Annotated in this window: 56 protein-coding genes (2 of these 56 cut by a window edge); 15 read left to right on the top strand and 41 right to left on the bottom strand. The window is 48.3% G+C overall.

Going from position 1 to position 57671, the window contains the following annotated elements; genetic code table 11:
- The 17 genes from AC1DF0_RS13200 to AC1DF0_RS13120 form a co-directional block, all read right to left on the bottom strand.
- A protein-coding gene (locus tag AC1DF0_RS13200; RefSeq protein WP_477574307.1) for an AAA family ATPase crosses the window boundary here: on the bottom strand, positions 1-702 show its 5' portion. 285 nt of this gene lie to the left of the window's left edge; the window shows 702 of its 987 coding nt (coding positions 1-702); the start codon lies at positions 700-702; the stop codon falls past the left edge of the window.
- 212 nt (positions 703-914) lie between these two features.
- A complete protein-coding gene (locus AC1DF0_RS13195) occupies positions 915-1589 on the bottom strand; it encodes a YdcF family protein (protein WP_477574306.1) in 675 nt (224 codons plus the stop codon).
- Positions 1586-2143 carry a ribonuclease FAU-1 family protein gene (locus AC1DF0_RS13190; protein WP_337101429.1) on the bottom strand — a complete coding sequence of 186 codons (558 nt, stop codon included), beginning with the start codon at positions 2141-2143 and terminating at the stop codon, positions 1586-1588. Before AC1DF0_RS13190 ends, AC1DF0_RS13195 begins: the two co-directional genes overlap by 4 nt.
- Positions 2144-2375: 232 nt before the next feature.
- A complete protein-coding gene (locus AC1DF0_RS13185; protein ID WP_477574305.1) occupies positions 2376-2999 on the bottom strand; it encodes a peptidylprolyl isomerase in 624 nt (207 codons plus the stop codon).
- Positions 3000-3010: 11 nt separating this feature from the next.
- On the bottom strand, positions 3011-5515 hold the full coding sequence (locus AC1DF0_RS13180) for a transglycosylase domain-containing protein (protein ID WP_442052601.1): 2505 nt from the start codon (positions 5513-5515) through the stop codon (positions 3011-3013).
- Between the two features lie 154 nt (positions 5516-5669).
- Positions 5670-5915: an RNA chaperone Hfq gene (hfq, locus tag AC1DF0_RS13175; protein ID WP_307201349.1), complete on the bottom strand. Its 246-nt coding sequence runs from the start codon at positions 5913-5915 to the stop codon at positions 5670-5672.
- A 17-nt stretch (positions 5916-5932) separates the two neighbouring features.
- Positions 5933-6949 carry a tRNA (adenosine(37)-N6)-dimethylallyltransferase MiaA gene (miaA, locus tag AC1DF0_RS13170; RefSeq protein WP_442052600.1) on the bottom strand — a complete coding sequence of 339 codons (1017 nt, stop codon included), beginning with the start codon at positions 6947-6949 and terminating at the stop codon, positions 5933-5935.
- Positions 6939-7721: a class I SAM-dependent methyltransferase gene (locus tag AC1DF0_RS13165; protein WP_477574304.1), complete on the bottom strand. Its 783-nt coding sequence runs from the start codon at positions 7719-7721 to the stop codon at positions 6939-6941. Before AC1DF0_RS13165 ends, miaA begins: the two co-directional genes overlap by 11 nt.
- Positions 7718-9739, bottom strand: coding sequence for a DNA mismatch repair endonuclease MutL (mutL, locus tag AC1DF0_RS13160; protein ID WP_477574303.1), 2022 nt, complete (start codon positions 9737-9739; stop codon positions 7718-7720). Before mutL ends, AC1DF0_RS13165 begins: the two co-directional genes overlap by 4 nt.
- Before the next feature lie 30 nt (positions 9740-9769).
- Positions 9770-12433, bottom strand: a complete 2664-nt coding sequence (gene mutS, locus AC1DF0_RS13155; RefSeq protein WP_477574302.1) for a DNA mismatch repair protein MutS — start codon at positions 12431-12433, stop codon at positions 9770-9772.
- Positions 12434-12754: 321 nt separating this feature from the next.
- Entirely contained in the window at positions 12755-14152 is a 1398-nt protein-coding gene (locus tag AC1DF0_RS13150) for a putative amidoligase domain-containing protein (protein ID WP_477574301.1), read from the bottom strand.
- A 421-nt stretch (positions 14153-14573) separates the two neighbouring features.
- Entirely contained in the window at positions 14574-15140 is a 567-nt protein-coding gene (locus AC1DF0_RS13145; RefSeq protein ID WP_337101436.1) for an outer spore coat protein CotE, read from the bottom strand.
- A gap of 312 nt (positions 15141-15452) precedes the next feature.
- On the bottom strand, positions 15453-16418 hold the full coding sequence (locus AC1DF0_RS13140; protein ID WP_442052595.1) for an aromatic acid exporter family protein: 966 nt from the start codon (positions 16416-16418) through the stop codon (positions 15453-15455).
- Positions 16419-16457: 39 nt separating this feature from the next.
- Complete coding sequence (locus tag AC1DF0_RS13135) at positions 16458-17255, bottom strand: ABC transporter permease (RefSeq protein ID WP_442052607.1); 798 nt, start codon at positions 17253-17255, stop codon at positions 16458-16460.
- An 82-nt stretch (positions 17256-17337) separates the two neighbouring features.
- Positions 17338-18135 (bottom strand): ABC transporter ATP-binding protein, encoded by a 798-nt coding sequence (locus tag AC1DF0_RS13130; protein WP_477574300.1) that lies wholly within the window; start codon positions 18133-18135, stop codon positions 17338-17340.
- Between the two features lie 37 nt (positions 18136-18172).
- Positions 18173-19174 (bottom strand): ABC transporter substrate-binding protein, encoded by a 1002-nt coding sequence (locus AC1DF0_RS13125; protein WP_477574299.1) that lies wholly within the window; start codon positions 19172-19174, stop codon positions 18173-18175.
- Positions 19175-19331: 157 nt separating this feature from the next.
- Complete coding sequence (locus AC1DF0_RS13120; protein WP_477574298.1) at positions 19332-20846, bottom strand: carboxypeptidase M32; 1515 nt, start codon at positions 20844-20846, stop codon at positions 19332-19334.
- 138 nt (positions 20847-20984) lie between these two features.
- Here AC1DF0_RS13120 and AC1DF0_RS13115 point away from each other — a divergent pair, with 138 nt between their 5' ends.
- Together AC1DF0_RS13115 and AC1DF0_RS13110 are read left to right on the top strand one after the other, a co-directional pair.
- Entirely contained in the window at positions 20985-21311 is a 327-nt protein-coding gene (locus AC1DF0_RS13115) for an iron-sulfur cluster biosynthesis family protein (RefSeq protein WP_477574297.1), read from the top strand.
- 25 nt (positions 21312-21336) lie between these two features.
- Entirely contained in the window at positions 21337-21909 is a 573-nt protein-coding gene (locus AC1DF0_RS13110) for a beta-class carbonic anhydrase (RefSeq protein ID WP_442052590.1), read from the top strand.
- Between the two features lie 29 nt (positions 21910-21938).
- Here AC1DF0_RS13110 and AC1DF0_RS13105 read toward each other — a convergent pair whose 3' ends face one another.
- Positions 21939-22475: a DUF309 domain-containing protein gene (locus AC1DF0_RS13105; RefSeq protein ID WP_477574296.1), complete on the bottom strand. Its 537-nt coding sequence runs from the start codon at positions 22473-22475 to the stop codon at positions 21939-21941.
- Between the two features lie 153 nt (positions 22476-22628).
- Here AC1DF0_RS13105 and AC1DF0_RS13100 point away from each other — a divergent pair, with 153 nt between their 5' ends.
- The 3 genes from AC1DF0_RS13100 to AC1DF0_RS13090 all read left to right on the top strand — a co-directional run bounded on the left by AC1DF0_RS13100 (position 22629) and on the right by AC1DF0_RS13090 (position 25419).
- Entirely contained in the window at positions 22629-23045 is a 417-nt protein-coding gene (locus AC1DF0_RS13100) for a hypothetical protein (RefSeq protein ID WP_477574295.1), read from the top strand.
- Between the two features lie 3 nt (positions 23046-23048).
- The gene (locus tag AC1DF0_RS13095; RefSeq protein ID WP_337101446.1) at positions 23049-23327 is read left to right on the top strand and encodes a YxcD family protein; all 279 of its coding nucleotides are present in this window, start codon (positions 23049-23051) and stop codon (positions 23325-23327) included.
- A 163-nt stretch (positions 23328-23490) separates the two neighbouring features.
- Complete coding sequence (locus tag AC1DF0_RS13090) at positions 23491-25419, top strand: glycosyl hydrolase family 18 protein (protein WP_477574294.1); 1929 nt, start codon at positions 23491-23493, stop codon at positions 25417-25419.
- A gap of 555 nt (positions 25420-25974) precedes the next feature.
- Here AC1DF0_RS13090 and AC1DF0_RS13085 read toward each other — a convergent pair.
- The 12 genes from AC1DF0_RS13085 to AC1DF0_RS13030 all read right to left on the bottom strand — a co-directional run bounded on the left by AC1DF0_RS13085 (position 25975) and on the right by AC1DF0_RS13030 (position 39319).
- Positions 25975-26400 (bottom strand): DUF1801 domain-containing protein, encoded by a 426-nt coding sequence (locus AC1DF0_RS13085; RefSeq protein ID WP_477574293.1) that lies wholly within the window; start codon positions 26398-26400, stop codon positions 25975-25977.
- 91 nt (positions 26401-26491) lie between these two features.
- On the bottom strand, positions 26492-26629 hold the full coding sequence (locus tag AC1DF0_RS13080) for a hypothetical protein (protein WP_442053404.1): 138 nt from the start codon (positions 26627-26629) through the stop codon (positions 26492-26494).
- A gap of 11 nt (positions 26630-26640) precedes the next feature.
- Positions 26641-27861 carry a Ger(x)C family spore germination protein gene (locus AC1DF0_RS13075; protein ID WP_477574292.1) on the bottom strand — a complete coding sequence of 407 codons (1221 nt, stop codon included), beginning with the start codon at positions 27859-27861 and terminating at the stop codon, positions 26641-26643.
- Positions 27854-28963 (bottom strand): GerAB/ArcD/ProY family transporter, encoded by a 1110-nt coding sequence (locus AC1DF0_RS13070; RefSeq protein ID WP_477574291.1) that lies wholly within the window; start codon positions 28961-28963, stop codon positions 27854-27856. The genes AC1DF0_RS13075 and AC1DF0_RS13070 overlap by 8 nt, the downstream gene beginning before the upstream one ends.
- Positions 28964-28975: 12 nt before the next feature.
- Positions 28976-30496: a spore germination protein gene (locus AC1DF0_RS13065; protein WP_477574392.1), complete on the bottom strand. Its 1521-nt coding sequence runs from the start codon at positions 30494-30496 to the stop codon at positions 28976-28978.
- A gap of 167 nt (positions 30497-30663) precedes the next feature.
- Positions 30664-31536 carry a carbohydrate ABC transporter permease gene (locus AC1DF0_RS13060; RefSeq protein WP_477574290.1) on the bottom strand — a complete coding sequence of 291 codons (873 nt, stop codon included), beginning with the start codon at positions 31534-31536 and terminating at the stop codon, positions 30664-30666.
- A gap of 20 nt (positions 31537-31556) precedes the next feature.
- The gene (locus AC1DF0_RS13055; protein ID WP_337101483.1) at positions 31557-32441 is read right to left on the bottom strand and encodes a carbohydrate ABC transporter permease; all 885 of its coding nucleotides are present in this window, start codon (positions 32439-32441) and stop codon (positions 31557-31559) included.
- Between the two features lie 55 nt (positions 32442-32496).
- Positions 32497-33819 carry an extracellular solute-binding protein gene (locus AC1DF0_RS13050; RefSeq protein WP_475821687.1) on the bottom strand — a complete coding sequence of 441 codons (1323 nt, stop codon included), beginning with the start codon at positions 33817-33819 and terminating at the stop codon, positions 32497-32499.
- 119 nt (positions 33820-33938) lie between these two features.
- Complete coding sequence (locus tag AC1DF0_RS13045; protein ID WP_477574289.1) at positions 33939-35117, bottom strand: response regulator; 1179 nt, start codon at positions 35115-35117, stop codon at positions 33939-33941.
- Positions 35104-36777, bottom strand: coding sequence for a sensor histidine kinase (locus tag AC1DF0_RS13040; protein ID WP_477574288.1), 1674 nt, complete (start codon positions 36775-36777; stop codon positions 35104-35106). Before AC1DF0_RS13040 ends, AC1DF0_RS13045 begins: the two co-directional genes overlap by 14 nt.
- A gap of 189 nt (positions 36778-36966) precedes the next feature.
- Positions 36967-38433 (bottom strand): RICIN domain-containing protein, encoded by a 1467-nt coding sequence (locus tag AC1DF0_RS13035; RefSeq protein ID WP_477574287.1) that lies wholly within the window; start codon positions 38431-38433, stop codon positions 36967-36969.
- Positions 38434-38611: 178 nt separating this feature from the next.
- Complete coding sequence (locus tag AC1DF0_RS13030; RefSeq protein WP_477574286.1) at positions 38612-39319, bottom strand: MerR family DNA-binding transcriptional regulator; 708 nt, start codon at positions 39317-39319, stop codon at positions 38612-38614.
- A gap of 227 nt (positions 39320-39546) precedes the next feature.
- On the opposite strand from AC1DF0_RS13030, the gene uvrA reads away from it, so the two are divergent.
- Complete coding sequence (gene uvrA / locus AC1DF0_RS13025) at positions 39547-42045, top strand: excinuclease ABC subunit UvrA (protein ID WP_477574285.1); 2499 nt, start codon at positions 39547-39549, stop codon at positions 42043-42045.
- A 112-nt stretch (positions 42046-42157) separates the two neighbouring features.
- Here the strand turns inward: uvrA and AC1DF0_RS13020 are convergent, their stop codons facing one another.
- Both AC1DF0_RS13020 and AC1DF0_RS13015 read right to left on the bottom strand, forming a co-directional pair.
- Positions 42158-42523, bottom strand: a complete 366-nt coding sequence (locus AC1DF0_RS13020) for a GNAT family N-acetyltransferase (RefSeq protein ID WP_477574284.1) — start codon at positions 42521-42523, stop codon at positions 42158-42160.
- A gap of 296 nt (positions 42524-42819) precedes the next feature.
- On the bottom strand, positions 42820-43302 hold the full coding sequence (locus tag AC1DF0_RS13015; RefSeq protein ID WP_477574283.1) for a GNAT family N-acetyltransferase: 483 nt from the start codon (positions 43300-43302) through the stop codon (positions 42820-42822).
- Positions 43303-43877: 575 nt separating this feature from the next.
- Here AC1DF0_RS13015 and AC1DF0_RS13010 point away from each other — a divergent pair.
- On the top strand, positions 43878-44081 hold the full coding sequence (locus AC1DF0_RS13010) for a hypothetical protein (protein WP_442052636.1): 204 nt from the start codon (positions 43878-43880) through the stop codon (positions 44079-44081).
- Positions 44082-44131: 50 nt separating this feature from the next.
- On the opposite strand, the gene AC1DF0_RS13005 is transcribed toward AC1DF0_RS13010, so the two are convergent.
- Positions 44132-45142 carry an AraC family transcriptional regulator gene (locus AC1DF0_RS13005; protein WP_442052637.1) on the bottom strand — a complete coding sequence of 337 codons (1011 nt, stop codon included), beginning with the start codon at positions 45140-45142 and terminating at the stop codon, positions 44132-44134.
- A gap of 116 nt (positions 45143-45258) precedes the next feature.
- Between AC1DF0_RS13005 and AC1DF0_RS13000 the strand changes: the two genes are divergently transcribed.
- Entirely contained in the window at positions 45259-45951 is a 693-nt protein-coding gene (locus tag AC1DF0_RS13000; RefSeq protein WP_477574282.1) for a DUF4386 domain-containing protein, read from the top strand.
- A gap of 83 nt (positions 45952-46034) precedes the next feature.
- Here AC1DF0_RS13000 and AC1DF0_RS12995 read toward each other — a convergent pair whose 3' ends face one another.
- Positions 46035-46478, bottom strand: a complete 444-nt coding sequence (locus tag AC1DF0_RS12995; RefSeq protein WP_475821670.1) for a cell wall hydrolase — start codon at positions 46476-46478, stop codon at positions 46035-46037.
- 147 nt (positions 46479-46625) lie between these two features.
- A complete protein-coding gene (locus AC1DF0_RS12990; RefSeq protein ID WP_477574281.1) occupies positions 46626-47096 on the bottom strand; it encodes a YdcF family protein in 471 nt (156 codons plus the stop codon).
- A 589-nt stretch (positions 47097-47685) separates the two neighbouring features.
- Between AC1DF0_RS12990 and AC1DF0_RS12985 the strand changes: the two genes are divergently transcribed.
- Positions 47686-48102 (top strand): VOC family protein, encoded by a 417-nt coding sequence (locus tag AC1DF0_RS12985; protein WP_477574280.1) that lies wholly within the window; start codon positions 47686-47688, stop codon positions 48100-48102.
- Between the two features lie 60 nt (positions 48103-48162).
- On the opposite strand, the gene AC1DF0_RS12980 is transcribed toward AC1DF0_RS12985, so the two are convergent.
- Positions 48163-48750 (bottom strand): hypothetical protein, encoded by a 588-nt coding sequence (locus tag AC1DF0_RS12980; protein WP_477574279.1) that lies wholly within the window; start codon positions 48748-48750, stop codon positions 48163-48165.
- A gap of 234 nt (positions 48751-48984) precedes the next feature.
- Between AC1DF0_RS12980 and AC1DF0_RS12975 the strand changes: the two genes are divergently transcribed.
- Both AC1DF0_RS12975 and map read left to right on the top strand, forming a co-directional pair.
- Positions 48985-49569, top strand: a complete 585-nt coding sequence (locus tag AC1DF0_RS12975) for a TetR/AcrR family transcriptional regulator (RefSeq protein WP_442052643.1) — start codon at positions 48985-48987, stop codon at positions 49567-49569.
- 7 nt (positions 49570-49576) lie between these two features.
- Positions 49577-50323 (top strand): type I methionyl aminopeptidase, encoded by a 747-nt coding sequence (gene map / locus AC1DF0_RS12970; protein ID WP_442052644.1) that lies wholly within the window; start codon positions 49577-49579, stop codon positions 50321-50323.
- A 46-nt stretch (positions 50324-50369) separates the two neighbouring features.
- Here the strand turns inward: map and AC1DF0_RS12965 are convergent, their stop codons facing one another.
- Complete coding sequence (locus tag AC1DF0_RS12965; protein WP_477574278.1) at positions 50370-51464, bottom strand: DUF3626 domain-containing protein; 1095 nt, start codon at positions 51462-51464, stop codon at positions 50370-50372.
- Between the two features lie 51 nt (positions 51465-51515).
- Positions 51516-52196, bottom strand: a complete 681-nt coding sequence (locus AC1DF0_RS12960; RefSeq protein ID WP_477574277.1) for a TetR/AcrR family transcriptional regulator — start codon at positions 52194-52196, stop codon at positions 51516-51518.
- Positions 52197-52332: 136 nt separating this feature from the next.
- Between AC1DF0_RS12960 and AC1DF0_RS12955 the strand changes: the two genes are divergently transcribed.
- From AC1DF0_RS12955 to AC1DF0_RS12945, 3 genes are all read left to right on the top strand, one after another.
- Positions 52333-53685, top strand: coding sequence for an MATE family efflux transporter (locus AC1DF0_RS12955; protein ID WP_477574276.1), 1353 nt, complete (start codon positions 52333-52335; stop codon positions 53683-53685).
- 165 nt (positions 53686-53850) lie between these two features.
- Positions 53851-54186, top strand: a complete 336-nt coding sequence (locus tag AC1DF0_RS12950) for a DUF1801 domain-containing protein (protein WP_442052647.1) — start codon at positions 53851-53853, stop codon at positions 54184-54186.
- 84 nt (positions 54187-54270) lie between these two features.
- Positions 54271-54771, top strand: coding sequence for an SRPBCC family protein (locus AC1DF0_RS12945; protein ID WP_477574275.1), 501 nt, complete (start codon positions 54271-54273; stop codon positions 54769-54771).
- Positions 54772-54946: 175 nt separating this feature from the next.
- Here the strand turns inward: AC1DF0_RS12945 and AC1DF0_RS12940 are convergent, their stop codons facing one another.
- Both AC1DF0_RS12940 and AC1DF0_RS12935 read right to left on the bottom strand, forming a co-directional pair.
- Positions 54947-55492: a hypothetical protein gene (locus AC1DF0_RS12940; protein ID WP_477574274.1), complete on the bottom strand. Its 546-nt coding sequence runs from the start codon at positions 55490-55492 to the stop codon at positions 54947-54949.
- Positions 55493-55634: 142 nt separating this feature from the next.
- Positions 55635-56186, bottom strand: coding sequence for a TetR/AcrR family transcriptional regulator (locus tag AC1DF0_RS12935; RefSeq protein ID WP_477574273.1), 552 nt, complete (start codon positions 56184-56186; stop codon positions 55635-55637).
- Positions 56187-56326: 140 nt separating this feature from the next.
- Between AC1DF0_RS12935 and AC1DF0_RS12930 the strand changes: the two genes are divergently transcribed.
- Positions 56327-57247 carry a ketopantoate reductase family protein gene (locus AC1DF0_RS12930; protein ID WP_477574272.1) on the top strand — a complete coding sequence of 307 codons (921 nt, stop codon included), beginning with the start codon at positions 56327-56329 and terminating at the stop codon, positions 57245-57247.
- A gap of 144 nt (positions 57248-57391) precedes the next feature.
- Here the strand turns inward: AC1DF0_RS12930 and AC1DF0_RS12925 are convergent, their stop codons facing one another.
- Positions 57392-57671: the end of a dihydrofolate reductase family protein gene (locus AC1DF0_RS12925; protein ID WP_442053546.1), read on the bottom strand. It continues 296 nt past the right edge of the window; the window shows 280 of its 576 coding nt (coding positions 297-576); the start codon falls outside the window, past its right edge — the gene reads right to left on this strand; its stop codon occupies positions 57392-57394.

Here is a 57671-nt window from a genome sequence, read left to right as displayed (position 1 = left end):
GGGAAATTCGATCTGGATCGGGAAGCGTGACGGCAAGCCGGGATTCGTTAACAAGAAGTTCTCGATCTCAGCCGGATAGCCGGCGAGTATAAGGACGAATTGATTCCGATGGTCTTCCATCGCCTTGACCAAGGTATCAATCGCTTCCTTGCCAAAATCCTTCTCCCCGCCTCGCGCAAGACTATATGCCTCATCGATAAACAGAACGCCGCCAATCGCCTTACGTACGAGATCACGTGTCTTCTGTGCCGTATGGCCGATATATTCGCCTACCAGGTCGGCACGCTCAACCTCGATCAAATGGCCTTTCGTCAGCACTCCCATCTTCTGCAGGAGCTTTGCCACGATGCGGGCGATTGTCGTCTTGCCGGTACCGGGATTGCCTTTAAAAATCATATGGTACACATGAGAGCCACCGAATAAGCCCGCCTCAGAGCGCATTCTGCTCACATATAGGAGCGCGTATATCTCATATACTAACGATTTGACGTTATCCATACCGACCATTGGTTCAAGCTCTTTCTGAATATCGGCAAAGTGATCCACGCTAGGCAGCGGCTTGACCGCCAGCTGCGGCTCCGGCTCGTAGACTTGCGCTGCTGCCGCTCCTTGAACAGACTCCTGCCCTCGAAGTACAACGTTAATTTGGCGAGACGGTCTAGTAGATCCGCTGCTCGTGCCCGTTACAACATGTCCGTTCATCTGTCGCATCACCAATCCTTTCAGGTGCAAGGTGAAACGGCTATCGCCGTCCTTTGGCGGCGAGGCGCGTTTCATTCCGGAGAAATATAGGCATAGGGATAAGAGTGAAACTTATACTTTGCTATATTTTAAACGGTAAACGGCCATCGCCTTATGGCAGCGTCTGCCCGCACTACAAGCTTATTCTAGCTTGGCTGCGCTTATTAGCAGATTTACAGCATCGGATCAGGTGAAATAAATCCGAACAGCAACAGTATCGAATCGAGCTTCCATTTCGTAAAAGCGAGCACTTCGCGCGATTCGTTATAGACCGGGTTCAGCACTTCAGACTTCGTACCCGCAACCTGCGCTTCGGCGAACTTCAAGTGTTTAGCGATTGAAGCCGCTCTGGCCGCATGATAATCATGCGTAATAATGATGACGCTGGAATAGTTATGGTCATTTGCAATAGCTTGGCTATTGCGCAAGTTTTCATACGTACTGTGCGACTTGTCCTCTAGCAACAGCTTGTCGCTTGTTATACCTTTTGCCAAAAGATAGTCCMGCATACCTTCAGCCTCTGACTTCACTGCACCGTTCGCGTCATGGCCGCCCGATAATATTAGAAAATCTACCTTACCCTCTGCATACAAACTGTAAGCGTACTCGAGCCTTTCACGAAGCGCAGGACTCGGAGCATCTCCCCACATCGCAGCGCCTAGCACAATACCGGCATCTGCTTCTGCTAAGTTATCGTTAACGTGGTTATTTATTAACCACAACAAATAACCGCACCATAGAACCAAAGCGACTAACAGCCACGCGGACAAACGAAACAAGAGCAGCCACGGCCGAAACTTGTTCGTTCGTTTGCGTGGTCTGCTCTTCTTCTGTGCAGCTGCCCTCATGATTCACTTAACTCTCCGGCACGCTCCATCAAGCTCTTCCGATGCTTGAGGCTCAGCGTGAAATACCGGAACCTGCCGTTGCGGATGCTCGACAGCAAGCGTCCTGCCGTCTTGCGCGCAAGCGCAACATCCTTGTTGTTCACATCGCCGGATTTATGTGCGTCCTCCAGCTCATCCTCATCCATGAGGAAAACCTCTCCGCTTGGCAGGACAACGACGTCCAAATAGAGGTCATCGAACCACGGTACTTGTTGATCGGTCAATCCTTGCGTCTTGCATACGTCGATATACCATTGCACGACTCGGCCCTTATCATCGAACATCGTCGTTACGACGAAATGTTCGCCCTTGGGAAAGTGCTGCATCCACAAATACCCGCGATCCGCTAAGCAATAACGACGGCCGTTATACTCTTTCCACAGCGGCTCGCGCAGCTCGTGTATGCGGTAAAACGTTACAAGGCCCTTGAACTCATCGCCATCCAGCGCTAGGCATGAATAGCTCTTGCGCAAAATGCGCCTCCAGTTGGCCCGGTCAGAAAATTTTCTCTTCATGCGGAACGTACCTTTCCGTTCATTTGGGAAAAGCCCGCAAATCAATGCGAATGCTCCTCTTTTCTCATGATCCATCTTGCGCGCACCATACGACCATCAACAATGAATTTACACTATAAAAAAAGATTACCATATCTTAACGCTCTTCTCCAGCAGACTATGAAAATAAACCAAGCTTTCAATTTAAAAAACGAAAATCGCCGTCCACAAAGGACGACGATTCCGCAAACTGCTATGATTCTTGAATGGTGATCGATTCGATGAGTATMGTTTCCACCGGTTTGTTATCCTTGACAGGCGCCTTCGCAATGGCTTGTACAATATCCATCCCGCTCTCAACCTTGCCAAAGATCGAATAGTTCGGTGCTTTGTTCAAGTTAGCGGCGTCATCGCCMGTGCAAATAAAAAATTGACTGCCTCCGGTGTTAGGAGCGCTTGCATTCATCATTGCAAGCACACCAGGCTCGTAATTTAAATCCGTGTCCAGCTCATCGGGAATGGTGTAACCCGGCGTTCCCGTTCCGTCACCTTTCGGATCGCCTGCCAAGATCATGTAGGATTCAATAATGCGATGAAAGCTAAGTCCGTCGTAGAACTGTTCTTTGGCTAAAAAAATAAAATTATTAACCGTTACTGGAGCTTCGTTGGCGAAAAGCTTAACAGTGAACTCGCCTTTGCTTGTTACGAATGTAGCTGAGTACTCTTTATTGAGATCAATGGACATCTCAGGCATCTTGTCCCAGCTCATCGTCTTCTGTGCATGGTCGCCATCCTTGCCGTTCGATTTCCCGCCGCAGCCTGACAATGTCAGAGCTGCGGCGAGCAAAACAATCAAACCGGCAAAACTGGCTTTCATTCCTAACCTCATTACAACCCACCCGTTTCTGCCGTATTCCCGTCCTCCCCTGTATTTCCAAGCGTATTGCTATTACCTTGGCCGCCATTCTGACCGCCGTCACCTGAATCTGGGGTAGGGGTAGGCTCACCGGTTCCTTCATCCGGATTGCCTGGCTGTTGTGTTGGTTCTCCCGGTAAGTTCGTTCCGCCGTCACCGTTGCCGTTGCCATCACCGTTGCCGCCGTTATTTCCATTTCCTGGATCGATATCATCGCTTGGCGTTGGCTCCATCGGAATATCAGGAATTTCGATTTCCGTTTCAGGAATGGCTACCGATACTTTAGCCGATGGCGTACCTTCCTGATCCGATTCGGCATCGTACGACGTCACGTAATACTCGTACGTCATGCCCGGGAAAACGCTCATATCGTCGACACTCGTATTTACTGAATCAACGAAATGGATAAACTCCGCTTCTGAAGCTTCCTTGCGGTACACCTTGTACGTCATGCCCTCTTCCTCTGGCTGATCCCAAGTAAGATAAACCTTCGCTTCTTCCGGCAAGTAAACCGCGTTGAAGTTCTGAATGCCCACCGGCGGCTTCTCGTCCTTCACGCCTCCCGGTTGATTGAAGCTGGAGCTGGACATGCCTTTCATTGCCGGTTCCATCACCTTAGCGAAGAAAGCAGCCGCCTGCGGGCTTCCCTTCTCCAAGACATGCGTCGCATTTGTTTTATCGTATCCCATCCATACCGCCGCTGTCCACTCCGGTGTATAGCCGACGAACCAAGCGTCGCGTATACCGTTGCCCTTATAGCCTTCGCTTGCCGGAATACCGTGTTGCGTCGTTCCGGTCTTGCCTGCAAGCGCCCGTCCGAAGTTCGCTTTCACCCCGGAGCCGCCTTTTTCAACAACGGCTTGCAGCATTTCGGTCATATACCATGCTTCCTGTTCCGAAATCAATTGCTTGACTGCAGGAGCTTTATACGTGTAAGAAGCTTGTTTGCCGCCTTCGATCTTCCGAATCGTATGGGGATCGACTGACTTGCCGCCATTTGCAAATACGCTATATGCGGTTGCCATCTGAAGCGGTGTAGCTTCGATCGTTCCAAGCGCAATGGCAAGATTGTTATTGTCTTCCGTCACTTCCAGCCCGAACTTCTCCGCATAAGAAATGCCGCGCTTTATGCCGATCTCGTTCAGTGTCCATACAGCCGCCAGGTTGCGGGAGTCCTTCATCGCCTGCTTCATCGTAACAGGAACAGGTCCCCACTTGTCTCTCGGACAATAATTGCTGCCGAAACATTTCTTGTCATTCTTAAGCTCTGTCCACGGGAAATACTTGCCAGTAGCTATGGCTGGTCCATATACCGAGATCGGCTTGATCGTCGAACCGCTTTGCCGTTTCGCTACGACGCGGTTAGTTCCCTTAATCACATAGTCGCGTCCGCCGGCCATCGCCTGAATCGTGCCGTCGCGATGATCCATAATGATCATCGCCGCTTGGGAGATCTGTTCATCGGGACTTTGCTCAAAGTTGTCGTCGTTGTTGAAAGCCTTATCAACCGACTTCTGCGCTTGCTGATTAAGAGACGTATAGATTTGATATCCGCCAATCCGAAGTTCTTCCTCCGACAGCTTCGTTTTCTCCATCGCTTCTTCAACAACGTAATCGACATAAGCCTGATAAACGTCCTGCTGGTCTTGTTCGACCTTCTTAGGAGGCACGTAATCTACGGCCTTAGCTTCCTCCATCTGATCCAGCGTAATATACTTCTGATCGTACATCAGCTTAAGAACGACGGCTCTGCGCTCCTTCGAATTAATTGGGTGCTTGATCGGATTGTAACTGTTAGGCGCCTTAGGCATTGCTGCAAGCGTTGCAGCCTCCCAAAGCTCCAAGTCTTTAACATCCTTATCAAAGTAATATTCCGAAGCACGCTTGACTCCGTATATCCTTCCGCCGAAGAAGATTCGGTTCAAATACATCGTCAAAATTTCCTGTTTGGACATTTGCTGCTCGAGCGCAACCGCGATCGATGCTTCCGTCGCTTTACGGAAGAACGTTTTGTCCGCGCTCAGGAACACGTTTTTGGCTAGCTGCTGCGTAATCGTACTTCCGCCTTCTACAGCGCTGCGAGCGATGACGTCCTTCACAACGGCCCGTCCGATCGCGAAGAAGTCGATGCCCGAATGCTCGAAGAAGCGCTGATCCTCCGTCGCTACAATTGCATCAAACAATAACTCAGGAATTTCAGAGAATTCCGCTACGTCGCGAGTCTGCACCGGATCGTACAGCCTTGCAATTTCTTTGTCGTTCTGATCATAAATGATGGAAGCTTCACCGAAATCAAGTTTGCTTCCATTTTCATCCAACAATCGTTCGCCGTTCAAAATAATGAACAAATACCCAATAATCCCGCAAACGATTGCGATTACGACTGTAAAAAATAATCCAAAAAACAATTTGCGACCTGATATTTTTTTCTTTTTCCCTTTTTTTGTTGCCATTTTTTTTCGTGGTTGTTCAGCCATTGCTGATTCCCCTCCTGCCATCCGTATGCTGTCTCTGTTTTTTATACTTCCCACGAAATGAAAAGAGCAACCCAGCTTCGAGCGGGTTGCTCTTGCATGCCGCTATCTAATTAAACGTGACACCTAATAAGAAAGTTTCACATACTGCCGAGTCTTAAGCGTCAGAGCCGCTTTGATCCTGCTGCATGAGCGATACGTTGCGCTGCGGGGTGAACGTCGATATCGCATGCTTATAAACCATTTGTTGACGGCCTTCGCTGTCAATAATGATTGTAAAGTTATCGAATGCTTTAATAACGCCCCGAATTTGGAATCCATTCATCAAAAAAACCGTGACCGGTATACTGTCTTTGCGAAGTTGGTTTAGGAAAGTATCTTGAATATTGATTGATTTGTTCATTGGACGTTACCCCCGTCTTAAAGAGATTGATTAGAAGTATATTCAAGATTGACTTGAAGCTTTCCTGCTATTATATCATGAATCGAGGTCAAATTGTTGTGAAAATTTTCCCCCATATCGATCCAATGAATGTCTTTCATATGTCTAAACCACGATAGCTGACGCTTAGCAAACCTTCTGGTGTCCCTCTTAAGGCGCTCTACAGCCGCTTCTAACGTACATTCACCCTGTAAATACTCAGCGATTTCCTTGTACCCCAGACCTTGCATCGATACCGTACCGGCAGGCAAATGATGCTCATTTAATAGAGACCCTACCTCCGCAACCAGCCCTTGCTCAATCATGAGATCAACGCGCTGCTCGATTCTGCTGTACAGCTCTGCCCGGTCAAGCGTAAGCCCAACGATACATAGCTCATATGGGGACTCTTTTACTTGCCCGGCTTGTTGCTCGCTGAAAGTTTGTCCGGTCAGATGGAACACCTCAAGGGCGCGAATGACTCTCCGCTGATCGTTCGGATGGAGCCGATCAGCCGTCTGCGGATCGACCGATCGAAGCCGTTCATGAAGCGCCTCGGCACCTTGCTCCAGTGCGAACAGCTCCATCTCGCGGCGGAATGGCTCATCTGATCCCATCTCGGCGAACTGATATTGATAACAGACCGACTCCACGTATAAGCCTGTGCCGCCAACGATGAAGGGCAGCTTACCTCTGCTTGCAATGTCCTCTATGCACTTAATGGCTTCCGTCTGAAAGTCGGCAACCGAATACGCATAATCGGGCTCGCAAATGTCAATCAAATGGTGAGGGATGCCTTCCCTTTCTTCGAGCGGAAGCTTCGCTGTACCGATATCCATCCCACGGTATACTTGCATCGAATCGCCAGATATAATCTCGGCATTCCATGCCTTGGCTATATCGAGACTCGTGCGGGTTTTGCCAACTGCGGTCGGGCCGATTAATACGAGCAGAGGCTGCTTCCGCTTGCCTGCACCTACGTTATTACTCTCCTTCTCACTGGTGTTATTGATCAATCTGTATCACTCCATATGCGATTTTCGAAGTATTGACATGGCGGCGCTCGAAGCCGAGCCTGCCAAATTCCGCACTCGCTTGATGCTCCTTCATGAGCACAGTCTTGCGCGCAACACGCTTCGCTTCGGCAACCGACTGCTCTGACAGCTCATTCATATTGGCAATCATCCGCAGCGGCTCCATCGAACTGGACTCGTGGATCGGCTGTCTGAACATCGGATCGAAATAAACAATGTCGACGCTTCGGTCCGGCAAAGACTTCAAATAATCCAAATGATTTTCGCGGATCATCGTAATTCGGCGCATCGCCGCATCAACATCTTCTAATGTGGTACGGTAAGCGGCTAAGCCTTCCCGTACGATCGCGCAGAGGACAGCTTCGCTTTCTATTGCGACTACGCTTCCACTCTCTCCTGCGGCGTATGAGAAGACGAGGGAATCGGCGGCGAAACCCGCTGTGCAATCGACAACGAAATCGCCCTCTTGGCAGCGAGAAAGCTCAATAAGCGGATCAGTCTCGCCTTTGCGAAGCCGCTTCACCCGAACGAACGCCATGCTAGGGTGGAAGTACAGCGGTAAGTCGCTTTGCCCCTCATAATAGCGCACTTCATTCTCCGTTACAACGATGAGCCTACCATCGCTGCTCATCCGGGCCAGCTTGCGAACCGTTAGATTGCGGCGAAGCATATACTTCGCCGATAACTCTAACGCAAGCCGCTGTGCCTGCGCTGCAGCTCGATCAGATGGCTTAGGCGCTGTCGTGACAATCATGACATCACCCGTTTGAACATTTTTTCCAGCTGATAGGTAGACAGATGTACGATAATGGGTCGCCCGTGCGGACAAGTATAAGGCTGCTCACATGCGCCAAGACGACTGAGTAGGGCATCGCCTTCTTCGCGGTTCATCCGGTCATTGGCTTTGATCGATGCCTTACAGGAACACATAATTGCCGCCTTCTCGCGAAGCTTTGCAATATCGATCGACTTTCTCTCCGCCATAAGCAGCTCAGCCATTTCCTCGATGATCGCTTTCTCCTCGCCGCTAGGCATCCACTCCGGATAGGAGCGAACAAGGAAGGTTTGCGATCCGAAAGGCTCCACCTCTACCCCTGCTTCCGCGAATAGATGAAGCTGCTCGCGCAGCTGCGAAGCCTCGCCCGGCGTGAACTCCAGCGTCAGCGGAACGAGCAATTGCTGGCTTGCCGCTTCGGGATTGCCGAACTTGCGGTAATAATACTCATAATTAATTCGCTCATGCGCCGCATGCTGGTCAATCAGATACAGCCCGTCCTCCGCTTGCGCAACAATGTACGTACCGTGATGCTGTCCAATCCAGTGCAGCTCAGGAAAAGCAGGCTTCTGACTTTCAATCTGCTCCTGTTCAATAGCCGGTTCGGAAGCCTCGACAACTGGCGGCGGCTCAGGCCATGGCGCTGTTTGTTCCCGAATGATAGTATTCGTTTGCTTATCAATATTTTGGGGCGAATAAAGCCGGTTCGTTGCATCAGGCGGTACATATTCTTTATCCGCGCTTGCCGAATAAKGGGCAGAATACGCGCTCGGGCTTGGGTTCGATCGCGATACAGCCGTCGATTGCGTCCTAGTCCACGCGGGAATTTCAGTTCGATTTGGGCTGGCATATGCTGATTTGGTCTCACGCTGGCTAGATGCCGCGATCTCGGCAATGGACGGCAGCGATGTCGATACTTGCTCCTCGGACCGATGGAACGAGATCGTATCCTGCACGAACAGCGGCTTGGAGCGCTCCTGCTTACCGGCGTCAGGACCGGGAATGTAACGCTGCTTGCCAAGCACCTTGCGAACAGCCTCCTCTAGCAGGGTGCGCAGCTCGGCCTCCTTACTGAATCGAACCTCCATCTTGGATGGATGAACGTTCACATCAAGCAAGCTTGGATGCATTCCCAGTTCAATAACGGCAAGCGGATAACGGTTGATTGGCAACAGCGTATGATAAGCCTGCAGCAATGCTTGATTTATGGCATGACTTCGTATATAGCGGCCGTTCACAATGGCTGTAATACCGTTGCGATTCGCTCTCGTCAGCTCCGGCTTGGAGATATAGCCTCGAAGCTCGTAATCGGAGCTTTCCGCCTCTACCGCGAGCATCGCCTTGGCCGTATTCGTACCGTATATAGCCGCTATGACTTGCAGTCTGTCGCCTGTGCCAACGGTCTGCAGCAGCGTGCTGCCATTATGCTTGAACGTAAAGGCGATACCCGGATGAGCTAATGCGATCCGATTCACATAGTCGGAAATATGACCTAACTCGGTTTGGATCGCTTTCATATATTTGAGCCTTGCAGGCGTGTTGTAAAATAAATCCCGAACGATCATATCGGTGCCTTGCGGCGCATTGGCCGGTTCGTTGACGGTAATATTGCCGCCCTCTATGACGATTTGTCTAGCAAGCCCCGTGTCGGTATCGGCTGACGTGCAAGATAAACGCGATACCGCCGCGATACTTGGCAGCGCCTCGCCACGAAAACCGAGACTGGCGATTTTGAACAAATCGCTGCTCGTTGATATTTTGCTGGTCGCGTGGCGTTGAAAAGCCGTCAAGATGTCGGATGCCTCTATACCATAACCGTTATCAACGACACGCATTAGGGTGAGGCCGCCCTCTTCGATCGTGATATCGATCGTCGTACTGCCCGCATCAATGGCGTTCTCGACAAGCTCTTTGATGACGGCAGCAGGCCGTTCAACAACCTCACCGGCAGCGATTTGGTTGGCAAGCTGCTCATCCAGTATTTTGATTTTTCCCATAACGCAGGTTGACCTCCCTTCGCTTCGCGATTAGTCGTTCAGCTTGCTCTTCATATCATTCAGCCATTGCATGGCTTGCATAGGCGTTAAGTTGAATAAATCCAGCTTGCGCAGCTGCTCGGCAAGCTGCTCCGCCTTCGGGCTCGCTTTGCGCTTAGCCGCTGGCGGAGGCTCGTCGAAGATTGACAGCTGTACGACGTCTGTCGTAACTGAAGAAACGACAGCCGGTTCGTAAGCGGCAGCAGATTCGGCTATTGCTTCGATTGATGGTACCGGCTTGCCAGCAGCAGGTATTGGTGTCGGAGGTACCGAATGCTCCGTATCCTCTAGCAGCTCATAGGCGCGGCCGATAATGGACTGCGGCAACCCGGCAAGCTGCGCGCAATAAATACCGTAACTCGTGCTCGCCGCTCCGGATATAAGCTTGCGCAGGAAGGTGACGTTGTCGCCGCTCTCCTCAACCGCCATACGCGCGTTCGCAAGCGCCGGCAACGAATCCTCCAAATGCGCAAGCTCATGGAAATGCGTCGAGACTAACGCTTTACAGCCGATATGATGATGCACATATTCGATAACCGCTTGTGCGATAGCCATGCCTTCACCTGTAGAAGTGCCGCGGCCAAGCTCGTCAATGATGACAAGGCTGCTTGCCGACGCTTTCTCGGTCATAATCTGAATGTCCTTCATCTCGACCATGAACGTGCTTTGACCGCCGATTAAGTCGTCAGCCGCGCCTATTCGGGTGAAGATCCGGTCGATAAGCGGAATAACCGCAGACTTGGCAGGGACGAAGCAGCCAATCTGGGCCATGATGCAGATGAGCGCAACTTGGCGCATATACGTACTTTTGCCGGCCATATTCGGTCCGGTAATGAGAAGCATCCATTGCTGCTCCTTGCGCAGCGATGTGCCGTTCGATATAAAAGGCGTACCGTCTATCATCGCTTCTACAACGGGATGGCGGCCGTCTTCGATCTGTAGGTCATAAGCCTCGTTAATTTGCGGCCTTGCGTATCGTCGCTCCGCGCTCACATGAGCCAGCGATTGATAAGCGTCAATCTCTGCGATAATCGCAGCAGCACGTTGAAGCCGGTGCAGATGCAAAGAAAGATGGTCGCGAAGCTCGATGAACTTCTCGTATTCCAAATCGACCATTTTGTCCTCGGCTTCGAGAATCAGACGTTCCTTCTCCTTAAGCTCCGGCGTCACGAAACGCTCGGCATTGGCAAGCGTTTGCTTCCGCTCATAACGTCCTTCCGGAAGCATGGCGAGATTCGCTTTGGACACCTCAAGGAAGTAACCGAAAACTTTGTTGTAGCCGATCTTCAGCGTCTTGATGCCAGTAGCTTCACGTTCCTGACGCTCCAGCTCAGCCAGCCAGCGCTTCCCGTTCGTGCTCGCTTCGCGCAATTGATCCAAGTAGTCGTCGTAGCCGGCACGAATAAGGCCGCCTTCACGAATCGTTACAGGCGGATCTTCAACCACAACCGTATCGATCATATCTGCCAAATCACCGCAATCGTCTACGCCTGCGACGAGCTCGCGAAGCACCTTAGAACCGGATTGATCGCATAATGCGGCTAATCCCGGTATGCGGCGCAACGAGCTCTTAAGCGCATTGAGATCGCGGCCGTTCGCGCTGCCGAACGCCACTCTGMCGACTAGTCGCTCAAGGTCGTAGATCGGCTGCAATTCAGTGCGAATATCTTCCCTTAAGATCAGATTGCGATAGAGCTCCTCCACCGCATCCAGCCTGGCATCGATAGCCGACTTGCTTAGAAGCGGCTTATCGATCCATCTGCGAAGCATCCTTGCACCCATTGACGTCTGCGTGCGGTCCAGCAGCCAAAGCAGAGACCCCTTCTTGGAGCGGTCTCGCACCGTCTCCGTAAGCTCTAAATTACGGCGAGTATAATGGTCCAAAATCATATATTGGTTCGGCTCATAGGAGCTGATCTTCTGAACATGGCCTAACGAGCGCTTCTGCGTCTCTTCAAGGTATCCTGTTAGGACGCTGATAGCTAGTAATCGCGCTTGCGAGAGACTCTCCAGCTCACCGGACTTGAATTGCTGCTGCAGCTTGTCCTGCTCCATCGGTTCGCGAGCAGTTAGCAGCAATTGGCGATTCCATACTGCCGCGCCTTGCAGCTTGTCCATCAAGACGGTATCGCCGACAATCTCGGCTGGTTGATATACGTTAATTTCGTCGATAAGCGCTTCAAGCTGATCGGGTACAGATGTTACGTATAGTTCGCCCGTTGACAAGTCGCATGCGGATAAGCCAAGCATTCCGCCCGACTGCACGACGGCAACGATAAAGTTATTCGACTTGCCCTCTAGCGACTTCGTCTCCATAACGGTTCCCGGCGTAATAATGCGAACAATCTCGCGCCGCACAACGCCTTTCGCAACCGCGGGATCCTCGACTTGCTCGCAAACCGCTACCTTATACCCTTTCTCGACCAGCCTGCTTATGTAGTTTTCCGCGGAATGATGGGGAACGCCGCACATCGGTATTTTTTGATCCGTGCCGCCTTCGCGGCCGGTTAACGTTATTTCCAGCTCGCGCGATGCGTTGATCGCATCGTCGAAAAACATTTCGTAAAAGTCGCCTAAGCGAAAAAATAAAAACGCATCCTTCGCTTGCTCCTTAACAGCAAGATATTGTTGAATCATCGGGGTATAGGTTGACATTTCGAGCCTCCTCATGGGCAATGCGGGACAATGGCAATGTGAACCATTCTCCGAGTAACGTGAACAATAGACTTTTATTATACCAAGCGGAACAGATGTACGCCATATGCGCATAGAGAAACGGTGCGGGGAGAATAAGATGGAAATAACCGCTTAGAGGAATCGACTATCGTTCATATGGGGGTTTTAGGATGGGAAATGCGTCTTATTTCTGAAGCGAGGAACAATATATGAAGAAAGCCACCGCCTTCGCAACAAATTGTKAAAGAGGTGACTCGAGTATTGTTAAAAATAAATTTATGACAATAATAATTTACAACATTAATTTAGTGGGATGCGCCACTTCAAACGTATGTCCGCTTTCTCGTTCCAGCTCGCGCCGCGTCGGGCCGCATCCAGCAGCGGCTCGATGTACGGCGCGAGATCGCGCCAGCTCGCCGCGGCGGTTAAGCTCGCGGTAATTCCGTCCAGGCAGCCGGCAAGCTCTGCGCGGTCGCCGGCGTAATACGCTTCGACATACCGCTCCTCCAGAGCAGGTATGTATGGCAAGGTCCACGCCTCGCGCGCGCACAGCAGCGCAAGCGCGAAGGCGCCTTTGGCCGCTGCCGGCGAGACGAGCCAGCTCGGCAGCGTGCGGTACTCGAACCCGCCATGCGGCTGCAGGCGATAGTCCCCGAGCGTTCCGTAACGGGGACGGCGGCCTCGCCCGGCGGGGTCTTCGATGAGAGCGAGCGGGAATGCCGCGAAGCTGTCGAGCAGGCGGAGCAAGCGCGTTGTAAGCGGCGCTCCGCTGAGGTGGATGTGCCCGCCGAGCGCGAGCCCCGGCACGGGCATGGCTCCAGCGGCCCAGCGCAGCGATGGGTCGCCGATTCGCTGCGCGGCGCGGAGCAGCAAGCGCCGCACGCCCGCGGTGAGCGCGGCCGGGTCAGCGGCCGGCTCAGGGCGCAGCTCGGCGACGGGATACACGAGCCGCCGCCCGACGAGCATCGCGTCCGCGCCGGCCGCGCCGCCCGTATCCGCGCCGAAGAAGCGCGACGCCGCAGCCACCCGCCCTGCCGGCGTCACCAGCACAAACTCCGGATCGGCGCCGATCAGCAGCGGCCTCCGATCCGTCACCGCCGCCCTCTCCGCCGCATACCACGCGGCGAAGCGCTGCGCTGCCTCTGCCTCAAGCTGCGCATTCCGCAGCTGCGGCCATACCGCGCGGACGGCAGTGCGCCCGTCCCCGCCAAGCGCCACCTCGGCCTCGCCAATATCGAGGCCGAGGGCGTACAACCCCTGTACGGCGGCGCGTACAACCCGCCGAATGAGCGGATCGTCAGTCGCGACCTGACTGTCGATTACCTTACCCCCGCTGCCCTGCCGCTCCACGGATACTGCCTCAAGATGATATACCCGCACCAAGTAAATGCGAACACTCTCAAGCGGTTTAACGCCAATTAGACCTGCGCGCTTCCATATGCGCTCCCTATCCGCCTCTCCCATACGTGCAGCTTGAGCGGCTTTGGCATTAAGAACCCAAATAGGCTTGAAGCGGCTTTCGTCGAAGGGCCGCGAGTCATTCCAGACAATGACGGCGTCGCCTTCTTTCACAGCTATCCACCCCTGAGCCGACAGCGGCTTCCCTGCACGCTCGCCAGCTGAGCGATTCAGCTGACCGGTCGTATCTACCCGTTCCATTCGGTCGTAGTTGCCGCGCCATATCCAAGTCGAGCCCATCGTCTCGCCGCCTTTGCCGCAAATAATTGATCATAACTCCAGAGCCATAGCTACCACCCTTACAATTTAACTGGAATTGCTCCCGTTATTTGAGCGTGATTGCCCGCAATCTGTTCAATAACTGGATTTTCTCCCGTTAATTTTTATCGAAATGATCTATATGAGTGAAATGGACGAAATTAACAGGAGAATTTCCAGCTAATGTTCTTAAATGCTTGATACGATTCATATTAACAGGAGAAATTCCCGTTATTAGCCGCTTTGTGACGTTGGTTGGATGTTGGATTGACGTTGGTTGAGTGCTCACGATTCCGCCCAAATCCACGCTTACCTATAATTTTTCAAAAAAAAGAGGGCTTTCGCCCTCGACATACTGCTCGCGCAGCATATGATACTGTAGCAGTAGCGCTTACCCGCTTACTTAGAGCTCATCGTCCAGTAAATCTGGATCCAAATCCTCGTAGTCCTCATCGCCGCCGAGGCTGAATTCCAAATCTTTGCCGTCCAGGTCGTCGCAACCGCCTGGAATAACGGCGACGCAAACTTTAGTCTCGGCAATCATTTCTACCGAAAACTCCCGTTCAACCCGGATAACGACGCCTGAGCCGTTGGATGAAATGTTCGCTTCGATGCAGTTAGGTTCTTGCAGCACGTCTGCGGACACTTCTTCTGTCGCCGCCCTATGTTTAGGATCTACATAAGAGAGAGCGACATGCTCCACGTAATGTACGGATTCTTTAGCTACGTCTGTTTGCGAGTTTTTGCTGTACGAATACCAAATGTTGATATCGTAAGTACCGATTACCTCAATACCGTCGCCCGAACGAACCGCTTCATACTGATGGTTGATAATCCATGCTCCCAGAATACTGGTCGGATGATGAGGCGGCGTTACGGTATGGGTTACAGTGGAAAACTTACGACCTTTGCCGCAGACAGCTTTCGTAATGATTTCTCTGCACTGAAGCTGTTTATCTGCAATAGTCATTGATTTAACCTCCTCCATACAATCATTCATTTAAAGTGTATGCAGGACATTCGTCTAGGGTGACTGTTTCTTTTTCGGAAATATAAGATATATATAAGCGATATTCTTATATAACAGCTTATATTTCTTCGCGATCCTCGCAACGAATTTTCTCCCTCTATATGCTATGACGCCTGTTCGGACAAAATGACTTTTCTTTTTTTGAAATATAGGAAGGTATGAGTTTCACACATCCTTACGCCTCTATTTCACCGCGAAACGGAAGCTTATGCCTCCAAGGACGGCACAGAACCGAGCTGCGCAAAGACGCAGCTAACGGTTCGTGCTTAGCGAAAGCCGTTTACGCTTGAGTCGCTTGGCGATGGCCAAATATCTTTGCAGCTCGTGCAGCAGAGTCAGCAGTGCAGCTCTCACTTCGAATTCCTCGCGCGTTCTCGGAAGCTCCATACCTCGAAACCGCAGCGACAACTCCTGCAAACGAGTCTCGACCGAGCCTTCGTAAACCTCCGACTTCACGTCGGAGGCAAGCCGTTCGAGCAGCTCGGCAATAAGGACACCCTGCGGCCACTTCTCGTAGACAAAGGCCAGTTCGACTAGCATCTTCTGCACGGAATCTAGCTGCTGTCGTCTCATCTCGAAGTAAGTCGACCAATAGTGCTCCTGCCCCCATATCCGATTCTCGCGATTGCGAATGGAGCGCTGCGCGCCGTCCTCAATTGCCTGGAATGCAGCCAGCAATTCCTCACCGCCCCATACATGGGACGGATTGCGTAGCGTCAAGGCCATCTCTGTGAAAATAACGCTGAAATTGTCCTCGATTGCCAGCCGATTGCTCGTCAACTGCTTCTCGTCCTTCGGCATATAGACGAAGTTGAGCACGGTCGCCCAGCCGAGGCCAGCGAATAACAGCATAATTTCGTTGCCGATAATGGCTGACGTCACTTCTTCTCTGTTAAACAGATGGAAGACGATGACCGAGCTCGTTACGATTCCATCCTTCAGTTGGAAGCGTGAAAGAATCGGAAAAGTAATCAAGATGAAGACCGCAACCGCCCAGATTTGGAAACCGAACAGCGTGAAGATTAGCGATGCCAAAAAAAGTCCCAGAACCGAAGCAATAAATCGGACGATTGCGCTTTTCAGCCCTTTCATCCTCGTAACTTCGACGCCGAGAATAGCCAGAATGCCCGCTCCAAGCGGGGGCTCAAGGCCGAAATAGACGGCTGTGTAAATTGCTGCGATAGCGGCTAGCGCTGTTTTGACGACACGTATGCCCATAGTAAACTTCCTCGCGATTAGTAAGATGTTGACTCCATCCTACCTTTCGCGCCAGCCGGCCGTCAACCTTCTCTCCAGCGCGGCAACAAGCTGATACATAACCGTGGCAACCGCAGCGATCACGACAAGACTGGATAATACGAGCGTGAAGTTGAACACCTGGAAGCCATATATGATCAAATAACCGAGTCCGAGCTTCGCGACGAGAAATTCGCCAACGATAACGCCAACCCATGCGAGACCGACATTCACCTTGAGCGTCGAGATAATAACGGGAAACGACGCAGGCAGAATGACGAGCCTGAACAGCTGGCCGCGCGAAGCGCCGAACAGCCTGACGACCTTAATGAAGCCGGCGTCGATCTCGCGGAACCGGTTATAAATATTAAGCGTCGTAATAATAACGGTCACCGACAGCGTAACCGCTACAATCGACATGAAACCTGGCCCTAAACCGACGATAAAGATCGGTCCTAATGCCACCTTCGGCATACTGTTAAGCACAACAAGGTACGGATCGAATACGCGGGAGAGAAAAGGAAACCACCATAGAGCCGCAGCCATCGCCGTGCCGAGCAGCGTGCCAAGCGCGAACCCGACAACCGTCTCGCCTACTGTCATGCCGACGTGCGGCCATATCGAGCCATCGGACATCGTACGCCATAGTTGTGCAGCCATCTTAGACGGATAACTGAACAAAAGAGGATCGATCCATTTGTTTTTTCCCGCTGCTTCCCATAACCCTACAAATAAGACAAGCAGCACGACCTGTGTTACGGCTACCGCTGCTGACAGCTTACGCATCCTTATGCGGTAGCTCGCATGCAGAGCGCCCATCCAGCTCAGCCGATCTTCCTTCACGCCCGCGATTTGAACGTCGGCGGACTCATTCGCTCCGCTTGCTTGCCGCGTTTCGCGCTCATCCATTCCGAGTTCCTCCTTCGTCTTCCACTGCATCCAATTCCGCCCATAGCTGCTCGAACGTCGCTTGAAAGCTCGGCAATCTCCTTGCCGCCATCGGACTAACCCGGCGAAGCTCCTCGTCAATAACGACCTCGCATTTGATATGGCCGGGATTACGGCCAAGCACGATGACGCGATCGCTCATCGCGGCAGCCTCAGCAAGATCATGGGTGACAAGCACCGCCGTCTTCCCTCTGCGCGTAAGCGTTTCGTGCACAAGATCCTCTAGCTGCAGCTTAATATGCAGATCCAACGCTGAGAACGGCTCATCGAGCAGCAGCACCTCCGGCTCGGTGGCAAGCGTTCTTGCGAGCGCCACCCTCTGGCGCATGCCGCCGGACAATTCATGCGGATAACGCCGCCCAGAGTCCGGCAGCCCTAGTTCGGCTAACAGCTCATCGACGAGCGTCATCGCCTGCGGCGTCTTGCGGCCGCTGATCTCAAGACCGACAGCCGCATTATCGCGAATCGTACGCCAAGGGAACAGGAAGTCCTGCTGCAGCATATAGCCTACCTTCGGGGAAGGACCGGCGACAGCTTCGCCGTCAAGCAGCACTTGCCCCTTCGTCGGCGGGAATAATCCGGCAAGCAGACTCAGCACGGTCGTCTTGCCGCAGCCGCTCGGGCCGACGAGGCTAACGAACTCGCCTCGCTCGACACGAAGATCCAGCTGCTCCAGCGCAAGCGAAGCACCTTTCGCGTTCACATAAACATGAGATAGCTGCCGCAGCGCAAGTACGGGAACTATCGCCATATAACATCCCTCCTTTCTGCTATCCACATCACTTTGGTTATTTGATCGACTTCTCTGCAAAGCTCGTATCGACGAGCACATCATGTTCTGTACGCTTCTCAAGCTCGCCTGCCGTCGTAATGACGTCCAGCAAGTTATTCCATTCCGATTCGTCGACGATCGGATCGGTTGCGAATGAGCCTTGCTGCTTGTAGCGATCGATCGAACTTATGAGGATGTCGCGATCGACATTTTCAAAGTACGGCAATACAACATCGGCAATCGCTTCGGCGCTATTGTCCTTCACCCACAGCTGCGCTTTATGAACTGCATTCGTGAATGATTGAATCGTTTTCTCGTTCTTCTTGATATAGCTTTGTTTGGCCATGAACACGGTGTAAGGCAGATGCCCGCTTTCCGTACCGAAGGAGGCAACGACATGACCTTTGCCTTCCTTCTCGAAGATCGATGCCGTTGGCTCGAAGAGCTGGACATAATCGCCTGTTCCCGAAGCGAATGCAGCCGGAATATTGGCAAAATCAACGTTTTGGATCAGCTCTAGATCCGCTTGAGGATCGATTCCCAGCTTCTTCAGAGCGAATTCGCCCGCCATTTGCGGCATTCCGCCCTTCCTCTGGCCGAGGAATGTTTTGCCCTTCAATGTATTCCAGTCGAATGCGCTATCCGCCTCGCGGGCGACGAGGAATGTGCCGTCGGTTTGCGTCAATTGCGCGAAGTTAATGACCGGATCATCCGTTCCTTGCTGATACACATAAATCGACGTTTCCGAGCCGACAAGAGCAACGTCAATGACATTCGACAGCAGTGCCGTCATCGTCTTGTCGCCGCCTGGCGTAGTCGTAAGCTCAACATCAAGTCCTTCCTCCGTGAAATATCCTTTCTCTACCGCAACGTATTGCGGTGCATAGAACAGCGACCGCGTTACCTCGCCGATCCGGACTTTCGTTTTCTCCGAATCTCCTTTGCCACAGCCCGCAAGCACAGCCGTTATCGTAAGCACGACAGCTAGCAGCAGCGCTGTTATAATGCGTCTCTTCATACCAATCCCTCCGCCTTCATTCTCGTTAGTAGATGTACATCAGCCTATGCAGAAATACTCTGGGCGGTGAATCGGTCTAACATAAACAAAGATGGCAGTTCAAGGATTATCCTTGAACTGCCATCTTCGATTGTGCTCTTCTATATKAACGTGTTCGTTAGAGCTTATAGACTTCCGTATACTTGTTCGTTAAGTAACGAACAAGATGCTGCGGATCAAGCGGCTTGCCCGTTACGCTCTGAATGAGCTCCGACGGGGTACGCAGCTTGCCGTATTTGTAGATTCGCTCGGTCAGCCACTCCTTGATTGGCAGCAGCTCGCCCTTGCCTACAAGCGACCAGAAGCCGTCCAGCTCCTTCTCCATCGTATCGGCGATTTGCGCAGCGTACATATTGCCTAGCGAATAGGATGGGAAATAACCGAATGCGCCGCCGGACCAGTGGACGTCCTGTAATACACCTTGCGCATTGCTCGGAGGCGTAATGCCGAGATACTGCTTATACTTCTCGTTCCAGATCGCAGGCAGATCAGCCGCCTTCGCCCCTTCATTGAAGATAAGCTTCTCGATCTCGTAGCGGATAATTATATGCAAGTTATACGTCAGCTCATCCGCCTCAATCCTTATGAGAGAAGGCTGCACGACGTTGTTAGCGCGGTAGAATTCATCTACCGACACATCCAGTTGTCCAGGGAACTGCTTCTGCAGTTGGCTGAAGTTCTGTTCCCAGAACGGCCGGCTGCGTCCGATAATGTTCTCCCAGAAGCGGGATTGCGATTCATGGATGCCCATCGACGTCCCTGTGCAGAGCGTCGTTCCGATAAGCTCCGGCATAATATTTTGCTCATAGAGCGCATGACCGCCTTCATGAATCGTGCCAAACAACGCGCTTAGGACATCATCCTCTAAGTAACGCGTCGTGATGCGAACGTCGCCGGGATTAAGACCCGTTGCGAACGGGTGAGCGCTCTCGTCGAGGCGGCCGGCCTCGAAGCTGAAGCCCATCTGCTTCAGTATGTACTGGCTGAACGACTTCTGAGCTGACTTATCGAACTGCTGACGCAAGAACGAAGTATTAGGCTGATGAGGCGAAGCGGCAATCGCTGCCGCAAGCGGTACGAGCTGTTCTCTAAGGCCGCCGAATACGTGATCCAGCTCCTTGACTGTCATGCCGGGCTCGTATTGATCCAGCAGCGTGTCATACCGAGTCACCTTCGCTCCCCATAGATCGATGAATTGATTCGTATACGATATCACCTTCTCCAAGTAGGGCTGGAAGCCGGCATAATCATTATCCGCTTTCGATTCCTCCCACTTGGACTCGGCTTGCGATGAAATAATGACATATTCCTGATACAGCTGCGGAGGAATTTTTACACTACGGTCATAATCCTTGCGCGTCTCCGTCACAAGCTTCTGTTCAATCTCATTCAATTCGGCATATGCAGCATTCTGCTCTAGTACAGACAGCCATTCACCAAGCTCAGGCGAAGTAGCCAGCTTGAACATATCCCCGGATAATGCGCCAATCACTTCGGAGCGCGTATCCATTCCTTTGCGGGGCGCGCCCGTGCGCAAATCCCAGTAGAGGACGCCTAGCGCCTCTTCATAGCTCTTGAGCTTATGAATTCTTTCTTTAAAGCTGGTTAGCGCTTCTTTGGTTGATATTGACATCAGATTACCGCCTCTCTGCCCAATATTGAACTTGGATTCCATTAAACGGAACTTAACTTGATCTTACTTATTCCTATCTTTATAATCAACTTAAACCTACATAAAATGCAAGCGATAGATAGGAAGTGAGGTCATCATATGCATATTACATTCTCGAAGTCTGCTGCCGATAAGCTCGGCCCCTATTTATCCGACGGTACGAAGCAGCTTAAGCTGCTCCACGATACGGAAGGCTGCGGCTGCGTCGTTAGCGGCGTACCGGCCCTCCAGCTCATAGATAGTCCAAGTGTCGACGACCGCCAGGAGCAAGGCGATCCCCTTCCCTACTGGTTCGAGCCTCGCCATGAAGTGTTCTACGAGCCGAAGCTGCGTGTCGATTACGACCCGAATCGGGACAACTTCAGCTTGAAGAGCGACAATCAGATTTATACGACAAACCTGCGGTTTTTGAAGAGCAGCACATAATACACAGCTAATTGGAGGCAACACGATGAATAAGCTCGAATCCATTTTAGATTTTAACGGCAGCTTCGTTGCGAACAAGGAATACGAGCAATACGCGACGAGCCGTTTTCCCGACAAAAGAATGGTTATTCTTACCTGTATGGACGCTAGACTGACCGAGCTGCTTCCTAAGTCGATGAACCTGAAAAATGGCGATTCGAAAATCATTAAAAATGCCGGCGCTATCGTCACTCAGCCGTTCGGCAACATTATGCGATCAATCATCGTCGCAGTCTACGAGCTGCAAGCCGATGAAGTATTCGTCATTGGGCATCATAACTGCGGTATGACAGGCATCAACCCCGAAGAAATCATTCAGCATATGGTTGACCGCGGGATACCGATGGACACCATCAATACGCTTAAGCATTCCGGTCTTAACCTCATGCGCTGGCTGACTGGCTTCGACAACGTGAAGGACAGCGTCATTAACAGCGTTAACATTATTCGCAACCACCCGCTTATGCCTAGAGCCGTACTCGTCCACGGACTCATCATCGATCCTGAGACGGGCGCGCTCGAGCTCGTAACGGAAGGCTTGCCGAAAGATAAAGAGTAAAAGCAAGCGCAGCGGCTGTCCAATACGGACTAGCCTCTGCGCTCTTTTTGTTTCGCTTGCAGCGAAATCTCCCGGGCTAGAATAACCTCGCTCCGGTCACGAAGCTTATGGCGATGAATAAGGGCTTCGTTCGTTAATGGACTTGGTTCTCCCCATCTCACCCCGCGCTTTGCGCATTCTTCTTCACAAAGCCTAGCTACCTCTTCCGACGCAATCGGTAAGTCCATGTCCGCATAGACATGAACAAAACTCTGCTCTCCCAACCCACTAAGCCGTTCGTCAATCATCCCAATCAACGGCTCGCGGCTTAGACCAAGCGGAAGCAAATCAGATCCCGCTAATCGCAGACGGGATTGCTCCAGCATCATCCATGCTCCCTTGCGATTGCCTCTTCTTTCATGGTAAAGACCCACTGCTAATTGAATTAAGCCGACCCATATATCCGACATGCCGTCATTCGGGTGTTCTTTCCAATACTCTTCTAGCAGTTCATGGCATTCAAAATAATCCCTTGTTGCATGAAACTCAACCAAATAGGAAACATAGGAATCAGGAATCGTATTCATTCGAACCTCCTGCATAAGCGATCAGTAATAATGACAAGCAACCTCCGTATATATTAGCTGTAATTGCTTATGTTAGCAATGTGCTTAGTGTTTAACTTGCTCACGCCGTCGCTTTGGCACCGTACCAAAAATCGCATCCAAGGAGAACTTGATATGAAAAAAGGAATACTGATGCTCATGGCCCTGTCGATCGTTATGACAGTCGGCTTCCATTCAACTGCTGACGCTAAACCAAGACGGAGCATCAAATCACCAAGGCAAAGTTATACGGAGACCCCAAAGAAAAAGGACAATACAAGCCAGACGAATAACGGAGCGCGTTCCGGAGCTGCGACCGGAGCGGGGCGAACGGGATTTTGGAGCGGTGGCAGCTTCTTCCGAGGATTAATGGTCGGCGGAATTGCCGGACTGCTGTTCGGCAGTTTGTTCAGCGGTTGGGGCGCCTTCGGCAATCTGCTCGGATTGCTCATAAACGTAATCGCGATTATCGCCGTCGTTATGATTATACGCGCTATATGGAACAATTTCCGACATAATCGCAGGCGGCCTGACGATAGGAGTCGTTACTAGCGCGTGCGTCTTTATACGGACGAGATATTAAATGCTGTCTGCCTCCATTATGCCGATCGCAGAGGGGTTAGCCCTACGGACGTGGAGGTTCAGCTCTCATGGGAGGAGCAATACGGTTTTACAGCCGAAGTGTGGGTCAAGGGCCGAAGCCAATACATTCTTGAAGCGAACATTATTGAAGCAATCGAGCAATACATGTATAAGCAATATCATCGTCGCGTGTTCCGATCCGATATAAAACTGGATGCGGACGAGGAATTTTGGGTCGATATTGCAGATTAGTAATGGTATAGCTGAATTCAGAACAGAGCGAATCCGCTCTGTTTTTTTTCTTTCATGATCAACTAGCAATAATTACCGCCAAACTTTTCATAGATTAGGAGCAACTCCCCTCCTCTTCCAGCGTCTAACTAAACGGACAACTGAGAGGAGAGTGGCAAATAGAGTGTTAAAAAAGAAGCTGATCGCTGCAGTTACGTTGCTGCTGCTGAGCAGTTCGCTGCTGGCTGGAACTTCGGGGAGCGGCGTTGCTGAGGCTTCTGCAAGTCTCGTAACGAAATACCGCGTCTATCAGAACGACCAAGCACTGCGGGAATTCCCGACAGAGAGCAAAGCGATTGCCTATGCAAAAAACGTCAGCTACAGCCATGTAGAAACCATTACTGGACGTACCTGGGTGTGGGACAATCTCCCTCGCTACAAAGTGTACAAAAACGGCATCTCGTCAAGCGCATGGGAATACCGGACATATGAGCAGGCGCTGGCATTCGCTAAGACACAAAGAAACGTACATATTCGCGATTTGGAGAACATTGGCTGGAAGTATGCGAATCATGCCAAGTTCAGATTGTATCAAGGTGACAAGACACAGCCGATATGGACGTTCACGACCATTGAGGCAGCGATCCAGGAAGCAAAGAAGTGGAGTAACGCACATATTGTCGATTTAACGAAAAACGCTTGGGTATGGGACAACTTAACCGCTGCCCAGAAGAAGGATCAGCGCGCTGCAGCAGCCGTCTATCAAATTAGCGTTGACGGTGTTCCAGCGAACAACGGCAAGCTGTACGGCTTCCTCTATGACGCCATCAAAAGTTCGTCTGTAATTCTAGGAAGTGAAGTCGTCAATACTGCGACAGGCATCGTACTCCATTCCAACGTGCTTGCCTACGAGGTTATTCAGAACGGCAAGCTTATCGGTGCTTTTATTAACCTAGATGACGCAGTTGCACTAGCAAAGAAAACGCCGAATGCTGAGGTCATGTACAAAGACAATGTATGGTGGTCAGGTGTTCCGTATCTTACTGTATTCCAAGGCGACAAGAAGCTTCGTTCGTTCAACACTCGTTCGGGCGCGATCGATTTTGCTAAAAAATACGCAAACGCCTATGTCCGTACGTCAGACGGTCGCAGCGTATGGAACAACGCTAAGTCGCTCGTCTACTTGGCTTGGAATGGCAGCGCATCTAGCAGCACCGTGTTAAGCCATGTTGCGAACACGCAAGGCTTGTCGATCGACTCGCCAACATGGTTCGAACTCACCGCCGCTGATGGATCGATTAACGATACATCAGACGCCGAGCTAGTGAAGACGCTTAAGGAGCAAGGCATCCGCGTCTCACCGCTTGTCCATAATCAGTTCAACCGGAAGATGACGACAGCATTCCTACAGGATAAGGCAGCACAGCAGGCTTTCATTACTAAGCTCGTTGGACGTTTATCTGAAATTAAGGCATTTGGCCTTAATCTGGACTTCGAAGAAGTAGCCGGCGCTGATCGTGCCAGCTATACTGACTTCGTTAAGACGCTTACGAAGGCAGCTCATGCCAAAGGTTTGAACGTATCCATCGACTTGCCGAGAGGCAGCTTAAGCTGGAACCATCTTACCGCATACGATCATACGGCATTATCTGCAATTGTAGATACGATAATCATTATGGCGTACGACGAGCATTGGAGCGGCAGTGATACGCCGGGATCCGTAGCAGGTCTTCCTTGGGTAGAGGAAGGCATCAAACAGTTTCTCGGTTACGGCATCCCGCGAAGCAAGCTTATGCTAGGCATTCCGTTCTACGTACGCGAGTGGAAGCTGGACGCCGCTGGCAAGCTGGTTAGCAACCGTGCCGTTCTTATGAAAGATATTCCGGCGCTAATCGCGGATAACAAAGCAACAGGCGTTCCAAATGCAGCGTCTGGGCAAATAAAATACAAGTATGTGAAGGATGGCTTCACCTACCTGTTCTGGGCAGAGACTACTGAAACAACTAAAGCACGCGTCGCGCTAGCAACCAAATACGATTTAGCAGGCGTCGCAGCTTGGAGACTCGGCTACGAAAGCGCCGATCTTTGGACCATGATGCTTCGAATGAAATAAGAATAGGAGCTGTACCGGAAGCCACTGTTGGCATCGGTACAGCTCTTATTTTTTGATTATCAGTTATGTAATTTTCAATTGAAAGTTAAATATTCATTATGGCTTCAGCGAAAGCAACGGTTTTTAATAAATCAGCTTATTCCTCGGACGTTGCCCCGTCTTACACGCTCCAGCATGCACCCATTGTCGTTTCCACATAAAGACTTTGTCTAAGACCCAATCACCATAAGTCGGAAAATCTTCTGCGGCCGAAGGAGCTATGTGCAAACCTTTATACAAGGAGCAGAACAAAAAGTCTTTAATCAAGAGAGATCTCATCCCTTAATGGAATACCTGGTTGCACACACTGTTCAAGAAACGCCTGCCATTGTACATGATCAAGGTTTTATACTCTGTAACCAATTCGTTGCCTATTTTCAACACCGCGTCTCCAAAGCTTTCTGAATAACTTTTAAATCCAAGATTAGCCGAATAGGACGGTATGAATTGTAGTTCGTTTAGACCCCAATTATCGGAACAGGCTGCAATATTAAGTTGAAATAAAAGGATGATTTGTCATTGCGCGTCCGGATACATTGCTTGCGTAAACACCATAGATTGTTTAATTAATACCTTTAAAACATCGATATCTATATCTGCCAATTTATTAACGTAGACACATGATTTCGCAGATGTATGCTTTCCTAACCGTGATAGGAGCTCTACCCGTCTTGGATCCCCTGGTTCAAAGTATAAGCTTATCTTTGCTTTCCGGGGAGAAAATCCCGCAAGCGGTGCATCCCCTTCGTGACCTGTCGCATATTTGTAGTGATAAGAACCAAATCCAATAATGCTTGGCCCCCACATTTTCGCTTCGAACCCCGTCGTTTCCGTAAAAATATCAAGTAATCGAAAAGCATCTTCACGCTTCTTCATATTTTCAATCTGCTCGATAAACTCGATGACACTGTGGTCGGTTTCTTTTGTTTTCTGTTCGTACATCCGTTTATTTCTCCTCCCTGATAAATCGTTATATCAAGCTTCTAATATTATCTAATGCTTCCAGAGTGATGTCCACATGAATTCCTTCATGCTATTTTCGCTTCCAACTCGGGTCACCGATATCGTGGAGCAGCTTGTTGATTTTGTGTACCGCGTACGGAACAGCGATACTCAGTATCGCGCAAACGAAGCTTAGTCCGGATGGAATCTGTCCGATTTTGAACTCCATAGATGCTCTCCCTATCTTGTCTCGGTCTGATTAACCGATCCGATTCGCCGAATTTTCACGGTTACCGATGTTGTGATATCGCTTTTGGAGAAATAATTGATTCCGTTATCCCAATTTTCTTCAACCTCCTGCCATATGCTCGGTTTGTTTTCTCTCAAATAGGCGGCAAATCCCAACACGTCTTTCTTATACTCATCCCGAGTCTTCGAAATCGTTTCTTCCGTCAGCTTGACGACGGCTGCCTCCACCTTTTTCTCCAAATTGTCCAACGTTGTATCGCTTAAATAGTCCTCGCGTTCAAACGCCTCCGAGATACTGCCTTCCATCGTAATGACGACATGAAAATTCAAATGTTTCGGATCGCTTGCATTTACCTTTATTTCTTTTTTCGAACGCTCTACCTCGAAGACGACCAAATTATCCTCCACCTCGACCTCGATTAACCCCCGGCTATTATTCCCTGTAATATAATTGAGCCCTTGCGTTTCGCTTTCGTTAAGAAATCCGATAAGACTATTCGTTTTGCTATCCATGACGGAAGCCCCGATCAAAGACGCGTCACCGTTCTTCACCGTCAATTTCTGCAGGGTAAAGCTTTCGTGCTTCAGCAAATACTCGTGAACGTCGCCAATTCTCGTGTCCATGTGAATGCGCATCAGCTCCTTGCCGTTGCGCGAGATGTTATTGATGAACAGGACGGGCGTCCGCTCGCTCTTTGGCATTATGTCCAGCGCGCGCGACGCCTCACCCTTGGCAATCATAACGGATACGTTGCGCCTCGCGTCGTTGTTCCTTAGGAAATAGTCGAGTACGTTGGCAAATCCGTATTTGGTCGCCGCCACTTTCTCCGATACGATAATAAGCTTGAGATGCTCCAGAAACGGCTGCCGGCTTAATTGGGAGGAAAGCTTGGCCAGTACGTCCTGCATGGTCCTGCCCTCTACATGCACATTAAAATAAGCTTTGCTCGAAGAGACCCCTCCTTTCGGCTCCGCCATTTTGAGGGCAGCGGGAACGACGACCTGAAACGTAACTTTGAACTTTTGCATGCTGTCCTTCCGATTGGATTGATCGTCGCTGACTTGCTGCTCAGAAAACGATTTTTTCTCGACCTCATCTATGGCAACGCCAATTACAAAGCCCCGTTGTTCAAGCTCGATCCGATCCCAGCAACCCGCAGCGAACACGGAAGCAGCCATTAAGCAGATAAATACAAGTACGATTCTAGCCACGGGCTTTCCCCTCCCGAATTTTTACGATCAAGAACAACAGCCCCGGTATGATCAGTGCGGTAAATATCCCATAGTAGCTTAAGACCAATCCCAGATTGCTTAATTCCACGATATTCCCGGGAATCATAGACAATAAATAGATGACTGGCGCAAGGACGTACATCAGCTTCCTCTTCTCCGCCGAGAACATAAAGTTCGTGGAGATGACGGTCACATCCAATGCAAGCGATGTTGTGGCGAAGATCGATACGATCCAAAAAATAAGGAAAAGAGACTCCAGCCGCTCGAAAAACTCGCCGGGTACGCTAACCTCTCTTGCAAGCTCCAACGTCGGATACAAAATGTTCTGAGTGACCTCCACAGAGAAAATGCCGATGACCGCTATAAATATCATCATGTACGTGACCGTTGATATAAGTACGGCAAACATCGTATACTTAGGTGTTTTGGCCGGGTTTCTAGCCAAGCTGCTATAAAACAACACGATTTCAAAGCCCAAAAAGGAAAACAATGATTCCTTTGATCCGTCCAATAGTTTCATAGGTCCCGTATGGAGGAGCGGCTTAAGATTATTGAAATCGAACAGTTTCATGCCAAGCAACAAAAAAATACCCKTCACGAGCAGCACGAAAGGCAAAAATATAACCGTCAATCGGATCAAGCCGACCCTCGAGCCGGAGACGGCATAGATGACAACAAGCAGGAAGGCCAGCGAAACGACTTCAATCGGTGTTTTATCGAACAAAAACTGCTTGGATAGCTCGGCCACCGACCTCGTAATGTACGCCGTAAAGATGATGAAATAACCCGCATACACGCAAGCGATGAAGAACGCAACCGGCTTGGCTGTAATCGACGTAATATAATCCAAATAATTTCTTCCATTGAAGCGAAGCGATAATCGCGCAAGCATATAGGCGACCAGCAGAGTGGCAACTCCCGCAAGCAGGATGGATAACCAGCCGTCCGGCGAGTCGGTCGCCTTCGCGACCGCGCGAGGCAGCGTTAAGATGCCAACGCCTACCATCAGCGAGCCCGTCGAAAACATCAATTCCTTCTGATCGATTTTCTGGTCGCCGTATTCCCAGTTATCCGTGCTCACAAGAGATGCCTCCTATTTCGATCGTTTCTTATCTTCCGGTTGCAGCATTTGCGGCCTTTCTTTCAAGAAAGAAACGGGCGCTCGCAATATGAGATCGTTCCAATCCTTCAGGAACATCGGCGAAATCGGCGAGGAATAAGGCACCCCGAAGCTTTTTAGATTAACGACGTGGATGCAAATCATTAAGAAAGCGAGAATAACGCCGAACAAGCCGAACACGGACGCCGCCAGCATGACAAAAAAACGAAGAATCCGCGTAATAATCCCAAACGAATACGACGGCAAAGTAAACGAGGCGATCGCCGTTACCGCAACTACGATGACCATGATCGGACTGACGATGCCTGCCGATACGGCCGCTTCGCCGATAACAAGACCGCCTACGATGCCGATCGTCTGCCCGATGGGCTTAGGCAGGCGCACGCCGGCTTCACGCAATATTTCGAGCGTCACTTCCATCAACAGCGCCTCGATCACCGCGGGGAACGGGACCCCTTCGCGCGATGCCGCGATGGAGAAAGCGATATTTGACGGAATCATTCCGTGATGAAACTCTGCCAAAGCAATGTAGAATGCGGGAAGAAAAGTCGCGATGAACGCGGAAATAAATCGCAGCAGCCGAACCAGCGAGGATAGCAGCCAGGGCTGATAGTAATCCTCGGGCGAATTGACGGCAAGCGCAATCGTTACCGGCATAATTAAATTGAATGGCGTGCCGTCAACCAATATGGCTACCCGCCCTTGCAGCAGCGAGGAGGACACACGGTCAGGCCTCTCCGTATTCAAGATTTGTGGAAAAGGCGATAGAAAGCTATCCGTTATCCATTGTTCGATATATCCGGAGCCCTCAGGATCATCCATCTCGATTGTCAGAAGCCTTCTTTTCACTTCTTTCACAAGCTCAGGATTGGCAATCCCTTCGATATAGGTAACGATGACTTCCTTCTTCGACCTGGTGCCAAGCAAAAAGGAATCCATTCGCAAGCCAGGATCACGCAATCTTCTGCGAATTAAGGCGCTGTTGGTGCGAATGTCTTCCGTGAATCCATCCTTAGGCCCGCGAATGAGCGATTCCGTCTGCGGCTCTTCGATCGCTCTCCTCATCCAGCCCTTGCTTCCAATGATGAGCGCCCGCTGCGTACCGTCGATAAATAAGCAAGTATCTCCCGACAGAATTGAGAATACTGCCTCGTCCAGGCAGTCGATCAACTGAATTTCTTGCAATGGGAGGACATCGTCTTTCAGCCGTCTGATTAGCTCATCGCCATTCATCTCTTTCAGATCCGCTTCAGATTCATTCGGCTTGTAGTTGATGAGCGGTCTCATGAGATGTTCATGTATCAAGGTTTTGTCAATCAATCCATCAATGTTAACGATGATGCAATAACGTCCCGATTGACCGATATCGATTTCCTTCGTAATCAAATCGCCCGGCGAATGCAGCAAGGAATGAATGGCATTCACGTTATTTTTCATTTGCTCCGACAATAGGGTTTGTTCTGCTTCCGTGCCACCGTTGTGTTGGTTTACCATCCGTCTCTTAAGCATGGTCGTCAGCCGTTTCACATCTGCACCGCTTTCTCTAGCCAATATCTCCAAATTATTCCCTAGTTCAAGCCGAATGAAACAATGCTCGATAAAAGGAAACACAAAAAAAGGCGGCGAATGATCACCACCTTTCCTTATTTGACCGATATAACTTAACCTTTGACCGCGCCGTCCATCAAACCGCCGATCAGTTGCTTTTGAAACAGCAGCACGATGATCAACAGCGGAATAATGCTGATGACCGAACCTGCCATAATAAGCTCGTATGGCGTTCTAGCGCCAGATTCCAGCGTCCGAATCGCAAGCGATATCGTTTGCTCGCTCGGTGAACGAAGAACGATTAACGGCCACAAGAAGTTATTCCATTGATTGACGAAAGTGATAATGCCTAGACTGGCAAGCGCCGGTCTTAAGTTCGGCAGCACGATCGACGTAAATATTCTGAACTCGGAGCAACCGTCGATTCGGGATGCTTCAAGCATTTCCGTATGAATGCCTGAGCTGTACTGACGCATGAAGAAAATACCGAAGGCGCTGGCCACATTTGCTACGATAACGCCCCATGGATTGTCGATCAAGCCGAAGGCGCGATAGATTTCGAACATCGGAATAATCGTCGTCTCCGAAGGCACCATCATGGAAGCGAGTACGATGCCGAACAAAATACCTTGGAATTTGAATGTGTACTTCGCAAATGCATAACCGGCAAGCGTACAGAAAAACAGGGCAAGCGCCGTATGAAGTATGGCAATAAAGAAGCTGTTGTACAGGACGGTATCGAAAGCCCGCTCTTTGAACAGCAGCGTGAAGTTGTTCCATTGCGGATTGGTCGGAATCCACATCGGTGGATTAAGGAAGATATCTCTTCGCTCCTTCAGCGAGGAGCTGATCATCCAAAGCAATGGGAATAATGAAGCAAACGTAATGATGATCAGCATTAAATAAGCAAGCCCTTTGTTGATCAAATCGCGTGGTTTAAGCGATTTCTTGGGCGATGTTGTCKCAGTTATCGTTGCGGAAGACAAGGGAATCCCCTCCAGAAGTCTTAATCGTTATCTCTCGTTACGCGCATTTGAATGAACGTAAATATCATCATCAGGAAGAAGAACATAATGGCAATCGCGGATGCGTATCCGAAATTCAAGTTCGTGAAGCTTTCTTGATAGATGAGCAATACCGGCGTCGTCGTCGAATTAAGCGGGCCGCCTTTGGTCAATACGAGCGGTTCCGTGAACAAGCCGAACGAACCGAGCGTGGATAAAATGACGCAAAAAACGAGAATTTTTTTGAGCAGCGGCAGCGTAATGCGAATAAGCACTTGGAAAGGCGTCGCGCCGTCGACGTATGCCGATTCATAAATGTCTTTCGGTATGTTCTGCAGACCAGCCAAAATAAGAATCATGTTATAGCCCATCCAGCGGTAAAATACCATTGCCGCTACCGACACGCGCGCCCATACAGGCGAATCGAGCCACAAAATCGACGCGTCAATGAGACCCAGTTGCTTCAAAATCACGTTAATAAGGCCGTTGTCGCCATTCAGCATGATCGAGAATACGAACGCCACGGCAACGACTGCCATAATGTTCGGGGTGAACAGCGACATTCGGAAGAAGCCCTTCCCTTTCACCCAACTCGAATTAAGCAAGACCGCTACGAGCGTAGCCAACAGCAGCATGAGCGGTACGTAAATGACCATAATAATCAAACCGTTCGCGATGGTCAGCCAGAACACATCGTCCTGAATGACACGCGAGAAATTGTCCATGCCGACAAATGTTTTCGTTTTGCCGCCGTTCCACTCCACCATACTTAAGTAGAAAGAGTACAGAAACGGATAAAACAGAAATACGCCGAACAGGATAAAAAATGGCGATATAAACAAGTAAGGCGCGGATTTCTGCTGCCATCTCCACCATTTGGAAGCCATTGTGCCTCATCCTCCATAAATCAAGGGCCCTCGCCGGGCCCTTGTCATTGATTTGCTATTTACGGCTTGTACGGCTGCGGAGCTCGTCCGCTGTTTTCTTAAGCGTATCGGCTACCGATGCTTTGTTAAGGAAAACTTCCGCGAAAGCGTTCTTCGTCAACTGATTGGCAACTGGGAAATCAACCGTATACGATTGCGGAGCGATCTGCTCGAGCGCTTGCGTATACACTTGTCTTACCGGTTGACCGCCGAAGTATTCTACCGGTTCGGAGAATACCGCATCCTCATAAGTCGTCGTAAGCGATGGCAAGGAACCTGCATCCTTCATCATCGTCACTTGGGATTCTTCTTTGCCAAGCATAAATTCAATGAACTTCCAAGCCTCTTCCGTATGCTTGGAGTTCGCGTTGATCGCGAGGTTCGAACCGCCGTCATTCGCGCTTGCATATTGGTCGTCAGCCGACCATTTCGGCATCGGTGCTACGCCCCATTTGCCAGCGCTGTCTGGATCGATCATATTTTCAAGCAAGCCTTCGTACCATGCAGCGCCTACGATCGTCGCTACTTTGCCGTCCGCGAACGCATTCAACCAGCTTTCGGAGAAAGCTTCGGCGTCGTTCACGATGCCGTCATTTACCATGCCTGCATAGAATTCTGCTGTTTCAATAACTTTAGGATCGTCAAGCGACACGTTGCCGTCCTTATCGAAGTACCATAGACCGCGCTGCCACATCATCGTTTCGAAGAAACGGTTGTTCGAACGCGTCTTCGAATCCTGGAACATGAAGTTGCCTGTTTTCTCCTTGATAATGTTGCCGACTTCCTTGTAATCCTCGAACGTCTTGATGCGGTCAGCAACCGCTTCAGGATCGGATGGCAAACCAGCCGCTTCGAAGATATCTTTACGATAGTACATAACTACAGGACCGCTGTCCCAAGGCATAGCGTACACTTTGCCGTCTTTCGTTGCGTCTTCCCACTTGAACGGAACGATCTTGTCTTTGTATGGCGCGACTTTGTCGCTAAGATCGTACAAAGAATCGATGTTGACCATTTGAGCCAGGTTGCTTGATTCAACCGCGATAATATCAGGCACTTTGTCGCCTGTGTTCGCTGCGATCAAGTATTTTTGATAAAGGTCCGTTTGACCCATGAGTTGATATTCAATTTCGATGTTCGGGTTCTCTGCTTTGAACGCTTCCATGTTAGCGTCAAGACCGATCTTCGCCGCATCCCAAATCCATACGACTAGCTTAACCTTCTCATCTTTGCTTTCTCCGTTTGCGCCATTGTTGTTATTACCGCCCGAAGAGCAAGCGCTCAGCAGCAAAATAACAGCCATAAGCAGAAATAAGGACGATTTCCATCTCTGTTTCATACTTGTGTGTACCCTCCTTTTAATGTTTGCATGAACAGCATATCGGTTATCGTTCGGGCGTAAAACGGAAATCGGTTAGGCCTTCGTCGTTATTTTGTTCGGCGGCAGCGCGCAGGTTGCTATTTGTTTGATTTAGTCGTTAATTTGTTCTCGCGGTACTCTGACGGCGTCATTCCGGTATAACCCTTGAACCACTTGCTGAAATGTTTGTTGTCTTCCATTCCAACTTTCTCGCCGATCAGGTTAATCCGCCAATCCGTCTGTACAAGCAGCTCGGACGCCTTGCGCAGCCGCCTGCGATGAAGAAATTCAAGAAAACTGACACCCAGCTCCTTCTTGAACAATGTGCTGAAGTGGCTTCGGCTAAGCCCGATGCTCTCCGCCAGCTGCGAAGAAACGATCGGCTCATCGAGATGTTCATCTATATAGGCAACCGCCTTCATAATCGGCGTCGATACGGCGTCTGTTCTGAACTCGTATTGCTTCTCCAGCTCTGCCGTCTTCATCGTCCGGCTAATCGCTTCCATGAAATCAGACTGCTTCGTCAGAACATCCGACTTCTTCCAAGTCATAATTGTTTCCGCTGCATTCGAGCATTCAAGCAACAGCAGCTTTAGCCGTTCTGCATCTCGAGCCGGCGTGACGATTATTAGCGGAGCGCCTTCCGCATGAAGGTGTACAATTGGCAGATCCTGACCGTTCAAATCTGAAGCAGACTTCTCGTCCAGCCTATGAACAATGGTTAGCCCTTCCTTGGCGTCAAGTCCGAACAGACTAAACAAAACGACTCCTTCAAGCGAGTGTTTCTCCATGTACTGCCCGATGAACGCGTTAAGCTGCTCGCTATTCCGCCCTTCCGTATACCAGGTTCGATACATGGCATTGGTATCTTCCGTGCTTGGCGCGCTCGACCGATTCCATTCCTCTGTAATCTTCATCAGATAGCGGTCCACCGTTTCGGCGTCCATCGCCGTCTTAAGCAAATAACCTGATGCGCCAAGCTCCATCCCTTGCTGCGCATAAGCGAAGTCCGAGTGGCAGCTGAGAAATAATATTTTGGCTTCGGGGTTCGCTGCTTTAATCTTCGTTGCAAGCTGAATGCCGTCCATCTGCGGCATAACAATGTCGGTGATGACGAGATCAGGTTGAAGTTCTTCATACATCTCCCAAGCAATCTCGCCGTTCGGCGCGTTGCCTACCACTTCCATGTCCCAGCGCTTCCAATCGACTGTATGCATAAGACCGACACGAACGAGCCGCTCGTCATCGGCGATAATGACTTTTCTAATCTTCGTCACGCACATTCTCCCCTTCCTGGTACGGCCATCTGATCTCGATAATAGTGCCCTTCTCCGCATTCGGCAGAATGCGAATACCGTATTGCTCGCCGAAGTGCAGCTTGATCTTCTGGTCGACGTTATACATCCCGAGTCCGCCTCTTCCTTTGCGCGGAGGGGAAGGCTTGATGACGTCGCTAGGCGATTCAATCCCTTTGCCGTCGTCATAGATGCTAAGCACGATCTGCTGCCGATCGCGGTACACTTCAAGGGCAATCGAACCCGTACCGTCGTCGAACGCGTGATAAAAAATATTTTCGTACAGCGGCTGCAACGTCATGCGAGGAATCCAAGCACGTTCCAATCCCGGCTCTATATCCTCGGTATAGGTGAAAGAATCGCCATAACGATAATATTGGATCTTAATATAGTGGCCAATCGTCTCCAGCTCTTCCTCGAGCGGAACGAGCTCATGGCTAATATCGAGATTTTCCGACAACAGAGCAGCTAAATGGTAGATCATACGGTCGATATCGCTTCTTCCCGCCATCCTCGCCCGCCATTGGATTGCATTTAATGTATTAATGATGAGATGCGGATTGATCTGATAATGAAGCGCTCTAAGCTCCGCCTCGTTCTTCAGCTTCTCGGTCCGCGTAATGTTGGTAATTAAGGACCGAATTTGCTCCGTCATGAAGTTGAAGCGAGCGCCAAGCCTGGACAGCTCATCCATGCCCTTCACCTCGACCGCGGCATCAAGCTTGCCTCTGCTGAACTCCAGCATCGACTTGTGGAGCGACACGATTCGACCCGTGAAATTGCCCGACAATACGCGCGCCATTATTAAAGCAGCGATCAAAGACAGAAGTCCGATTAAATATCCGTAATTCCGAATGACTCCGGAAGACTTATTGATCTCGCTTTGCGGCAGCCTGGCTGTTATGGTCCAATCATTTATACCCAATGTTTCCGTGAATACGTAATCTTTGCCCGAAAACGCAGGTTTTTCCGCCGATTCGTAGATCAACTGGCCGCTGGCGTCGCTTATTTGTAAATAAGACTTCGTATCCTGCTCGAAGGATTGGAACAGACTCGTCATTGCCTTCGCATTCACGTCAACGAGAATTCGGCTGCCCACTGGTACGGCCGCCGCTTGCAAATGAAGCGGTACGATTAGACTAATAAGCGGTCCGTTCGGCTGAGGAGAGCTGTAATAACCGCCTGAATGAAAGCCGGTCCATTGCCAAGCCTGCTGAGGCTGAGACCCGTTCCACCAATTTGCTGCGAGCAACGAAGCTGAATTCACATTCCGGCTGCCAAGTATTTCGCCGTCCGGCGTAATGACGAATAGCCCTTCAACGATCGGAGATACGTGAAAGGAAAGAAAATCGATGAAGCTGTTCAGCTCCAAATATTCGTGATAGGACTTCGGATCTGTCATTATTTTTTTGCCGGGAGCGAGCAAATAACCTTGAATGTCTCTCGACAACGCATCCATTTCCTTCAAATGCATATCCGTAACGGTCACAAGCTGCTTCATTGCATACCGATTGTAATCCTGGAGCTGATCGTTTACGATATTGGCCGACTTCGAATAAGAAAGAATACTAAGGGCAAGGAGCGGTATAAGCGCACATATAAAAATAAGAAGCGTCATTTTACGCTGAATGCTGGAGCTCATCAACAAAACGGTTCACCTAAGCCTTTCATCCTGTCAAGTTTCATTGTCAGTACTATCATTATATCGGACAAATCGACTACAGTCGGGTTCATTTGTACGATCCTAATCGTAAATATGTTTGATTCATTGTATCAATCGCGTGAACGCAAAAAAAGGGCGGCTCTCCTGGCCGCCCTCTTCCGATTCATCTTAATTCACTTCAATAATCTGCCACTTCTGATTCGCCCCGCCCCAATAGTCGTATTGGATGACGGCCGAATTATTTGCTGTACCGCTTGCATCCAGCGATTTGCCGCTATTGCGGTTAATAATCCGATATGAATTGTTGCCGACATAGGTGAATGTCCATTGCTGATTGTTCCCGCCCGAATACGTGTATTGAATGACGGTTCCGTTATTGGCAGTAGAAGCGTTGGCTACATCGGCCGCCTTCCCGCTGTTCACATTCACAATCTTGAAGTAATTGCCTGCGGCTTGAATGTTCCACTTCTGGTTGTTGCCGCCCCAGTTGTCGTATATCTGGATTGCTGCGTTGTTAGCGGTTGACTGCCCTGCTACATCAAGCACCCTGCCGCTGCTTACGTTAACGATCTTATATTTCTTGGCGGGATCGAAGATTCCTCCGCCCGTGTTCCCTGCGATAACGCCCGTCGCCGCGTCGATATCTACGCTCGGATACCAATCCATCTGCAGCGTTGTGCTCGTCGGGAAAGTTAGCGGCAGCCATACGTATTGAGAATTATTGACCGCTTCGCCCCAGGCGCCAGCCCATCGATCTCCCATGAACAGATATGACGTCGTTTGACTGCCAACGACCGGAATGACGTAAGTGGATTGAGAACTGTAGGTGACGGAATCGCCGAAGTTAACCGGATTCGTCCATGTCCCTTCGATACTGGATGCGGTAGCGTATTTGGCTTGGTTCGGATTCCAGCCCGTTGCTCCTGAAGTAATTAAGAAATAGGTCGAGCCGCGCTTGAAGATAGCAGGAGCTTCCCGGTAGGCTCCGATCCAAAGTGTATGAACGAGCGCATCTACGCCAAGGAAGTCAGACGTTAATCGGAAAATGTTCATATCCGCGTTCACTCTCGTGGAAGAGATCAAATACGCCATGCCATTGTCGTTGTATACGGTCATATCTCTCGAATCCTTATCGAGAGGACGGAAGCTGCCGTGATACGTATACGGCCCTTCAATTGAAGACGATGATGCAACAGCAACTCTACCTTCCCCGTAATCCACTCCATTTTCCTTATGCATCCACATGACAAACTTGCCTGTCGAGCTGTTGTATAGCAGCTTAGGTCGCTCAATATTAGCGGTGGCAAGCTCTCCACCCATACTTTTGCTTAGCAAATGGGCGCGGAATTCCCAGTTTTTCAGATCAGTCGAGCGATAAAGGGATACCAGATTTGTTCCATCGCGATTTTCGCCTAGCCAATAATAATAGTTACCATGCTTGAGCATGCCGCCGCCATGCGCGTGTACGACATTTCCGTTTGTGTCTGTAAACTGAACGCCACTCGTCACATTTACGTTTGCCGCTTCTGCAACAGTTGGGAATTGAGACAAGCCTAGCGAACCTGCAAGCAATACCAGCAACAGCATACACAGAAACATTTTGTTACGCGTGTTCAACCGTTCAACCAACATCATCAAATCTCCCTTCATGGTTTGGACTTGTAAAGCGCTTACATTATTGATTATAGGCATGTCTTTTTGATGTGGAAATCGTACAATTCGGACTTTAGTGAACTATTGTTACATTTTTTACCTATTCTCAAAAAATTTCAATGCTAACAGCCAAAAAAAGACTGCGGCCGCAGTCTCTTATTTATGGCTTGAGGTCTCCCATTTCTTCCATCTCTATTAAACGATACAAATACTTGATTCCTCTCATTCGGTTTCGGTTAATTTGGTTTAAAAACTGCAACGATTCCTTCGCGATACGTCTAGCCTGCTCGATATTGTTATGATCAAGCTCTTCAATAACCTTCCTGATCGTATCTAGTGACCATACAGCCGTTCGCAACGTTCCAATTATAAGTATTTGTCTGATCTGCGTCGGTCTGAACACGCGGTATCCATTCTCTTCATTGCGAGAAACCGTTATTAAGCCCATCTTCTCCCAATGACGAATCGCCGATGCCGGCACCGATGTGGCTTTCGAAACTTCGCCAATGGACATCCACTTCCGTCTTCCCCATTGGTCAAGATGATCGAGCTCTTTGGAATCCAATGCTTCGATCGTTTTCTCAGCCATCTGTTTATCGCGCTGCAGAGATGCTTGCGACTCGTTCACAACCCATAACGCTTCATCGGTGTTATTGTTCAGCAGCAGCTTTAATACTTCTACCGTTTTCATCATCCCGAACCCTTCGCCCATTGCGCGGATGCATTCAAAGTAAGCGAAATGAAGCTCCGAATAATTCCGGTATCCGTTGTCGCTCCTCTCTACCGGCGGCAGAACGCCCCATGATTCGTAATGCCTGAGCGCACTTGTACTAATATTCAATTTCTTGGCAATGTCGATCGGTCTCATAAAAAGTACGCCTCCTAGATGGGCAAGTTTGCTTACTTCGAAAGAACAAAGGTTCATCTATAACCTTAAATAGCAATAATAAACTTTCAAAGCAAGAATGCATGAGTAGTAAGATCAAATTAAGCTCAACCTTATCACTTGCATTAATATTATAAGATTAAGGTATCAAAGGAACGAAGGAGKAGCAAGTTTAATTTAATCCTAATCTATCTGATGGAGGTACAGCTTTGAACGACTTCATTGAAATACGAGGTGCGCGTGAAAATAACCTCAAGAACGTTACGCTTCAAATTCCAAAGTACAAGCTGGTCGTCCTTACAGGTCCCTCAGGCTCTGGCAAATCAACGCTCGCCATGGATACGCTGCAGCGCGAGTGCCAGCGTCAGTATATGGAGTCCATGGGGATGACCTCGGAATCGCTAGCTAAGCCGAAGGTCGATGCCATTATAGGTCTCTCCCCCTCGATTAGCGTCGGGCAGCATGTGACGAATCGAAACCCGAGATCGACAGTGGGAACCGTAACTGATATTTACACGTATTTGCGCATTATTTATGAGAAGCTTGGGGAACGTTCTTGCGTGCATTGCGGTACAAGATTCATTCCGAGTCCGTCAGCGGATGCGGAAACTTCTACGAACGAAGACGATGAGCCGGCAAGTATGGCCGCTGTTCGATGTCCGCATTGCCATGGAGAGATGGAGCGTTGGACGCGGAGACACTTTTCCTATAATACACCCGACGGCGCTTGCGAAACCTGTGGCGGCCTTGGGCATACGGTGAGCTTAGATCTCGAAGCCGTATTCGATCAGGAGAAAAGCGTTCTCGGAGGCGGCGTATCGATATGGTTCGAGATGTTGGCCAACTACCATACTTCCGTTCTGAAAGCTGCCGCAACGCATTATGGATTACCCTATAATCCAGAGCAGCTCCTAAAAGAATATAGCGAAGCTCAGCGGGATCTGTTGTATTACGGCGTCGAGAGCGATGCGTTCATTCGTCACTTCCCGGATATGAAGCCGCCAAAGACGGTGAACGGAGGCAAGTTCGAAGGCGTTGTAACGGGAATATGGCGCCGCTACAAGGAGAAAGGCGGAGAATCGGGCGAAGGCGCTTTATTTCGGGAACAGCTCTGCGTAGACTGTCATGGGGCTAAGCTCAAGAAAGAGATTCGGGACGTAACCGTAGGCGGCTCCTCTATCTCCGATATCGCAGGCTGGGCACTCCAAGACACCGTGTCGTGGCTGGATGCGCTGATGTGTCAACTCGGACCGGATGATAAGGAGCAGGTCGAATCGATGCTGCATGACTTGACCGTTCGGACGAAACGTATCGTTAACGTCGGACTCGGCTATCTCACACTCAATCGACAGTCGGTAACGCTCTCGGGCGGCGAAGCTCAGCGGCTTCGGCTCGCTTCTATACTAGGTTCAGGTTTGACGGGCGTGCTCTATATTTTGGACGAACCTACTGCGGGACTCCATCCGAAGGATACAGCCGGATTGATTCAGGTGCTCGGGCAGCTCCGAGATTTGGGTAATACGGTGCTTGTCATTGAACACGACGTGGAAATGATGAAAGCTGCCGATCATGTCATCGACATGGGGCCAGGTGCCGGCAGCTTCGGAGGCAGCGTCGTTGGCGAAGGCACATTGGAACAGCTAATCAACAACGAGCATTCGGTAACAGGCACATTCCTGCGAGAGTCCGCCAAGATGAACGGGAAGACGACTAGACGTATCGGAAATGGGAAATGGCTTACGGTTCGCGACGCCTACGAACGCAATTTGAAACATATCGATGTTTCGTTCCCGCTCGGACGCCTTGTTGCCTTAACTGGCGTGTCAGGATCGGGAAAATCAACGTTGCTGTTCGACCTCGTTGCTGCCGGAGGCAGTGATGATCTCAAGCGTAATGGCTGCGGCAGCATAACCGGCTTTGACGCAATCGGCAACATCGTAACGGTCGACCAATCGCCTCTTGGCAGGATGAGCCGCTCCAACGTAGCAACGTATACCGATGTATTCACATCAATGCGCAACCTATATGCCGGGTTGCCCGAGGCGAAGAAAGCGGGACTTACATCCAAGCATTTCTCCTTTAACACGCCAGGCGGGCGATGCGAGCATTGCCAAGGGCTAGGTGTCGTACCGATGGATATGTTCTTCCTTCCTGGGCTTGAGGTTCGTTGTCCTGCATGCCGCGGTAAGCGGTTTAAGGAAGAGGTACTTCGCGTCACCTACAAAGGGCTGTCCATTTCCGACCTGCTTGACCTTACCGTTCAAGAAAGCTTACCGCTGCTCGAAGGGCAGGGCAAAATGGACGCGCCGATCTCGCTCTTGAATGAAGTCGGTCTTGGCTACTTGCATTGGGGACAATCCATCGTGACGTTATCTGGCGGCGAAGGCCAGCGAATTCGACTGGCGAAGGAACTTAGCGGCAAGTCAAAGCAACACACGCTGTACTTGCTCGACGAACCATCTACCGGCCTGCACCCGCGGGATACGAAGCAACTGCTTCTGCTTCTGGGCAAGCTTGTCGACGCAGGCAACAGCGTAATCGTCGTCGAACATAATCTCGATGTCATCCGTGAATGCGACTGGATTATCGACATCGGTCCAGAGGGAGGACATGAAGGCGGTGAATTAATTGCCCAAGGAACACCGGAAGACGTGGCCCGAGTCGATGCCTCGCATACTGGAAGGTATTTACGGGAAGCGCTGAGGTAATCAGCCTAAATAGACAGATAGGACCTCATACTCCACGCACTTGTGGAATATTGAGGTCCTTATATAAAATCGTACGACCACCTACTTACATATTGACGAACTATCAAGCTCGTCAAGGTTGAGCACGCGTAACATCGAGGTGCATCCGCAGCAACGGTCCACCCGGTGAGTTGGCGACGCCGATGACGACGAACCCCACCGATTCATAAAACGCCTTGGCGTGATTGGCGGACACCTCTATACGCAAACCGCGACGCGCAATATCGGCGATTAATGCACTCGCAACGCCTTGACGCATCCAGTTAGGATCAGTGAACAGATCTTCGAGTTCTAGGAAGTCGTCGACCGGACGCGCCGATACGAAGCCGACGACCCGCCCGTCAATAACTGCAACAAGCGCGAACGGCAGCATCGGTTCGTCCCAGGCGAGCCACTCAGGATGAGCGGCGATTAGGTCGTGGTCGGCTTCGTTTGTCAACGAGGCTCGGCGATACACGTCACGGATCGTATCGACATCGCCCGTGACAGCTTTCCGAAAGATATCGCCATACCATTATCAAACTGATGAATCCACTTTCCTTCTCGTTTGAGGTTTTAAATTCTGTCTCGAATCATTAGGGAGAACTGACTCTCCCCCTCTACATTTACTAATGTTTTCTCCAAGGCTTGAATCTCGATTGATAGGATAAACCGCTTAAGCTCAGCTATATTCATAATGAGCCAACGCTCCTCGTCCAATAGATAAACCGTCCAATATACAACTTACCCTTCTTCCTAAAGCGATAATTCTTTTATAAACCAAGCGTCCGTAGCATTGTGCTCTGAACCATCTAGTGGTCTTTCAAGTTGTTGGAAACCTAATTTCATGTAAAGGAGATTTGCTGCTTCAAGTTTCTTCAATGTTTCTAAGTAACAATGTGTATAGTGTTCCTTCGCGAATTCGAGTGCTACTTTCATAAGCTCCTTCGACAGACCCATACCTTGAGCTTTGGGTGTAATGTATAGCTTTTGCAACTCGCAAATTCCCGACTGCTGCCCAAATGATGCAATTCCCACTCCGCCTACCACTTCATTTTGTTCATTCACTGCAACCCAATACTTAGCCTTTGATTGTTCTTTGTAATATTGTGCCAGCTTGCTCAATTGAGGGTCAAAATAGGCTGTTCCCGGAATGTTTAGATTAAATGATTCCAATGAGCACTTAATAATTCGCTCTATTGTTTGATTGTCCTTTTCCTCAATTTCACGAATTTGCATTGATTCATTCCCCCAATAACTAATATCTAAATAATCATAATTTAAACTCAAATATTATTCACCAATTCATTCAACCTATTCGAGTAACTGACCCATTTGCTCATCAAAAAGTCAACCAATCGTATGACCGGCTGCCTTGGTGTAGTTATTCAGTAACCTCTCCCGTTAGTTTAATAAATCGTGCATTCCTGGGATCACGGGATTGTATAGAAGTTCTTGCCTTGAGTCGGTGACAAGAACTTCTATACAAAAAACTAAAAAGCCGCAGTTTATGCGACCTCTGTTGTAGAGATGTTCTTGTCATCCGACACTGAACGCCTTACGCCTTTTTATATCTGCTGGCGCCAAAACGTATGCGGCCATAACGTAAGCTTTGATAAGATCATTTATGTCGCCACTTTTGTGTCTTTTGACACACGTCAGCGATGTGTCTCTAGACACCCATTAACACGCCAGTATTTTTGTATTATTTGTTTAATGAGGACTTCATTCCTATTCATTCGCGACCGATATAAAGAATATTGATTCATTACCGCGACTATAGTCATGAAATATCAGGAAAGAAGGGTTACTTTATGAGAATAATTCACCGCAAGCCGATCAACGCTACTTTGCTTCAAGCAGGCATTAGGACTCGTTCTTCGAATTTCGCCGCAACGGCAGCCGTAGAGAACAGATCGACGAAGCGCAGAGGAAAATTTACGACCGGCATGATTAATGGAGCGCTTTTGGTTGTGCCATTCTGGCTTTTGATCGCCTGGTTGATTTTTCACAACTAAGCTAACGTTCTCCGATAGCTTAATGTTTTACTGTGATACGGTTAACCGCGTTAGCTATAACTGCAAGTTTCCCTATACTGTCCCGGTGGCAGCCCAGTCCATCTCTTGAATGCACTCTGAAATGCACTAGGATCTGAAAATTGAAGCAAGTAACCGATCTCAGCAACAGTATACTGAGGTCTTTTCAGATAATGAATGGCAAATTCCATTCGAGCTTTGTTGAATAGGTTGTTGTACGTTGTCTTCTCATGGTTCAGATTGGCTTGCAACGTACGTACGCTGATATTAAAATTTCGTGCCGCATCTTTAACGCCCGGAAACGTGGAAGGCATACTGCGGGCAATCCATTTGTACACCTGGTCTGCAAATGTTCGGCCATTCAGCAGTTGATTTCTCGCTTCTTCCGCGTACTCCTTAAACGTGCTTAACAGCTCACGATTCGAAAGAATGATGGGATACTGCATCGTCTCATTTTCAAGACAAATGAGATTGACCTCGCTTTCAAACCTAGGGTTAACGCCGAAAAGGTTGAAATATTCCGATCTATTGTCCGAAGCCTTATGAGTAAATTGCAGCTTCGTAAGCGCGATGTTGCGACAGCTCAGTTTAAGAAGAATCTGATACAAGGAACTAACCATACCTTCTACCGAGTGTCTGGATGGTTGTCTGGCCGAATCACAAACGTTGAACCGGATGGCCGTTTCCCTCTGATCCGTTTCCCACTCCACATCAATTCCACTGCACACAATAACGTTATACCTCTGATAAGCAGCAAGTGCTTCCCCTATCGTATGACAATGCAGCAACACATAACCAAGAATACCGAGGCTGGAAAGTTCGATTGTTTGTCCTAAATGAATACCAAATAGGTTGTCATTCGTAAAAGCCGCTGCGGCTTCCAGCATGCGGTCGAATTCCTCTTCACGGATTCGCACCTCCGCTTGATGCAGGATCTCCTTATCGAACGAAGCAAATTGACAGAATGAATCCAACTCATAACCTTCCCTTATCAAGTAACTTAGAATCGGGTGAATGAGCGTAACAGACAAGCCAGGGCCCAAAAGCTGTTCCTCCTTTCGCAACGGAGCAATATTTTTGCGTTTTGCAACATTTGAAGATGAGGTACTCCCTACTATGATTATTTTATCAAATAGTTAGCCAAGGGAGTGTAAAAATAATGAGCCGTACCGGAATGCGCACAATGGGAATCCTGCTGCTGGTGATGCCTCTTCTTATTTCCGTCTCGTGGACGGGACTTATGATCACATTCGACTATCCCGATATTTTGAGAGAACCCGTTGAAGTCATCCTGCATAAGTATCGCGAAGGCGGCCTGACATTGAAATTGTACTGGGCCGGAATGGTCGTCTCGAGCTTGCTCATTATACCGATCGTGATGATGTTTTACCGCCTCACAAGCCATACGCAACGAGGCTTAAGCCTCGTTGCAGCCGGCATTGGGCTCTCCAGTGCGATCTTTCATGTGGTTGGCTTCTCAAGATGGTTGTTTACCGTTGATTCTTTAGCCGAGCAGTTCGTCGGTAATGAACAGCTGACATTGGCCCAAAAACAAACTGTCGATATTATTTTTAATACACTCCATCTGTATTTGGGCGTAACTGTCGGAGAAACCCTTGGTTTTGTGACTATGGGCGTGTGGGCAATTCTAATGAGTGTTACTTTATATCAATCGGGCAATATCAAAAACTGGGTGGCAATTCTCACGATTGGATGTGGAATCGGTATTCTAGCAGGTATTTTTGAGTGGGCCGGATTGTCCATCGCCGTTGAGATCAATGCGTATGCCTATCAATTGTGGATTTTGATCATTGCTTGTTTAGGAATTTCATTCATTTTGCGGAGTAGATAGCAACTTTATTCGACTAAACTCAAAAAAAGCCGCGATTTACGCGGCATTTAATGAAATAAAGTTTTTGTTATGCGACACAAATATTAAAACGTATTATATACATTTTCACACTCTTCCGCAGTCGGTTCATAAAAACAGTGCTTCTTCCATCGTCCTGCGATTGGTTGGTTATACCAAGTTGGCGGACACGGGCCGGGATTTTCGAATGATCCTGGACGGAAGTACCATAGGGAGTATTTGGCTGGCCAATTCCGTTCCCCGTTCACAGTCCGTTGCGCCAGACGGCGTTCCCTGTCTCTTGCGCTTTGATAATACATACCGTGCTGCAATGCTTCGAACGCATGCGGCTGGTTGATCATTTGGGGAATTGTACGGATATCTTTAAAATCGGAGCAATTCGCTCTTATTCGGTTAATGCCGACATTTCCAACAAGGAGCATGCCCATTTCGCCTTCGGTCTCAGCTTCAGCCCGAAGCAATCTTGCCAACATATCAATATCCTGTTGCCTAGCCTTTACGACTGCCATTGGCTCACCTCTTTAGGTTTCTAGACTCATCATATTGTAGGTGAAGCGGATGTGTTACTCAGGCAAAATGTAAGGCGATAATAAATAACTGTTTCACCGAACAACGGCAGCCGATCATGAGACCGGCTGCCGTAACGTCTTGTTGAGTCAGTATTTAAAGAGATATTTATAATATGCTGGGAATTCTCGTATTATTGAGTATATATCTCTAAACTCAAAGATATTGGCATGAGCTGCATACACTTCTTTAATATCCATCTTTCTAAACGCTAATTTTGTCCTAGATACATGAAAATATTGAGTAATAACCATGACGGAGTCTAATTCTAAATCATCAATAATCTTGCTGGTATTTTGGGCGGTCATATATGAGTTGTACCCATTATTATCCTCTATAATTTTATCTTCCGGTATCCCTTTATCTACTAAATAAGATTTCATAACTCTTGCCTCGTCGAAACCTTCCTTACCAATACCACCACTTACAATGATAATAGTAAAATAGCCCCCATTATAAAGTTCTACAGACGTGTCTAATCTTGCTATTAACCGATTAGAAGGCTGACCATTAACTTCTACTTTATTTCCTAATACTACAGCTACATCAGCAGGTTTCAATTCATCATTCAACCCATCTATTATTACGAATGTAGTGTGAATGAGAAACCAGATGAAAAGAATTGCTACTACTATTAAAAATCTTTTAATGAAAACAAAGTTCAATCTCTCACCTGCATTCTCTTATTTTAGCGCATGAAACGTTCCACGCAATCCTCGTTAGAGCATTCAACGCTCCCTATTCAATTTTTCGTATAATATCATCAGGCTTTCGGACACAGTTTGATTAGCAGTGTCGATGACGATATGATCTCGGTCCCAAATATTGTACTGATACGTTGCCTTTAAATCTTTAGTCAAAGCTGATGACAACGTGGTCTTCCCCGTGCCGGGTAACCCGCTAAAAATATAAAGCATTAGATTCGACTCCTTACAAAAATCTTTTTCGCGACCTAACTGGTAACCATGCAAAAGATTCCAACAATGTGCCCCTCAAACTAAAATATGTAATTTTCATATCGGTAGCCCCGAATTAACTGTGTTTCAACCTCCTGTMGTAATTTGGGTCCCATACAACTTGAAAGCCCTACTTCAATGTAGTTTGACATCCAATTTATCATAATGCTACTGTATACTTGAGGTGATCGAAATGGCAGAAACAGCCAAAAGTATGTTTGTTAATTTACCAGTTAAAGACCTGAAGAGATCTATGGAGTTTTTCACCACAGTAGGCTTTGAATTCAACCCAAACTTTACTGACGACAATGCAACTTGTATGGTCATCGGAGAAAACATTTACTCCATGTTGTTGGTTGAAGAGTATTTCAAGACCTTTACTAAGAAAGAGATTTCTGATGCATCCAAAACGACCGAAGTCTTAATTGCATTAATGGTCGAGAGCCGCGAAAAAGTGGACAAGTTAGTGAACAGCGCGATTGCGGCAGGCGGCAATATTGCAAATGACACTCAAGATCTCGGCTTCATGTATCAGAGAAGCTTCCTTGACCTAGACGGTCATCAATGGGAAATCGGATTTATGGATGAAAGTGCGATCCCGCAAGAGTAAGAAATTATGAGATTTCTTGTTTCAAGCATACGTAGGGATGATGTCTTTGAGGCATCATCTCTATTTCATTAGGTTCAAATATTCGAGTTCTTCAAATACAACCTCTAACTCTTTTAGTACGTCGTCAAGTAGTTCTCTTTGTGGTTCGAATTGTACATCGAACTTGTTGACACTGGAATGGACCGACCACCCCTTTAGACTATTCGTAAATGAATTGTAAATCGTATCTAAGCGATTAGAAAGCGTTAATAACTGCTCTTTATCCATAAGAGGCAATTTAGTTTTAAGACTATTTACGATTCTGTTACATGCTGAATCAAATTCGATAAGAAAATCCGAATAGGTATTATACAATTCCAAATCTGCGTTCCTAATGTCATGAGTCACTTTTGGCATTACATTATAACAGGGTTGTTCAAGTATCCAATATAAATCAGATTGTTCTTCATTAAAGTATGGGAAAACATCGTCATCGTCTGCTATTTCATTGATAAATGCTTTGAAGATCCTCAATTCTTTCTCCCTATCAACAAACTCATTCATAAGGATTGCAGATTCAAGTTCTTTTTGCTTCGACTTCCCATTCAGAAACAAAAATCCATTTATTCCAAGCGAAAGGATAAGAAGAATGATTACACCTTCTCGCATCCACTTCCACCTCCTCTTCATTTACATATATTACATCTAATTCCTCTAACACGTCGACTGCTACGAATATCAAAAAGTCCTGAATGTTAATTGGATAACCATTTGCATCCTCTATTTTAATATCTGACCATCCCTACTCATTCACCAACAGATAATTTGCATATCCCCGCCCAATACGTTACAATCTTTATATCGACAAATTTGCAGGTCTATAAAAAGGAGGTTCACACGCCAATGTGCCCCCGTACCAAAGAACAAAATGAGCTTATCCGCATGCAGCGTAGAGAACAGATCATTGACGCCACCGCACGCGCCTACTTCCGCACCGGCGGCAGCTTTGATATTCGTGACGTTGCCCGCGAGGCCGAGCTCGGTTACGGCACGGTGTACCATTATTACCCCAACCGACATTTATTGATTGAAGATGTGCTGGGCAGCGGCTTCGAGCGATGCGAGCAAGCCCTAGCAGAATGGGCGACAATCCGTGGCGAAACCCCGAATGATAAGCAGCTGTTGAGGTATTGCAAGGCGCTGCTCCGGCTGTGGCAGGCGGACGCCCGCACCTATCTTGTCTACAAAATGGCGGCGGAGCATTATGCAGGCTTGCCTGAGAAGGACCGGCACGCCGCTAAGAGACAATTCATGGAACGGCTATACGTACCGCTCCAATCGATCGCCCAATGCGAAGACGACAGCGTCGACCATATGCTTGCCGTTCTGGTCGGCTGCTGCGGGCTGTACTACTATGCAGGCACTTCCGAGCTGGACGTCGATCGTATCACCCAGCTCGCGATGAAAGCCATTACGAAGGAGTCCTAATACGAACATGGTCATCTTAAAAAGCATGCATGAAATCGAGGCCATCCACAAGGCATGTCAAGTGGTAGCCGAATGCCATCGCACGATCGCCCCGCTCATCCAACCGGGTATCACGACGAACGAGATTGAGCGAATCTTCGAGGACATTATCTTGAAGCACGGGGCCAGGCCATACACGAAGGGTTATAAGGACTATCAATATGCGACCTGCGCCTCCGTCAACGACGTGATCGCGCATGGCTTCCCTAGCGATAAGCCTCTTGAGGAAGGTGATATCGTGACGATCGACACGGTCGCGGAGCTCGACGGCTGGCTCGGCGATTCGGCCTGGACCTATGCGGTCGGGAAGATCTCGCCGACGGCCGAGAAGCTGATGCGCGTCACGAAGGAATGCCTTGACCTAGGCATCGCACAGGCGCAGCCCGGCAATCGGCTCGGCGACGTGACGAGCGCGATTCAGCGGCATGCCGAATCGAACGGTTTCGGCGTCGTACGAGACCTTCTCGCGCATGGCATCGGCCGAGACCTGCACGAGGCGCCGAACTATATGCATGTCGGGAAGCCCGGCAAAGGCCTCCGCATCAAGGAAGGCATGGTATTCACGATCGAGCCCATGATCACCGAAGGCACCTACTACATGACAATCGATGCGGACGACTGGACCGCGCGGACGCTGGACCGCAAGCTCGCCGCCCAATACGAGCATACGATCGCCATCACTTCTGAAGGTCCACGGATCCTGACCGCGCAATAAAATAATTAGAGGTCGACCAACGAGTTGGTCGACTTCTTTTCTGTTGTCATTCAACAGGATTGCCGAACCTTACCAGTACGTGCCACATGAATTTTAATTCTTGGAGTACCTCTTCATAAGTTCCTCTATCGCTCCATAATTCGGGATTACGTTTCAAGTCATTAACAGCAGCTCCAACGATGCGGGTATCAATTCGATTTTTCTTGGCTATTCGTTTAGCCAGTGAAGGCATAGTTGGCCCCCTAAAATCGGATGGTACGTCATCAGCCTCAATAGAAAATCCTTTATGCCAATGAAGTTCAATTGAATATTTCGAGCATAGCTTCTCTAATGTTCTCCCTACGTCAGTTCCTTGAAATGAAGGGTCAACTATCAGTATTTCCACGTCATTTTCAAGCGATATGTCACCATGGACTTGAGCCTCAATAAAGTGATTAAGATTTCGGCTTGGCATTTGTTTTAAGCGATTAGTAATAGGCAACTCTTGGCATGTTAACAGTCGATCGATCACTTTTCGAGGTGATAGATTTTGTTCCCCAAGGGCATATTCTCGGAAGAATGCGTCTTTAAGAACGGCAGCGATAATGTCATCGAATTCTTCATAGGTGCCTTTTTCTGCAGGATCATCCTGGGAGCCACCGTAAGTATACGAGCTACGATAGGAAACCTGTGGATAAAGAAGGAAATAGCATGACCCAAACCTCGGAGACGGACCATCAGAATGTAACATTAAATCTAAAGCCCCGTATTTTGGCCTCTCCATATTGCTGACTCCCTCCAACTGATAAACTCCTCCAAACAGCCCCATCTCCCAAATGTCTCGAGCACCGCCTGGGAATGCAGACACGCTGCCATTAGAAATCTGCGTTTCAAACTGACTCTTATAGATCCCTTGCTCATGTAATGCTTGTGCCACACTTTTCATGTCTGCAAGTGGACGGTCAGGATGGAAATGTAACGCGACTCTGGCATGTGATCGCAGTTTAGCGACAGCATCCTCAAATATACCTAGAGGGATATTCGACAACTGGAGAATTTCTCGGATAGATGCTTGTGCAGCTTCTCTTCGGCTACTGGCATACTGTTTGATATACTGAATGGCCAGGGCTTGTGAACTCGTAAGGCGACTGTTTTTTGACATGCACATCACCAGCCTTAAAAATCATTTGATATATATTTTGTTGCGCTAATTCTACTTTTCCTGTTGCTTTATTACCTGATCAATTCCCAAAAGAATAAGATTAACTCCGAACTCAAAAGCCCCGTCGGTTCCCATCAGATCGAACAGCCCACTCTTGAACATCCTACGGAATAGTCCCGCATCCGTCTCGCTCATGGAATCCAGAAGGCGCATCATCTCCCCGTCTGTAGGCACTCCCTGCTCCTTAAGAATATCGGAAACATTGCGCTGATGCTGATAATCGTCCAGAACGAAGTAGAAGACATAGTTCACAAGCGTAAGAACCGCTTGTAATTTCTGCTCTTGCTCAAGCGGCGTCGATTCCACACAAAGCAGCATACGGTTGGTGAAGCGGATAATGTCCGGTTCATGGGGCAAAGTCATCATCATGAGCTGCGTGGAGCAGGGATACCGGCTGAGCACACTCCGAACGGTTACCGCAAGACCCGTCATCTGCTCCTTCCAGTCGCCTTCGGAGCGGAACTCCTCCAAGATCATTTTCGATACCTGATTGGCCAGACGGTAGTAAAGATTCTGCTTACTCTCGAAGTACCAATAAAGAGAGGGAGCCTGAATTCCCAGACGGTCGGCCAATCTTCTCAGGCTGAATTTTTCGATGCCATCTTCCCCTAGAAGCTCCCACGAAGCTTCCAAAATCTTATCCTCTGAGATCTGAGGCTGCTGCTTTTTCATCGTCATCCGCCCTTTTATCTAACAGTGTAAGTTTGTACTTTACAGGTTCATAAGATCATGATATCATCTAACACTGTAAGGTTCAATCTAACACCGTTAGACTACGCCGAAATAAATGAAGAAAGTGGTGACCCGCATGGATACAGAAAACTTCCATTACTTTGAAAAAGCACCGGTCGCAAAAGCCGTAGCTCACTTTGCTGTACCGATGATGCTAGGCACGTCAATGAGTGTCATATATTCGATCTTGAATGCCTTTTTCCTTGGCACACTTCACAATACGGCCATGTTAACCGCACTCGCATTAACCTTGCCGTTATTCGCGATCATTATGGCGCTAGGCAACTTGATTGGCATGGGAAGCGGTACATTCATCTCCCGTTTATTAGGAGAGAAAAAATATGATGATCTTAAGCATGTGTCTTCATTCGCCTTTTATAGCAGTTTAGTTCTCGGTCTTATCGTGATGGCCGTCGGCATCCCGTTGATTAATCCCATCGTACATGGCMTGGGGGCAACGCCTGAATCCTTCGGTTTCACGAAGGACTACGTCACGATTATGCTAATAGGTTCACCATTCGTCGTATTATTCTTCACGCTGGAGAATATCGTCCGATCTGAGGGTGCAGCAATTACGTCGATGGTCGGTATGATTCTTAGTGTAGTTGTAAATATTATTCTCGATGCGCTAGTCATTTTTGTCTTCCATTGGGACGTGATCGGCGTTGCATCTGCTACGGTCTTTTCTAATTTGGTTGCGAGTGCGTTTTACGCCTTCCATATCGGATATAAGAGCCAATTCTTAACCGTCTCCGTAAAATGGTTCAAGGCAACCAAGGACATTTTGAGCAATGTATTCAAAATCGGAGTTCCCGTTTTTATTATGAGTATCTTTTTGGGTGCAATGTCGCTTATATTTAACCATTTTCTGGTCGAATATGGAGATCAGTCCGTAGCAGCTTACGGAATTTCATCACGTCTATTGCAATTTCCTGAGTTTATTCTGATGGGCTTATGCGAGGGCGTCGTGCCGCTCATTGCCTTCTCTTTTACAGCGAATAAATTACGGATGAAAAATACGATTGGATTCACGATCAAAGCGATTGTGGTGTTAGCAGCCGTGTTCGGCGTTATCGTCTATCTGATTTCCGATCATTTAATTGGATTATTCACAAATGATCCGCAATTAATTGAAATGGGCAGCTATATTCTACATGTAACGTTCTTATCCTTGTTCATTACAGGAATGACATCGTTGTTTACGGGGATCTTCCAGGCAACAGCGCAAGGAACCGCGGCATTTATTATGTCAGGTATTCAAGGAATTACTCTAATTCCTGTGCTGTATATCGCCAATCAAATGAACGGCTTCCACGGGGTAGTCTGGTCGCTGGTCATTGCGGATGCTGTCGCATTCCTTGTTGGAGCCATCATGCTGTATGTTCTACGAAATAAATTGCAGCCGGATTTGGATAATTTAGTACACTAGAAAAACATGTAACAGGCATGAATGCAAGATTAGGGAGATCGGAGATCCCCGATCCTGCCTTTTTTAGGTACATCAACGCGCCAAAATATGCATTGACAGGAATATTCCTTTACAGGTATATTTGACGTGTGAGTAAAAAACATCCCAACTGGAGGGAAATAAAAAATGAATCAGGAAGTTACAGCCTATATTGAAAATTTGCCAAAATGGCAGTCCATTATCAGCTCCACGCTACGCAATCTAGTGCATGAGACAATTCCGGCGGTAGAAGAACGAATTCAATATAAGAAGCCTCATTTTCTGAAAAATGGACATTATGCTGCCGTTATTTCGCCTTCTAAAGATGCGATTGCATTTATGATTATGAATGCTAACGGCATAGAATTCCCAAAAACATTCGATGGGCCTGCCGAACGAAAGTGGATCAAATTACGTGAAGACGATTCTGCGGATCTTTCACTGTTGTCGGAGCTTTTAAAACAAGCTTCAGACACGCTGTAAAAGCCTTAATCGGGACGGAACAAAGAAGCATCTATAGAATTTGCAGAAATCAAGTACAATACTTAGATCTGAGGAGGATTAAAAATGAGCAACCCTAAAGGAATTTTTCTGACACGTGAATTTAACGCTCCGCGCGAGCTGGTGTACAAAGTATGGACCGAACCTGATCACTTCGGCAACTGGTGGGGCCCCCAGGGATTCACCCTTGAAGTCGTTAAGATGGAAGTGCATCCAGGCGGAATGTTTTTCGGATGTCAGAAGTCGCCGGACGGACAGCATGTCATGTGGGGCAAGTTTGTTTACCAAGAAGTTCAGCCGCCTGAGAAGCTGATATGGGTCCAATCTTTCTCTGATGAAAATGGCAATACCATCCGCGCTCCATTTAACCCACAATGGCCTCTTGAAATCTTGAACATCCTGACGCTTGAAGAAGTCGAAGGTAAGACAATCCTGACGCTTCAAGGAGGCCCACTGAATGCTTCAGATGAAGAACAGGCCGCATACGATGCAATGGCACTGATGGCTGCACAAGGTATGGAGGGAACGTTCGAGCAACTGGCCAATTATCTGTCCACACAATTATAAAAAATTAATAACATCCAAACTTCCCGCGTGCCAATAATGGCACGCGTTTGTTTGATGTGCCCTTACTCTAAAGAAAAAAAGGAGCAACTGCCGGATCCCAGACTACTACCGTAGCACCTGATCCAGAGTGTGTTATTCAACTATCGTTCCCCGATATCGTAATAAACGGATTCGATTACTTTTCTAAATTAAATCCATCGATTAAAACGCTAACTTCGTTTAATGTTTTATACTGCTCACTTAAACTCTTGCCTTTAATTTTATTTTGAAAATCCAGTGTTTTAACTACTTGCGAAACATAAGAGATATATTGTTTCAATTTCTGATTCATTTCATCGTTGAATTCATCTGTTACACGATTATCTAAAGAATAGACAACAGGCGACGAAGATTTCGGGTTGTTGAAAATATTTATATTTTCAGGGAAATTCACTTTCTCTCCAACAGAATTATAGTTTTTGGTTAGATTAAAGTTATGATAGATGTTCGCGTACGCTCCGACTAGCGAATTAACATAATCTACTTTGTCATCTTCATGGTTAAGTGCAGTTTCTAAATCTAGTAGCACTTCATTTTGCTGTATAGCATATTGAAGGATAACTCCTTTTTTCATATCTGTATTTTCTTGATACAACTGATACAAGAAAAATAAGCACACAATAAAAATAATATTTAAACCAAATGAAATTGAAATTATGAGTTTCCTTTTACTAATCGACATAACGAATGCCCCCTAAATAGTTACCTTCCCACTCCCGAATCCAAATAAAACGTTCACTGTCATTGCATCTGCTATTTACACCGTTAACAAGCTTATGCGCGCTTTTTTATTGTTATACAACATATGGATTTGGTTTGAATGATCATTCTTTAAAATAGGGCGTAATCCCTCTTAAATATAGGTTCTCCACTAACTTGAAAAATTGTTCTGACGATAAATCCTTTTGACGCTGGAGCCAAAGACGAAATAAAGAAAGGGAAGTTGTCAGGTAAAACTCCATTAAGTATGGCGTTAAGGTATGGTTTTGCGGAACGTTTAGTTCTAATTGATTCAAAGTGGTTTCTTTCTTTAAGCGTTTTAAAAAACGGATACTTCCATAATCACCCAAAAGAGCATTAAGAACCAGGAGATGTTCTCTTTTGTCCAGACAATAAAACGTATCTTGAACCGTATGCATCGATAGCTCTTTATTCGCCAATTCTTTTTTTATGTCATTCAATAAGTCATTTTCAACAGAATCTAACAGTTCGTAAATGTCAGTAAAGTATTGATAAAAGGTGCTGCGGTTAAATCCTGACTTATTCGCAATTTCCTGAACCGAAATTTTCTCAATCGGCTTTTGGCTATATAACTCACAAAAAACCTCTACAAACTTATGTCTTGTTTTCTCCGTTATTTGGGGTTGTTTTTTCATGTTTCCCTCCTACTAGCGAATACCAATATCATCCGACAAATAATAAAAAACTGATGGTTGATCAAGGAATAATAAAGATTTACAATCACATCATACAACATGTTGTCTGATGATCAAAAGGAAAAGCAGGGGTGGTTTTAATGTCAGCAAAACAAGATAGAATTTTAATTTTTGGTGCAGGTGTCATCGGAAGCATGTACGCAATTAAGCTTATTGAAGCAGGGTTTGACGTTAGCCTGTTTGCACATTCTAATAGATTTCAATCATTAAGAGAAAATGGCCTGCAATATAAAGAAAAAAGTAAAGTTAGATCGATACAAGCGAATGTCATTGATACGCTCGAAAATGACGATGTATACGATTTTATTTTCGTTACCGTTCGTTATGATCGGTCCGAATCAGCGTTGTTAGCGCTAAAAGATAATCAGAGCAAAAATATAGTTACGATGACTAGTAATTCAATTGGATTTTCTTCGTGGCTGGATATTGTAGGGGATAGGCTTTTACCAGCTTTTCCCGGCTTCGGCGGACAGATTAAAGATGGAGTATTGCATGCTCGATTTCTACCAAAGATTATAGCGGCAACTGCTTTTGGAGAAATTAATGGTGTAGTGACAGAACGCATAGAAACCCTCGCAAAATTATTTAAAACAGCAAAGCTTCCCTACGTTGTTAAAAAGGATATGCAAGCGTATCTAATCACACATTCCGTATCAGACATTGCCATGTTGAGCTTTTTGCATTCTGAGAATAAGATAATTGACAAAAAAACAACCAGAACCAGAATGAAGGCACGCAAAATAACAGTCACTTTAAAAGCATATCTTAGGGCAATACAAAAAGCAGGCGTTTCAATTGATCCACCAATGCTTAAAATGGTGTTTAAATTCCCAAACTTATTTTTGGATCTTTTCTTTATGGCATGGCTACGAACTAAAATGGTTAGGGATATGATGTTGCCGGATTATGCGAACAGTGCTAACAATGAGATTGTGAAGCTGAGTAATGATTTAATGAAATTTTTAAGTCAAAATGTCAAATCAGAAATACATGTTCAGTAATATGAACAACTACAGCGGCAGTCTAAGACTTTATTTATCGAGTCTTGTTCTGTCGCTGCTTTATTTATTGGACCAGTCTAAAACTTATTTTTAAGAAGTTGATGACTTTTTTTCACAGAACATAATCTACTATAGGAGACAAGGTCATCTTACCGTCTGGTATACGAGACCTAAGGCTCCAGAATTAAAGGTCTTGTTTTCGATTAGCTTAAGATTGACCTTCTCCTTGAGACCTTGGAATAACGGCAATCCCTTACCGATCAGGACGGGAGAAACCGTAATTTTATACTCATCAATTAAATCAAGCTGCATAAGGTGATGTGCCAACCTAGGACTGCCGAGGATGACCATATCCTTGCCTGGCTGCTGTTTGAGGTTATTGATCTCTTTCTCGACATCTTCTTTCACGAGTCTGGAATTATTC

The sequence above is a fragment of the Paenibacillus sp. 05T425 genome (genome assembly GCF_056396205.1).
The sequence above is the reverse complement of the archived record's forward strand: the minus strand, read 5'-3'. Positions and strand labels throughout refer to the sequence as shown.

Coding starts and splice junctions, on each gene's coding strand:
- AC1DF0_RS13190 (WP_337101429.1), bottom strand. CDS start 2,143: ATGAAGAGAAAATTTTCTGACCGGGCCAACTGGAGGCGCATTTTGCGC.
- AC1DF0_RS13180 (WP_442052601.1), bottom strand. CDS start 5,515: ATGGCTGAACAACCACGAAAAAAAATGGCAACAAAAAAAGGGAAAAAG.
- hfq (WP_307201349.1), bottom strand. CDS start 5,915: ATGAACAAATCAATCAATATTCAAGATACTTTCCTAAACCAACTTCGC.
- AC1DF0_RS13165 (WP_477574304.1), bottom strand. CDS start 7,721: ATGATTGTCACGACAGCGCCTAAGCCATCTGATCGAGCTGCAGCGCAG.
- AC1DF0_RS13150 (WP_477574301.1), bottom strand. CDS start 14,152: ATGGGCTCGACTTGGATATGGCGCGGCAACTACGACCGAATGGAACGG.
- AC1DF0_RS13145 (WP_337101436.1), bottom strand. CDS start 15,140: ATGACTATTGCAGATAAACAGCTTCAGTGCAGAGAAATCATTACGAAA.
- AC1DF0_RS13140 (WP_442052595.1), bottom strand. CDS start 16,418: ATGGGCATACGTGTCGTCAAAACAGCGCTAGCCGCTATCGCAGCAATT.
- AC1DF0_RS13135 (WP_442052607.1), bottom strand. CDS start 17,255: ATGGGCGCTCTGCATGCGAGCTACCGCATAAGGATGCGTAAGCTGTCA.
- AC1DF0_RS13130 (WP_477574300.1), bottom strand. CDS start 18,135: ATGGCGATAGTTCCCGTACTTGCGCTGCGGCAGCTATCTCATGTTTAT.
- AC1DF0_RS13125 (WP_477574299.1), bottom strand. CDS start 19,174: ATGAAGAGACGCATTATAACAGCGCTGCTGCTAGCTGTCGTGCTTACG.
- AC1DF0_RS13120 (WP_477574298.1), bottom strand. CDS start 20,846: ATGTCAATATCAACCAAAGAAGCGCTAACCAGCTTTAAAGAAAGAATT.
- AC1DF0_RS13115 (WP_477574297.1), top strand. CDS start 20,985: ATGCATATTACATTCTCGAAGTCTGCTGCCGATAAGCTCGGCCCCTAT.
- AC1DF0_RS13110 (WP_442052590.1), top strand. CDS start 21,337: ATGAATAAGCTCGAATCCATTTTAGATTTTAACGGCAGCTTCGTTGCG.
- AC1DF0_RS13105 (WP_477574296.1), bottom strand. CDS start 22,475: ATGAATACGATTCCTGATTCCTATGTTTCCTATTTGGTTGAGTTTCAT.
- AC1DF0_RS13100 (WP_477574295.1), top strand. CDS start 22,629: ATGAAAAAAGGAATACTGATGCTCATGGCCCTGTCGATCGTTATGACA.
- AC1DF0_RS13085 (WP_477574293.1), bottom strand. CDS start 26,400: ATGTACGAACAGAAAACAAAAGAAACCGACCACAGTGTCATCGAGTTT.
- AC1DF0_RS13080 (WP_442053404.1), bottom strand. CDS start 26,629: ATGGAGTTCAAAATCGGACAGATTCCATCCGGACTAAGCTTCGTTTGC.
- AC1DF0_RS13065 (WP_477574392.1), bottom strand. CDS start 30,496: ATGGTAAACCAACACAACGGTGGCACGGAAGCAGAACAAACCCTATTG.
- AC1DF0_RS13055 (WP_337101483.1), bottom strand. CDS start 32,441: ATGGCTTCCAAATGGTGGAGATGGCAGCAGAAATCCGCGCCTTACTTG.
- AC1DF0_RS13050 (WP_475821687.1), bottom strand. CDS start 33,819: ATGAAACAGAGATGGAAATCGTCCTTATTTCTGCTTATGGCTGTTATT.
- AC1DF0_RS13040 (WP_477574288.1), bottom strand. CDS start 36,777: ATGAGCTCCAGCATTCAGCGTAAAATGACGCTTCTTATTTTTATATGT.
- AC1DF0_RS13035 (WP_477574287.1), bottom strand. CDS start 38,433: ATGATGTTGGTTGAACGGTTGAACACGCGTAACAAAATGTTTCTGTGT.
- AC1DF0_RS13030 (WP_477574286.1), bottom strand. CDS start 39,319: ATGAGACCGATCGACATTGCCAAGAAATTGAATATTAGTACAAGTGCG.
- AC1DF0_RS13015 (WP_477574283.1), bottom strand. CDS start 43,302: ATGCAAATTCGTGAAATTGAGGAAAAGGACAATCAAACAATAGAGCGA.
- AC1DF0_RS13010 (WP_442052636.1), top strand. CDS start 43,878: ATGAGAATAATTCACCGCAAGCCGATCAACGCTACTTTGCTTCAAGCA.
- AC1DF0_RS13000 (WP_477574282.1), top strand. CDS start 45,259: ATGAGCCGTACCGGAATGCGCACAATGGGAATCCTGCTGCTGGTGATG.
- AC1DF0_RS12995 (WP_475821670.1), bottom strand. CDS start 46,478: ATGGCAGTCGTAAAGGCTAGGCAACAGGATATTGATATGTTGGCAAGA.
- AC1DF0_RS12985 (WP_477574280.1), top strand. CDS start 47,686: ATGGCAGAAACAGCCAAAAGTATGTTTGTTAATTTACCAGTTAAAGAC.
- AC1DF0_RS12980 (WP_477574279.1), bottom strand. CDS start 48,750: ATGCGAGAAGGTGTAATCATTCTTCTTATCCTTTCGCTTGGAATAAAT.
- AC1DF0_RS12975 (WP_442052643.1), top strand. CDS start 48,985: ATGTGCCCCCGTACCAAAGAACAAAATGAGCTTATCCGCATGCAGCGT.
- map (WP_442052644.1), top strand. CDS start 49,577: ATGGTCATCTTAAAAAGCATGCATGAAATCGAGGCCATCCACAAGGCA.
- AC1DF0_RS12965 (WP_477574278.1), bottom strand. CDS start 51,464: ATGTCAAAAAACAGTCGCCTTACGAGTTCACAAGCCCTGGCCATTCAG.
- AC1DF0_RS12960 (WP_477574277.1), bottom strand. CDS start 52,196: ATGAAAAAGCAGCAGCCTCAGATCTCAGAGGATAAGATTTTGGAAGCT.
- AC1DF0_RS12950 (WP_442052647.1), top strand. CDS start 53,851: ATGAATCAGGAAGTTACAGCCTATATTGAAAATTTGCCAAAATGGCAG.
- AC1DF0_RS12945 (WP_477574275.1), top strand. CDS start 54,271: ATGAGCAACCCTAAAGGAATTTTTCTGACACGTGAATTTAACGCTCCG.
- AC1DF0_RS12940 (WP_477574274.1), bottom strand. CDS start 55,492: ATGTCGATTAGTAAAAGGAAACTCATAATTTCAATTTCATTTGGTTTA.
- AC1DF0_RS12935 (WP_477574273.1), bottom strand. CDS start 56,186: ATGAAAAAACAACCCCAAATAACGGAGAAAACAAGACATAAGTTTGTA.
- AC1DF0_RS12930 (WP_477574272.1), top strand. CDS start 56,327: ATGTCAGCAAAACAAGATAGAATTTTAATTTTTGGTGCAGGTGTCATC.